Genomic DNA, 57,671 nt, shown 5'->3' with positions numbered 1-57,671 from the left:
CCTGTTCAATCGTTTTCAGTTCATCTGCCGTGACTGCACCAAAGTGAGAGAAGTCAAAGCGGAGACGATCTGCTGACACGAGTGATCCTGCTTGATTGACGTGCGTGCCGAGTGTATCTTTTAGTGCTTTATGCAACAAGTGTGTTGCTGTATGGTTTTTCGTAATGGCTTTACGTGCTGCGCCTTCGACTTCTGCGATGACTGAAGCGTCCGCGAGTGCAATCCCCGTCCGAACGATGACCGTATGCAAGTTTTGACCGTTCGGTGCTTTTTGTACGTCTTTGACGTCTAAGACGAAATCTTTTCCTTCAATCGTTCCTGTATCCGCGACTTCACCACCGCTCTCAGCATAAAACGGCGTGATGTCTAAAATGACTTGTGCCTGTTCGCCTGCTGCGACTTCCGTGACATGTTCTCCATCATGAAGCAATGCGACGATCGTTGCATCCGTCTTCACATCCGTATAACCGACGAACCGGCTTGGTACCGTCAATGTCGCAAGAACTTCAGATTGCTGTTGCATCGATCCGCCATCTTCACGTGCCGCACGGGCCCGCTTACGTTGCTCATCCATCGCCCGTTTAAAGCCTTCTTCGTCAACTGCCATTTGATGATCTTCTGCATATTCGACTGTCAATTCGAGGGGGAAACCGTACGTGTCGTAAAGACGGAATGCATCTTCCCCACTAATCGTATGCTCTCCATTGTTTTTAGCCGTCTGAGCGACCGTATTTAAAATCGCGAGACCATCTTGTAATGTTTCATGGAAACGTTCTTCTTCATTCTTGATGACACGTTTGATGAAGTCCGCCTTCTCTGGAACTTGTGGGTAAAAGTCAACCATGACGCCACCGACCGTATCCACGAGCTCGTACATGAACGGACGTTCGATTCCAAGCATCTTCGCATAGCGGACTGCCCGGCGAAGTAAACGACGGAGGACATACCCGCGTCCTTCGTTCGATGGCAATGCGCCGTCGCCAATCGCAAACGAAACTGTTCGGATATGATCAGCGATGACTTTGAATGCTACATCCAGCTTCGCGTCATCACGGTATTTTTTACCACTCATTTCTTCCGTCTTATGGATGATCGGCATGAACAAGTCCGTATCGAAGTTCGTCGGCACGTTTTGTAAGACACTAGCCATCCGTTCGAGACCCATTCCTGTATCAATGTTTTTGCGTGGAAGTTCTGTGTAGTTCCCGTTTCCATCATGGTTATACTGACTGAAAACGATGTTCCAGATTTCAAGATAACGTTCATTTTCGCCACCCGGGTAGAGTTCTGAATCGTTCGGGTCGTCACCGAAGTCTGGACCACGATCAAAGAAAATTTCCGTGTTCGGACCAGATGGACCTTCACCGATTTCCCAGAAGTTATCTTCGAGCGGAATGATCCGTTCAGCCGGAACACCGAGCTCAAGCCAGATTTGGCGTGCCGCATCGTCTTCCGGATGGATCGTAACAGACAAGTACTCTGGATCTAGACCGTACCACTCGTCACTCGTTAAGAGTTCCCAGCCCCATTTGATCGCATCTTCACGGAAGTAATCACCGACTGAAAAGTTACCGAGCATTTCAAAAAACGTATGGTGACGTGCCGTTTTACCGACGTTTTCGATATCGTTCGTCCGGATCGATTTTTGTGCATTGACGATTCGTGGATTGTCTGGGATGACACGTCCATCAAAATATTTTTTTAATGTCGCGACACCTGAGTTAATCCAAAGCAATGTTGGATCTTCCACTGGTACGAGAGAAGCACTCGGTTCCACAGCGTGACCTTTCGATTGGAAAAAGTCGAGATACATCTGACGGATTTGTGCGCCAGTCAACGGTTTTAATGGTTTCATCGAAAATACCCCCAATTAATTAATAAGTTCATCCTGAACGCAAAAAAAACGATGCATCATCCCCTAGGAAAGGGACGAAAGCATCGCTCTCGTGGTACCACCCTCGTTCGCAACATCCTCTGTTACGGATGTTACCTCGAAAAATCCAATAACGGGGATTAACCGCAAGTGTTTTCACTCGACTCAAGAAGGAGCTTCAAATGATTCATCATGGAGATGGTTGCAGCAAATCCATCTCTCTCTTCGTCATGATTGCATCACTCTACTTATCTTCTATCAACGTTTTGCGTCCATTCATCTAACGTGATTATTACCTATCCAACGTATTCCGTCAAGTCTTTGTCGCACCACCCAGACGTTCAATCAACCGCGTCCGTCGACGAGGTTCTTCTTCTTGTGATGCCTTGTGAAAGGCGCGTGGATCTCCGAACAACAACAAACTTGTTTTCGCACGGGTCACGGCCGTATAAATTAAGTTTCTCGAATGCTTAAAGGCGCCCGTAAAGAAGACCGGCATCAGAACGATCGGAAACTCCGACCCTTGGGCTTTATGGATCGTGATCGCATAGGCATGTGTGAATTGGTCCCAGTCACTGCGATTGTATTCGACTTCCGTCTGGTCGAACCGCGCGATAATTTTATCGACTTTATCGACGTTTTCTTTCGCAAAAAAGATGTTGACGATTTCGCCGATATCACCATTGTAGACATTTTCTTCCGCATTGTTGACGAGCTGAAGAATCTTATCTCCACTCCGGTACAGCCGATTCCCTTGCTTCACTTCCCGTTTTTTCGGTGCTTCCGGATTGTAGACATTTTGCAGCGCGAGATTGAGTTCATCAATCCCGACTTGTCCGCGATATGTCGGGGCGAGGACTTGGACGTCGAACTTCGAGTAACCTTTTGCTAACGCTTTTTCAGCGAAGGCGGCAATCCCGCGTAATGATTCCTGCGGAGCAAGTGAATAAAAACGACGGTCCGATAACGGTGCCAATAAATCAGCTGATGTGACCCGATTTTTCAAATCATGAGCCAATCGTAAAATCGACGAATCCTCCGCTTGACGGTGTACGACATTGAGTCGTACGACCGGAATCCCGTCCGTATCCATTAAATCAGCCAAAACTTGTCCCGGACCGACCGACGGCAGTTGATCCCGGTCACCAACGAACAAGATTTTCATCCCGTTCGGTACGGCGCGAAGGAGACTCGACAAGAGGTAGATATCAATCATCGATGATTCATCGATGATCAACACTTTTCCGGTGATTGGTTGATCTTCATTCAATTGAAAATTTGAGCCGTCGTATTTCAACAGCCGATGAATTGTCATCGCCGGAACATCGGTCGCTTCCGACAATCGTTTTGCAGCACGCCCGGTCGGTGCGACGAGAACGTACGGATACACATCACCTGATTTGACTTGACTTTTTTCGAGCGGCCAATCATGGATTTCTTGTAAGGCATGTAAGATTCCTTTGATGACCGTCGTTTTACCGGTTCCCGGTCCACCGGTCAAGACCATCAATGGTGCTTTGACGGCCAGTTCAATCGCTTCTCGTTGTTGCGTCGCATATTCCATTCCGAAACGTTCTTCGAGCTGACCGATTGCCGTTAAGATCGTCGCGACATCGACTTCTTGCTCTGCTCCATTCGCCATGACGCGTGCCAGCTCTTTTGCCGCCCTGACTTCCGCATAATAAATCGTCGGCAGATACAGACAGCCTTCTTCGAGTTTTACTTTATCTTCTGTCAACAACAACTCGATTGCCTGTTCGAGTCGTTCTCCTGGGTCTTCGCCTAGCAGGCGGGGTGCCCGCTGCAACAATGAATCAATTGTCGCAAAAGCATGTCCTTCCCCTGCCTCTTGCTCAAGTATGTGCATGACGGACGCTGCAACGCGTTCCGGGTGAAGACCAATCAAGCCGAGATGGGAGGCAATTTGATCGGCCGTCTTAAAACCGATCCCGCTCACTTCGTACATCAAGGAATACGGGTTTTCACGAATCCGCGCCATCGCATCCCCTTCGTACGCCGCATAAATTTTAGCTGCAAGTTTCGGCGTGACGTCGAACGGTGCCAAAAACAACATCAATTGATCAACGCCATAGAGCGTTGCCAGTCGACTGAAGATGACGTCAGCTTGTTTTTGTTTAAGTCCAGGCACACGATCGAGGGCACGGCTATCTTTTAAGATGACATCAATCGCATCCTCGCCAAGTGCCTCGACGATATTTTTCGCTGTTTTCGGACCAATGCCGGTAAACGATCCATTCGTCAAAAAGCGGACAGCGGCATGCTTCGTCATCGGGACAGAACGGCGAATTAATTCTGCCTTTAATTGTTTACCAAACCGTGGATGGTCCACTAAACGGCCAAACGCCTGATACGTACCGCCAAGTTCAATCCCGACTCCCGTTCCCGTCACGACGAGTTCAGTTTCTTTCAATTCAAAGTTTTTTTCCTTAACAGCCACCAATACGATGGAATGCGCTTCTTCTTCGGAGGAGAAGAGCACACGTTTAACACGACCGACGACTTGATGAGGGTGCTCCATCACTCCACCTACTTTCTAAAAGACTACGATTTACTACGCTCTCATCATCATAGCACTCGTTTAATCGATTTAAAATCAGGGAAAGTGAACTTGAACTAAAAATTGAATTGGAGGAGAAGCATGTGGGACGATTACCAATTGCTGGTTTATGTGAATTAGTACTTGAAGTAGAGGATATGGAACGCGCTGTCAACTTTTGGCATGGGACGCTCGGAATACCGATTGTCGAGCAATGGGCTCCAGATGACGCGGAACCAAGTAAAGAACAAGCGACGCAAGACGGCGTTTGGGCGACATGGCTCTATATTGGCGGAAACACGCGACTTGGACTCTGGCTCAAACGAGATTTCACACTCGAGGAACGGACTGTGAAAAATCTACCGGTCACGAAGTGGGATTCGCTTTATGATGAAGGAGGGACTCACGTCCACTGCGCCTTTTACATTGAAAAAAACCGATTCGAGGACGCTCTGAACGTCTTACGGGAAGCAGATATTGCCGTTAAGATTCGAGAATGGGATGAACAAGAAACTTCGAATGATAAAGAATACTCCGCTTATTTTAAAGATACTGAACAAAATGTGATTGAGCTCTATACAAAAAATATGGACGAGGCGTACGAAGACTTTTCTGGTCCGCCGCAACGCGTCGTACGTGAAGTCGGAAACTAACGCAATCTTCAAAACGATCAGAGACGGAATGCGCTTTAAAGCGGTCGCATGACACAGGCAAGTATTAAACCCTCTTGAACGATAAGAAATTGCACAAAAATGGCCGATGGTCCCTTGAAAAGTGGGATCATCGGCCATTTGATTGTTGAAGGACGGAAACATCCGTCACACGGCTTGATGCTGGTCTGACTTATGAGTCAGACCCATTCATTGACCTTATTTCAACAAAGAATCCATTTTCGCTTTCGCATCTTGCGCAAGCGTATGATTCGGTTGATATTCAAGAACCGTCTCGAGCTCCGTATAACACGCTTCTTGCTGACCAAGAAATGCAAGGGCAATCGCGTAGTTATAGCGTGCGTCCGTGTGCGTTTCTTCTAACAACAGGACTTGCTCGAAAATTTCTGCCGCTTCTTCGATCTGTTCGTTTTGTGCGAGCGCAAGGCCGTATTGGAAAGCAATTTCGACGTCCACCCCGTTCAATTCCGTCGCTTGTTTCAAGCGAGGAATTCCCCGGACAGGATCGCCGAGCTTTTGATACGTCAGACCAAGCATGAAGTGTAGATCGGCGTCATCAAGTCCATGGAGTAAGGCGAGCCGCAAGGCATCTTCTGCCTCGACCAGTTGCTCTGCCGCAAAGAACAATGCCCCTTTTGCATAGTGGGCACTGGCGAACGTCGGGTCAATTGTCAGCGCCTTTTCATAAAAGCGTAATGCCCGGTCTGCATCATCCATCGATTGAAGCAACGTTCCCAAGTTGACATATGCCGTCGGATCATTCGGGTTTTCTTCAATCGCATCGTTGAAGGCTTGCGCAGCCAGTTCGTAATTTCCCGCTTCTAAATGTCTGAATCCTACTTCGTTATAATTCATCGTGTTCTCTCCCTTATGCAAGATACGTAAGACGTTCGCCCGCTTTGTACGCTTCGTCAATCGTTGCGCCACCTAAGCAGACATCACCATCATAAAATACGACGGCTTGTCCTGGTGTAATTGCCCGTTGGCGTTCGTCAAAGGCAACATCAAGACGTCCATTTTCAAGCAAGCGGACAGTCACGCCTGAGTCTTCTTGACGGTAGCGGAACTTCGCCGTACACCGGAATGTATCGCCGACTTTAAGTGGTGCCGTCCAGCTGATGTCCGACGCATACAATCCTTCCGAGTAGAGCAGTTCATTATGGAAGCCTTGATCAACGAACAAGACGTTATCCGCAAGATTTTTTCCAACAACGAACCAAGGCTCTCCGTCTCCGCCAATCCCTAACCCATGACGCTGTCCCATCGTGTAATACATCAAACCATCGTGACGTCCCATGACTTTTCCGTCGAGTGTCCGCATTTCGCCTGGTTGTGCCGGGAGGTATTGGCTGAGGAATTGTTTAAAGTTCCGTTCCCCGATAAAACAGATACCGGTCGAATCTTTTTTCTTCGCCGTCGCCAAGTTCGCTTCTTCCGCGATTTTCCGGACTTCTGACTTTTCCATGTGACCGATCGGGAACATCGCTTTCGCAATTTGGTCTTGTGACAGTTGGTTCAAGAAGTACGTTTGGTCTTTATTCGTATCGATCCCACGGAGTAACTTGTGTTCCCCGTCTTCATAGACCGCACGCGCGTAATGACCTGTCGCGACAAAATCCGCCCCGAGACGCATGGCGTGATCAAGAAACGCTTTGAACTTGATCTCCTTGTTACACATGACATCCGGATTCGGTGTCCGACCCAGTTTATATTCATTCAAGAAATACGTGAAGACTTTGTCCCAGTATTCTTTTTCGAAGTTGACTGCATAGTACGGAATGCCGATTTGATTGGCGACCGCGATTACATCTTCATAGTCTTCCGTCGCTGTACAAAAACCGTCTTCATCCGTATCATCCCAGTTTTTCATGAAGATTCCGATGACGTTGTACCCTTGTTCTTTCAGCAAGTGTGCTGTGACGGACGAGTCGACGCCGCCAGACATTCCGACGACGACTGTCGTCTCACTTGGCGCTTTTGCTCTTGTATTCATTGCTTTCACCTCTTATTTGTTCTGAAACGATTTTACGACATCTATCAATCCTTGTGCGAGTAGTTCGACTTGCCCGGCATCATTTCCACGGCCGAAACTAATTCGGACCGATTGCCGCGTCCGGTCATTTTCACCGTACATCGCGGACAACACGTGAGATGGTTCAATGGAACCTGCCGTACAGGCACTCCCGCTCGAGACGGCAATTCCGCGCATATCGAGCATGATTAAAAACGGTTCAATCTCGACACGCGGGAAATAGAGATTGACGATATGCGGCAGTCCTGGATGCCCATTTTGTTCATAGGAAATCGAACTAGCCTCGAGACGATTGAGTAACAGGCGACGCAAGTCTTCCGACTGGGCTTTCAGTATGTCACGTTCTGCTACGATCAATTGAACGGCTTTTGCGAAACCGACGATTCCAGCGACGTTTTCTGTTCCCGCGCGACGCTTCCGTTCTTGTTCGCCACCGTACGACTGCACTTCTAACTGGACGCCTGTTCGGACGTAGAGCATCCCGACACCTTTTGGTCCATTGATTTTATGACCTGATGCCGATAATAGGTCAATATGACATGCTTCGACGTCGAGACTCAGCTTGCCAAAGACTTGGACCGCATCCGTATGAAAGAGAATGTTTTGTTTGTTTAATAACTGGCCCATTTCCTTGATTGGTTGCAGTGTCCCGACTTCATTGTTTCCGAACATGACCGAAACAAGAATCGTATCCGGGCGAAGCGCTGCCGCGAGTGCGTCGACCGTGACGACGCCCGACTCCGGCACTTCTAAATACGTCACGTCAAACCCACGTTTTTCGAGTTCTTCGAACGCACGCAGGACGGCATGGTGTTCGAAGCGTGTCGTGATGACATGCTGTCCCTTGTCTTGATGTTTCATCGCGGCACCCAAAATCGCATAGTTATCCGACTCCGTCCCCCCCGCCGTGAAGATGATTTCATTCGGTTTGGCATTCAGTTCACTCGCGATTGTCCGACGTGCCGCGTCAATCGCCGCCCGGCCGGAACGACCGAACGCATGAACGCTCGACGGATTCCCGAATTGCTCGAGCATATATGGAGTCATTGTTTGGAGTACATCAGGGTGCATCGGCGTTGTCGCCGCATGATCAAAATACATCATTTCGTCTCACCTTTCATATATAGAACATATATCCAGTATCATCGTCTTCCGCTAAATCCTTTAATGTCGTCGAATCCAGTACTTGATCGACTGCACTTTGGATTTTATCCCATAACTTTCGTTTCGTCACTTCATCAGAATTGTCCCCTTCGACAACGACGAGTGGTCCTTCAAGCAAACGAATGATATCGCCGGCCGTGATTTCTTCCGCTTTACGCCCTAACTTATAACCGCCGTAAGCGCCACGGACACTTTTGACCAGCCCGCCATTTCGGAGCGGGGCAATCAATTGTTCCAAATAATGCTCCGACAGATTATACATTTGCGCAATTTTCTTTAAGGATAACGGCTTTTGTTCGCCTCCTTTAGCGAGTGCGATCATGATTGTCAGACCATACCGGCCTTTCGTCGAGATTTTCATCATGCGAAATAACATCCTTTCTAGTATAGTAGGAGCTGAATCCACGTCGAAAGAAGGAACGCTACCTATGGCTAATTTATTTGAATCAAAATATCCTGCTGGACCGCTCGCCAACCGGATGCGTCCTCAGTCACTGGACGAAATCGTTGGCCAACGGCATTTAATTGGAGAGACGACCCTCTTACGTCGCGCTATCCTTGCCGATCGGCTCGGGACGGTCATTTTTTATGGTCCACCGGGAACAGGGAAAACGACACTCGCACGCGTCATCTCGAGTTACACGAAGTCGGCTTTTGAACAGTTGAATGCCGTCACCGCAAAACTCGATCAATTACGCGACGTCTTAAAGGCGGCGGAGTCTCGTTTACAGTTTGATGATCAAAAAACAATTCTCTTTTTGGATGAAATCCATCGTTTTAATAAAATGCAGCAAGACGCGTTGCTCCCTGCTCTTGAAGCAGGTACGATCACTTTAATCGGGGCGACGACGGAAAATCCAAGCTTCGAGGTCAACGCCGCTTTACTCTCTCGGGCGACCGTCTTTCGGTTCGAACCACCGACGGCAGACGATTTACGTGTCGTGCTTAACCGAACGTTAGCTGATAAAGACCGCGGTCTCGGAAAATATCCGATTTCGATTACAAAAGAAGCGATTGATCATTACGTTAAACTATCCGACGGCGACTATCGCGCCTTGCTAAATGCACTCGAGCTCGCCGTCTTGACGACTCCGGAAGTCGACGGTGAAATCACGATTGACCTCGCCGTCGCGGAAGAATCGATTCAGCAAAAAGCATTGAAATACGATAAAGACGGCGACCGCCATTATGATGTCATCTCGGCTTTCATTAAATCAATCCGTGGATCCGATCCCGACGCAGCATTATATTGGCTCGCCGTCATGATTGAAGCGGGCGAAAGTCCTCGCTTCATCGTCAGACGATTGTACGTCCATGCCGCAGAAGACATCGGGCTATCGGATCCACAAGCCCTGTTGATTGTCGACGCTTGTGCTCGCGCGTGTGAATACGTCGGTTTTCCGGAAGCACGGATTCCGCTCGCTGAAACTGTATTGTATTTGGCGACGGCACCTAAATCAAATACCGTCATCACAGCAATCGACAAGGCGCTCACTCTCGTACGACGTTCGGACGGTGGACCGGTCCCACCGCATCTTCGTGACGCCCATCATCCCGGTGCAGAAGCACTCGGAAATGGTGTCGCTTATCAATACCCGCACCAGTTCCCTCACGCTTACGTGAAACAAAGCTATTGGCCTGAAAACTTAGCGCGGACAAAACCGGTCTTTTACGAGCCGAGTCCACGCGGTTTTGAGAAACAACTCCAAGCCCGACTCGAGTTTTGGAAAAAACAGCCGTAACCATTCAAGATGCGAAAAAGCGACCGAAGTGGTCGCTTTTTTTAACGGACGCGTTCAATCGTAACGCCTGCTTCGCGAACGATCTCATTGATGACGTGACTTGCTGCAATCAAACCACCGACTGATGGAACGAATGCGTTCGAACTTGGGGGCATCTTCGCTTTTCGAATAACCGCTTCGTCATTTCCGACGACTTGACGCACTTCTTCGATGATTTTGACAGGTGGTTCATCCGAGAAGACGACAGGAACCCCTTTATGGATCCCTTCCTTGCGTAAACGTGTCCGAATGACTTTCGCTAACGGATCATATGTCGTGTCTTTGATGTCAACGATCTTAATCCGTGTCGGATCCATTTTATTTGCCATCCCCATACTCGAGATGATTGGAATGTTTCGTCGTTTACACTCTTTAATTAAATGAATCTTGAACGAGACAGTATCTGATGCATCGATGACATAGTCCGGTTGTTGTTCAAAAAAGGATTCGTACGTTTCTTCATTGTAAAACATCTTCAGACGGACGATTTCAATGTCGGGATTAATCAACATCAAACGATCTGCCATCGCATCGACTTTCGGCTGTCCGACGGTCGGGAGCAAGGCATGGATTTGCCGGTTGACGTTCGTGATATCGATGTCATCTTTATCGACGAGAATCAATCGTCCGACACCACTCCGTGCCAGTGCTTCTGCTGAAAACGATCCGACGCCGCCAATTCCTAAGATAGCGACAGACTTTGATGCCAATGCTTCAAGTCCCGTCTTACCGATTGCTAATTCATTACGTGAAAATTGATGCAACATTTCTCTAACCTCACAATTCTCATACTGTTTTACTCGGAATTATATCATAAAAAAAAACGTCATGCGACGTGTCTTTTTTAAAACGTTTTTTAATTTTAATAAAAAGACGATGGGACCCGAAGTGCCGTGTCGATACCTTATTTTTGAACCTGCTGTGCAGGTGGGTGTCTTATCCGATTCCTATTCGTACGTCCTCCTGCTGTGTTACGAGGCATGTACTACTAGTTGGAACGTCAAACTCCCTATCAAAAAAGAGTGGCTCAAAGATAAAAGGCGGCTCTCGTACATCTCAGGAACCCCATCTGTTGCATTTAATATAGCATTCCCCTAACCGAATTGCAACTCAATCTGCTTCTAAAAAAATGATATTTTTTTAACGGCTCAGCGTGATGTCCAACGCTTCGTGAAGGCGCCTGTCGGATCATACATTTGCTGCTGAAAAGTAGGATTGAAGCGTGGAATTCGAGTCGCGTTTCCGACACCTGCGATATAAGCCCAGTTACCGTAATTTGAAGCGACGTCATAATCGATCAGTTGGCTTTCAAAGTATGACGCCCCGACGCGCCAGTCCTGTCCAAGCTCATGAATCAAATAACTCGCAGTAATTTGCCGCCCACGATTCGACATCCATCCTGTTTCTCGAAATTCATGCATGAAGGCATCTACGAACGGTTGCCCGGTTCGTCCTTCGATCCACATCGAAATGACTGACTCGTCCGTCGGCCAGACTTTACTCCCTTCTCCTAATCCGTGTGCAAGAAATAATCGGTTCTTTGTCTCACGCATCGTGAAATGAAAAAAGTCGCGCCAAAGTAACTCGAAATACAACCAGTATGTCGATTCATTAGCACCATGGCGTCTTTCCGCGTTTTGAAGTTCTGCCATGACCCGACGTGGGGATAAGGAACCGTTCGCTAACCAGGCCGATAATTTGGAGGAATCATCCCGACCGAAACCATTCCGTGTTTCCTTATACGTAAAAACGGGTCCTTCCAGATACGCTTTTAATCTTGCTTTCCCGGTCATCTCGCCTCCTTCAAAGGGAAACGCAGCATCTGAGTCATAAGCGGGTAACGTAATAGCAGCCCTAGGGTATTCAAGCGCGATTGGTTGTTCAAAATGACCCGACCGCTCGACTTTCTTTCGAAAGGCCGAAAAGACATGCGCCAATTTATCGCTACCGATTTGTTCACGGCGGTACAACGTCTGTGTTTCGTAGATGCGTGCCGTGAATTGTGCAAGCACTGCCTGCTCATCAATTAACTCGTAATACCCTGTCATTCGATGAAAATAAACGACGTCTCCCGGCTTCATAAACCGTCCCAACTGTTCGCTGACGTCCCCGGTTAAAATCGTTAACTCGATTCCGAGTCGTTCTAACTCTTCCTGAAGCGTCTGTAACGTTTCACGCTCAAATTTCAGTTGCGCATGTCCCCGTTCAAATCGTCTCGTATTTAACGGTTGTTGAACAAAAACAGCTTTGACCGTCGAATGTGCCTGCCGTGCCTGTGCTAAGGCTTCGTGATCATCGACACGTAAATCAGCACGTTACCATACGATTCCACTCATCATCTCGTCTCCTCTCCACTCGTCTAGTTTCACCATCTCAAGGATTTCGTGATTCGCCTACTCTGCAATATGCCGAAAAGGTTTCAGCTTTTTGTTTTCGTGGAATATAATTAATACAAAACGGTGTAAGGAGTGACAGGCAGATGGCTAAAAAAGGAAAATTAAGAACGTTAATCACGCTCGCGACGACAGTTGGACCAATCGTCTATAAGTTTTATAAACAACAACAATCTAAAAAAACGACGAACACCCCTAAATAAAACGTCAAGACGCGACGAACTTCATCGTCCCTCGCGTCTTTTTTGTTGTCATTTTTTACTGACACCAAGACTTCCCTCTTCATAAAACCGCCACGGATAGTGTGTCGCTTCACCGGCATTCGGAATCCCGACTCGTGTCGTCTCGATGATTTGTCCGGCTTGACCCGCAACGAGCCGGAACCGTTCTTGATACAAATCTTCTCCCGACTCTGCAGTCGTTAACCCGAAGGCCTGACAAAGCTTCGCCGGTCCGTTGACTAAGTTTTTGAGTTGAGCTTTTGTCAGTTCGTGATACGATCTATTAAATCGACGGTAGGCGATGATCTCATGACCTGAGATGATTTCCGCCCCACGCAGTAAAACGGCATACCCTTGTCCAACGTCTCCACAGACGAAATTTAAGCAATGATGCATACCATAAGTGAAGTAGACATAGAGATGCCCTGCTTCACCGAACATCGGTGCCGTCCGTTTCGTCGGGCGGCCACTGTAAGAATGTGCAGCTTGATCGTACGGTCCGAGATACGCTTCGACCTCGACGATTCGCATCGTGACGTCATCAACCGTCAGCACACTTCCAATCAAGTCTTTGCCGACCTCAAGCGGCGATCGTTCAAAAAAACTCCGTTCCATTGCTGTCCCCTCCTATTCTTCCAATCACTCTTACGGAAATCAGAATCTTGAATTAGTCAAAACCAATTCAACTAAAAGAAACAGACTCCCTTCCAAAAGAGGAAGAAAGTCTGTTGTGATGATTATTGTTTGACAGCCGTCCGGATTGACAACTCATTTAATTGTGCGTCCGAGACCGGGCTCGGTGCTGCAGTCAATAAGTCGCTCGCCGACGCCGTTTTCGGGAAAGCGATCGTATCGCGTAAGTTTGTCCGTCCCGCGAGTAACATGATTAAGCGGTCAAGTCCGAGTGCAATTCCAGCATGCGGTGGTGTGCCGTATTCAAATGCTTCCATCAAGAAACCGAACTGTTCGTTCGCCTCTTCTTCCGTGAAACCAAGTAATTTGAACATCCGCTCTTGGATATCGCGCTCATAAATCCGTTGCGATCCGCCACCTAACTCATATCCGTTCAAGACAAGGTCATAGGCGACGGCAAGGACGCTGCCCGGGTCCGTTTCGAGTTTATCAAGATCTTCGCGGCGCGGCATCGTGAATGGATGGTGGTTCGCATAGAAACGACCGTCTTCTTCTTCGAATGTCACGAGCGGGAAGTCCGTCACCCACAGGAAGTTAAAGACCGTTTCGTCAATCAAACCAAGTTCTTTCGCCAGTTTTTGACGCAGTGCGCCGAGGCTGTCGGCAACGATTGACGCTTTTGCTGCGACGAAGACGAGTAAGTCGCCTGTTTCTGCTTCCGTCGCAGCGATAAGACGGGCAGCCGCTACTTCATCAAAGAATTTGGCAATTGGTCCGTTTAAGCCGTCCGGAGTCACTTTGACCCAGGCGAGACCTTTCGCGCCGTAAATGGCCGTGAACTCTTGTAATTTATCGATGTCTTTCCGCGAGAAGTTGTCTGCCGCCCCTTTGACGTTCAATGCTTTGACTTCGCCACCGGCTTCAAGTGCCATGTCGAAGACTTTAAAGCCCGCCCCTTTGACGGCTTCCGCAACATCGATCAGTTCGAGACCGAAGCGTGTATCCGGCTTGTCCGAACCGAACCGGCTCATCGCTTCTGCGTATGGCATCCGTGGGAATGGTGTCACGATGTCTTTTCCGAGTGTCTCTTTCATGACACGTGTCATCATCGACTCCATCATCGCATACAAGTCTTCCACGTCCATGAAGCTCGTTTCGATATCGACTTGTGTGAACTCCGGCTGACGGTCTGCCCGTAAGTCTTCGTCACGGAAACAACGTGCGATTTGGAAGTAGCGCTCAAAACCAGATACCATCAGTAACTGTTTAAACAACTGTGGTGATTGTGGCAAAGCATAGAATTCACCTGGGTGGACACGGCTTGGTACGAGATAGTCACGCGCGCCTTCCGGTGTCGACTTCGTCAAAATCGGTGTTTCGACTTCGAGGAAGTCCTGTTCGTCGAGGAAGTTCCGCATGATGTTCGACGCTTTCGAACGGAGGCGGAATGTCTCTTGGAGCGACGGACGACGTAAATCAAGGTAGCGATACTTCAAACGAAGATCTTCTGACGTTTGCTCTGCTTCTTCACTGATTGGGAATGGCGTCATTTTTGAAGCGTTCAAAATGACGACTTCATCCGCAACGACTTCAACGAGCCCCGTCGGCATGTTCGGGTTCGGATTTTCGCGTTGGACGACTTTCCCTTTAATATCAAGCACGTACTCGGAACGAATCGATTCTGCTAAGCGGTGTGCCTGTTCGTTTTCCGGTTGGAAGACGACTTGGACGATTCCTGTCCGGTCGCGAAGATCGAGGAAAATCAAGCCCCCGAGGTCACGTCGTTTTTGAACCCATCCTTTTAGCTGGACGGATTGTCCGATGACATCTTCCGTCACGTGTCCATTCATATGTGTGCGTCCGATCATTGTGTTGCCTCCTTTAATTTTGCGACGATCGTATCTGCGACCGCCGACAAGGGAACATCTGTCTGTTCGCCTGTCTCCATATTTTTTAACGCTGCGGCACCACGTTCAACTTCTTCATCACCGAGTATGACCGTATACCGCGCCTTCATCCGGTCTGCTGCCTTGAATTGCCCCTTAAATTTACGACCAAGATAATCACGATCTGCCGTGAGTCCTTCGAGACGCATCAATTGGAGAAGACGTGTCGCCGTTTTTTCGACTTCTTCGTTGCCTTGGGCGACGATGAAGACATCGATTGCCTCGTCGATTTCCGGCAGGACTTGTTCATTCTCAAGTGCCATCAAGAGACGCTCGATTCCGATTCCGAACCCAATCCCCGGTGTCGCAGGTCCACCGATTTGTTCGACGAGACCGTTATACCGTCCACCGCCGCAAAGCGTCGTAATCGCACCGAAACCTTCTGCCTCGGACATGATTTCAAACGACGTGTGATTGTAATAGTCAAGACCACGGACGAGTGTTGGATCGATGACATATTCAATCCCTAACGCATCGAGGTGTGACAAGACTTGATCGAAGTAATCTTTCGATGACGTGTTCAAGAAATCGAGAATCGATGGTGCCGTCGCCATACTCGGGTGGTTCCGGTCGACTTTACAGTCAAGGACACGCAACGGGTTCGCTTCTAAACGGTTTTGACAATCTTGACACAGCTCGTGTGCGACCGGCTTGAAGTGATTGACGAGTGCTTCGCGGTGCGCGGCACGACTTTCGCTATCACCAAGCGAGTTGATGACGAGTTTTAATTGTTTCAGACCGAATGACCGGTAGATGCTCATTGCGAGACTGATGACTTCTGCATCGATTGCCGGTTCTTCACTGCCGAGTGCTTCGACGCCGTACTGGTGGAGCTGACGGAAACGTCCTGCTTGCGGACGTTCATAACGGAACATCGGTCCGATGTAGAACAATTTCGTCGGCTGGTTCGGTGCTCCGTACAGTTTGTTCGTCACGAATGAACGCACGACCGCTGCCGTCCCTTCCGGACGAAGCGTAAATTGATCTTTTCCGCGTTTTTCGAGCATGAACATTTCTTTTTGAACGATGTCGGTCGTTTCTCCGACACCCCGTTTGAAGAGTTCTGTTTCTTCAAAGATTGGTGTCCGAATTTCTTTATAGTTGTATCGTTTACTGATCTCACGTAATTGATTTTCGATATACTGCCAGCGTTCAACCGTCCCTGGAAGGATATCAAACGTACCGCGTGGTAATTTCATCCTAATTCCTCCTTAAAAATGAATACAAAAAAGTCCTCGTCCGCAAAGGGACGAGAACTTGAAGATCCCGTGGTACCACCCTGGTTGCTGAAAAAATTCAGCCACTCGGTGCAGTTAACGCCTGCTTACGATTTTCCCTACTGCAGTGTTCAGGAAAATACCTCGGAAGGGTCTTTCACCCAATTCATCTGATCACCCTTTCAGCCAAGGGGCGACTCTCTAAGCAGACGAGGTCTTGGACTACTCCTCTTCGTCATCGGTTCTATAATCGTTCTATTACCATTTATATTGCATCGTTCCAGAAGTCCTGTCAAGACTTTGGTCACTTTTCTAAAATTAACGTGACCGGTCCGTCATTGATGAGGGCAATATCCATCATCGCACCGAACTGTCCCGTTTCGACCGTTACACCGTTCGAGCGAAGTCGTGTATTGAAAGCTTCATAAAGTTCATTTGCAAGATCCGGCTTCGCGGCTTCGGTAAATGCCGGACGCCGCCCTTTTTTGACGTCTCCGTATAAGGTGAACTGGGAGACGGATAAAATCTTCCCGTCGACATCATCGAGTGAACGATTCATCCGTTCTTCCTCATCCTCGAACACGCGTAGCCCGGCAATTTTATCTGCTAACCAATTGACTTGATCGAGCGTGTCCTCATGCGTGACACCGACGAGCAATAAAAATCCCCGATCGATTTGACCGATGATTGATCCGTCGACCGTCACGCTCGCTTCTTTGACGCGTTGTAAAACGACTCTCATCCTATCCGCTCCTTACGTCATCATGACGCGATGGACTGCATACACGTCTGAGATTTGTTTAATCCGGTCAACGACCTTTTGTAAGTGATTGACGTTATTGATCGCGATCGTCATCGAAATCTTCGCTTGTTTGCTGTCATCGCCTTTACCGCTGACGGCAACGATGTTCGTGTTTGTTGCTGAAACAGACTGCAATACTTCATTGAGTAGACCCGCACGGTCGTACCCCGAGATTTCGATTTCGACGTTATAACTCTTGACCGTCTTTCCTTCATGCTCCCACTCGACTTCGAGCAAGCGTTCCGGATTTTGTTCATTCAAAACATTGAGGCAATCCGAACGGTGAATCGACACACCGCGTCCGCGCGTAATATAACCGACGATGTCGTCCCCGGGAACCGGGCTACAACAGCGACTCATCCGAACAAGCATATTGTCGATGCCTTTGACACGCACACCTTCTGGATTTTGTTTTTTCGGACGGTCAAATGTTTTCATCTCACTGATGGCGTCATTCAACTCAAGATTTTTAGATTCTTTATCTTTGCGTAACTTTTCCGTCAATTTGTGAGCGACTTGGGCAGCCGTCAAGCCATGGTAACCGACTGCGGCGTACATGTCTTCTTCTTGACCGAAGTTGAACTTCCGCGTGACGTCTTCGAGTGTTTTATCCGTGATGACTTCCTTCGGTTCAAAACCAAGTTTTTTAACTTCTGCTTCAATCAATTCGCGCCCTTTAAGGACATTTTCTTCGCGCTGTTGCCGTTTGAACCATTGACGGATTTTATTTTTCGCTTGACTCGAGACACAGATTTTTAACCAGTCCTTACTTGGACCGTAACTATGCTTAGACGTAACGATTTCAATGATATCGCCCGTTTTCAATTTATAATCGATTGGAACCATCCGTCCGTTGACCTTCGCACCAATCGTCCGGTGTCCGATCTCCGTATGAATACGGTAAGCATAATCGATCGGGACAGAGCCCTTCGGTAGCTCGATGACGTCGCCCTTTGGTGTAAAGACGTACAACATATCACTAAAGAAATCGACTTTGACGGATTCCATGAACTCTTCCGCGTCCGCTGTATCTTTTTGTAATTCCAGAATCTCACGGAAATGAGCAATCTTATCTTCGAAGCCCGATTTCGCCTCTTGCTCTTTTCCTTCCTTGTACGCCCAGTGTGCGGCGATTCCGTACTCGGCGATGAAGTGCATGTCCCGTGTCCGAATTTGAACTTCGAGCGGCTCCCCTTTCGGTCCGATGACGGTCGTATGCAGCGACTGGTACATGTTCGGTTTCGGCATCGCGATGTAATCTTTGAATCGACCCGGCATCGGTTTGTATTGCGTATGAATGATACCAAGGACCGCGTAACAATCTTTGATCGAATCCACGATGATCCGGACTGCCATTAAATCATAAATTTCACTGAACTCTTTTTTCGAGTTTTGCATTTTATTATAGATCGAGTAAATGTGTTTCGGACGACCGTCGACCTCAGCAGCAATCTGTACTTCATCCAACACTTCATTGACCTCTCCGATGACGGAATTAACGAGCGCTTCACGTTCCGTTCGTTTTTGTTTCATCATCGAGACGATCCGGTAATATTGCTGTGGATTGATGTATCGGAGGCTGATGTCTTCAAGCTCCCATTTAATCGTCGAAATCCCGAGACGGTGTGCAAGCGGCGCGAAAATTTCGAGTGTTTCTTCCGCTTTTTGAACTTGCTTTTCTTTGACCATGTGTTGCAAGGTCCGCATGTTATGCAGACGGTCAGCAAGCTTAATCAAGATGACACGAATGTCTTCTGCCATCGCAATGAACATCTTCCGGTGATTCTCTGCTAACTCTTCACGTTTGGATTTATATTTAATTTTCCCGAGTTTCGTCACACCATCAACGAGCATCGCGACGTCCGGTCCAAACCGTTCCGTCAACTCTTCAAGCGTGATGTCTGTATCTTCTACGACGTCATGAAGAAGCGCTGCGACAATCGTCGTGGCATCAAGTCCGATGTCGACAAGAATCCCGGCAACTTGTACCGGGTGAATGATATAAGGTTCACCCGATCGACGAAATTGTCCATCATGCTCGTCTTTTGCGAATTGGTAGGCACGTTCAATATCGTTCACTTCTGCCTCTGTCATGTATTCCGCACATCGAGCGAGAAGGTCTTCTACGTTTACGATTTGTTTATTTGTCATCCCTTTTCCTCACCCAGTCCCCGGGATTGCTTCCGCCTAAATCCCTAATATATATCTTCTATTATCGTGAAATCTTTATAAGATGTCAAAATAAAAAGAAATACCCCCCCGACAAGTTCGTCGGGAGAGTATTCCTGTCATTAGTCTTCGTAGCGAATCAATGACAAAATATCGTAACCTGCTAATTTTTCACGTCCACCAAGTCCATCCAATTCAATCAAGAAACCGATTCCGGCAACCGTACCACCAAGTTGTTCAATCATTTTGATCGTTGCTTCAATCGTCCCGCCTGTCGCAAGCAAATCATCCAGGATGACAACACGTTGCCCTGGTTTGATTGCATCATGGTGCATCGTCAAGACATCTTTGCCGTACTCAAGACCATACTCGACACGGACTGTCTCACGAGGGAGCTTGCCTTCTTTACGAACGGGCACAAAACCGATTTCCATCGCGTATGCCGCAGGGCAACCGACGACGAATCCACGTGCTTCCGGTCCTGCGATAACGTCTGCCCCTTGCTTGCGTGCGTAATCGACGAGTGCATCGACCGATTGTTTGTAAGCCGGACCGTTTTCCATCAATGATGTGATGTCTTTAAAGCTGATTCCTTCTTTCGGCCAGTTCTCGACCTCTTTTATATGCTGTTTGAACTCCATGTCATTTCCTCCTGCTTCGCCGCTTCCACTAAAGTATCAAAACGCTCTTTCAACTGAGCGAGTGACGAATAAATGTATTGTTGCTCGAGACGTTGACGTTCTTCATGACGCTTGTACGTCGCGGCCTCCGTCAAATCTCGTTTTTCAGCGTCAGGGTTCACACCCGGTAGCCCGTCCTCCATTGTAACAAGAAAATCGAGTTCCGAAAACACTGAATGCATAAAGTTAATCGAACGTTTCGACCATTTTCTTGTTTTCGACAAACGTACGAGTCCGATTCGCAACTCTTCGCGTGGACATTTTGCGAAGTAATTAAAGTAATGCTTGAAGTCTTCACGCGACGGAATCGCCTCGAAGTAGTAGCCTTCATCCTTAAACGCACAATAAATCCGCTCCGCCTGTTTCAAGTACGGTAAGAATGCTTCTTCCGTCTCCGGTAAGTCGAGGAACACAATATTTTCATGAATCGCTCCATTCAGCGGACGGTCGGCATATTTTTGTTTTGTCTCGTCCGAAAACGCAACGAGCGTCGTCTGTTCTTGGGGCAACTCAAAAATGTCCGTTAATGGTTTTTTTCCACCGCGGTAATCAAATAACTGATAATCGGCGACAGCCAAATCTTGAATCATCAATTGCGGCTTCCGAAAACCATTCCACTCATTGATGTTCAGACTCCCCATCAAGGAGACTTCAGCGAGTAGTGAAATTTCGTCTACCGCGTCACCGAAACCGAAGCCAATCCCGTCTAACTCTGACGTTCCATCCGATAAGAGCGCCTTCAAATGGGTCAAATCACGGCCGATCCGTTTCATGTCCCGAATTTTAGCGTCTTCGATGACGATCCGTGGTGCCGGATTCCCCATACCGAACGGAGCTAAGCGACCAATTTCCTCAATCAATCCGATTGAAACGTCAGAGACGCGTAGACGCAAGTCGATCTCAATCGTCGCGATGAAGGCTTCATCCGGTAGTTTGGCAGCCTGTGCATTCAAGCGTTCACGTAACGTGACGACGTCATCCGACGAGAGTGTCATGCCGGCAGCTGCCGGGTGTCCACCGAAATGCGGTAAGATGTCTTCACATAGCGTCAACTCGGCAAATAAATCGAAGGCTGCAATCGAGCGACCAGACCCTTTCGCCGTCCCCTTCTCTGCATCATGACAAAGCATGATGACCGGACGGTGATATTTCTCGACAAGTCGTGAGGCGACGATGCCGACGACACCCGGGTTCCAGTTGTCCGCGTCAACAACAAGCACACGGTCTTCTAGATATTTTTCTTCGACAAGTGCTGTCGCTTCTTCCGCGATTTGTTTGACGATATCTTGCCGTTGTTTATTTTGTTGGTCGAGCTGGTTCGCAAGTACGACGGCTTCCTCGAGTGTCTCAGTAAGTAGCATCTCAAGTGCCGGCATCGCGGAATCGAGTCGACCGGCCGCATTGATCCGGGGACCGAATGCGAACCCGACCGATTCTTCCGTCAGTTCGTCTTCCGTCAAACTACAGACTTGGCGTAGTGCCAAGATGCCGGGACGCTCACTTGCATTCAACGCTTCAATTCCTTTTGTCGCAAGCAACCGGTTCTCATCGACGAGCGGTACTAAGTCGGCAATCGTTCCGAGCACTGCGAGGTCAAGCAACTCCGTCGGGACACGTTCGAGCAGTGCGTGTGCGACTTTAAAGGCAACACCTGCCCCAGCGAGTTTTGAGAACGGATAGTTGCGATCGACACCCGGGTGAATCATCGCATAGGCGTCCGGGAGAACTTCTTTCGCCTCATGGTGATCGGTGATGATGAGGTCGACACCTAACTCTTTTAAGACGGCTGCTTCCTTGATACCTGAAATCCCGCAGTCGACCGTGATGATTAATCCGAATCCTTCTTCGACCGCCCAGCGGAAGGCCGCTTCATTCGGTCCGTAGCCTTCCGTGAACCGGTTCGGGATATAACATTCTGCCATTGCCCCGATTTCAGTTAACGCATGCCACAAAATCGCAGCCGAACTGACACCATCGACATCATAATCCCCATAAATTAAAATCATTTCACCTTGATCGGCAGCTTCTTTAATCCGTGCGACGACTTTTTCCATATCCTGAAACAGGAATGGATCGTGGAACGGCATTTGTCCTGCTTCTAAAAAGGCCGTTGCTTGCGCCGGCGTCTCGAGACCACGCTGGACTAGCAGACGGGCTACGTTCGGTGAGACGGACGCTTGCGCGACCAGCTCGTCTATTTTTAGCGGATCGACTGCTTTGTCGAGCCATGTTTTTTTTGAATGATACATCCAATCCCTCCAATCAACTTCCCCATTATAAGACAAAACCCGCGTCAGGGATACCCAACGCGGATTGTCTTCATGAAGCTTGTTTTGGTTGTTTTAATGTGCGTTTTTTCATGACGAGCCAAAGTTGCGCAGCGATGAAGATCGATGAATACATCCCCATGAACAAACCGACAAGCAAGGCAAGACTGAAACCACGAATCGCTTCACTTCCGAAAATATAGAGGGCGGCAGCCGTCATGATGACGGTCACGACCGTATTGATTGAACGGATGATCGTTTGCTGAATCGATTCGTTGACGACGTCGCATAATTCATCAAACGAAACGGTTCTGCCGCCTTTTTCAGCACGCCCTAAATTTTCACGCACCCTGTCGAACGTCACGATCGTATCATTGACCGAGTACCCGATAATCGTCAGGACGGCGGCGATGAAGTACAGGTTGACTTCGATTTGGAAGAGTGAGAAGAACGCGATGATCATCAAGGCATCATGGAGCAAAGCAAGCACTGTCGCGATTCCATACGTCGGTTGGAAACGGAACGAGACATAGATGACAATTCCGATTGAAGCGAGCAAGACAGCGTACATCGCATTTCGGGCGATCTCACGACCCACTTGTGGGGAGACCGTTGAAATACTTGGTGCTTTATCATATTTCGCTTCAATCGTTTTGTTCATTTCCGCGACTTGTTCTTGACTGAACTCACCGACGAACGTGACGTTCGCGAGCGTACCGCCTTGCGCGAACTGAATCCCGTCGATTTCTTTTGCGTCGATTCCCGCTTCTTCAATGACGGACCGGACTTCACTTTCCTCGATTTGATTTTCCGAAGAAATTTCGACCCGTGTCCCTTCCGTGAAGTCAATCCCGAGATTCAAGCCTCGGAATGAAAGCAACAGAACCGACAGGAGAACTAAAGCGATTGTGATCGTGAAGTAGACTTTGCGATGTTTTACATAATCGAATTTCGTAGGATTAAAGTTCACGAATTTCACTCTCCTTTACGCCAAACCATGATTTTTTCTTATCAAACCAACGGCTACTGACAAGAAGTTGCATCAAGTAACGAGAGATGAAGACGTTCGTGATGAACGTGACGGCAATCGAAACCATCAACATGATCGCAAACCCTTTGACGGTACTCGTTCCGAAGTAATAGAGGACACCTGCTGAAATCAGCGTCGTTAAGTTCGCATCTAAAATCGTTCCGAATGAACGGCGATTCCCGGCTTTGAATGCCGACAAAACAGATTTCCCACTACGTAGCTCATCTTTAATCCGCTCTGCAGTGATGATGTTCGCATCGACCGCCATCCCGACTCCAAGGACGAGTGCCGCGATACCCGGTAAGGTCAAGACGGCATTGATTCCGTTGAAGAAGATCATGACGAGGTAAATATAGAACAACAACGTGATGATTGAGACGAAACCAGATACACGGTAGAACAGCAACATGAATAAGAAGACTGCCGCAACACCGATCATTGATGCAAATAATGTTTGATCAAGCGCATCTTTCCCGAATGCCGCCGACACTGATGTCGAGTAGATTTCATCAAGCTTAACCGGTAATGCCCCAGCATTTAAAATGGATGACAATTGTTTTCCGTACTCGGCGTCGATATCGCCACCCGAGATGATTGCTTTATCCGAGTTGATTGGCTGATTGACTGACGCATCAGATACAATTTTCGAATTTTCTTTTTGAATCTCTTTTTCGTACGTGTCACCTTTCGCATAATCAAGCCAAATAACGAGACGATTATCCGGCGCTTGTTTTTGCGAAATCTGTTGTGTCACTTCATAGAACTTCTCTTTTGATTTCAATGTTAATTCGACGAGTGGTTCGTTCGTATTCGGATCATATCCGACTTTCGCACCCTTCGCCTTTAAATCCGATCCGTCAAGCAACAGCTTATCGTCGATATCACGGAATGATAACTCGGCTGTCGAAGATAGAATCTGACGTGCTTCGCTTTGGTTTTTGACACCCGCGAGTTGTACACGAATCCGGTCTTTCCCTTCGATTCGGATGTCCGGCTCCGATACACCGAGAACGTTGACACGGTTTTCGATTGCCGTCAACGTCGCGCTCATCGCTGTATCATCGATGACATCCCCCTCTTTTAAGGGTTGAACTTCATACAACACTTCGAACCCGCCCTTTAAATCAAGACCGAGTTTCGTGTCTTTCAAGAGCCATGTCGACGTCGTGCCGATCAAGATGAGTAATGCGGCGACGATAATGAAGAACGTGGCTAGTTTTCCTTTCTTAACCATGCTACATTGTCCTTTCTCTAAACCCCAGTATATTTTCAGACAACTTTCGTATCCTATCCTAGCTTACATAAGAATTGGTAATCATAGCAATCGTTTTTCTCATATAAAGACAGAAAAGACGCTCCGAAATTCGGAAAGCGTCTTTTTCTTGCCTTATTCGACGGTTTCGTCGTCCATGACAGTCGTTGATTTTTTTGTAACTTCCGCGACTGCACTACGATTGAACGTCAATTGGGAATTCCCTGATTTTAATGTAACTGTCGTTTCATCAACCTTTTGTACGACTCCGTGGAGTCCACCGATTGTAACGACCGTGTCGCCGCGTGATAATTGCGTTTGCATTTCACGGACTTGCTTCTGGCGTTTGTTCTGTGGACGAATCAACAAGAAATAGAACACCACGAAGATCAAAATCATCGGGAGGAATGTGATTAGTTGTTGCATCTGACTCAGCTCCTTTTCATTCAAATCACGTTCATTATACCTTGAAACGATTGATTTGTCAGATGATAACTCAGAAATTCTTTGCGTTTGGTAAATTATAACCGTATTCTTCGAAGAACTCATCCTTGAAATCAAGTAAACGGTCCTCTCGAATCGCTTGGCGAACGCCCTCCATCAATTTGACGAGGAAGTGAAGGTTATGTGTCGAACAGAGATGTAAACCGAACGTTTCCTGGGCACGAATCAAGTGGTGGATGTAGGCACGTGAGTAATTTTTACATGCATAGCAATCACACTTTTCGTCGAGCGGACGGAAATCGCGTGCATATTTCGCATTACGGACGACAAGCCGGCCGCTTGATGTCATCAACGTTCCGTTACGCGCAATCCGCGTCGGTAAGACACAGTCGAACATATCGATACCGCGAATCGCCCCTTCAATCAAGGCATCCGGTGATCCGACACCCATCAAGTAACGTGGTTTATCTTCCGGCATGAGTGGCGTCGTGAATTCGAGCGCCCGGTACATGACGTCTTTCGGTTCTCCGACAGACAAACCACCGACGGCATAGCCTGGGAAGTCGAGTGATGCAAGGTCACGTGCGCTTTGACGACGTAAGTCTTCGTACTCGCCCCCTTGGATGATCCCGAACAAGGCTTGATCTTGCGGCCGTTCATGCGCCGTCAAGCAACGTTCTGCCCAGCGACTTGTCCGTTCGACCGATGCTTTCATGTATTCGTGTGACGCCGGGAACGGCGGACATTCGTCAAACGCCATCATGATGTCTGAACCGAGTGCGTTTTGAATCTCCATCGCTTTTTCCGGTGAGAGGAACAGCTTGTCCCCGTTCAAGTGATTCCGGAAGTGGACGCCTTCTTCCGTGATGTTCCGGAGGTCAGCGAGTGAGAAGACCTGGAAACCACCAGAATCCGTTAAAATCGCGCCATCCCAGTTCATGAACTTGTGTAGACCGCCTGCTTCTTTGATGACGTCGTGCCCCGGACGAACCCAGAGATGATAGGTGTTCGAGAGAATGATGTTTGCGTTCATGTCCTTGATTTGTTCCGGTGCCATCGTCTTGACCGTCGCTTGCGTTCCGACTGGCATGAAGACAGGTGTTTCAAAGCTACCGTGCGGCGTGTGGACGATTCCTAACCGCGCACCTGATTGTTTACATGTTTTAATGTGTTCGTATGTTACTGCGTGTTTTGTCATCGGTTTAATTCCTCTCTTGTTAAGAACATCGCGTCACCGAAACTAAAGAATCGGTATCCGTTTGCGACGGCTTCTTCGTATGCGTGTAAAATGTGTTCGCGGGTCGACAGTGCGGAGACAAGCATGATTAACGTCGACTTCGGCAAATGGAAATTCGTAATCAAACCATCGATCGCCTTCACTTCCTGCCCCGGGTAAATAAAGATGTCCGTCCAGCCCGTCGCTTCGACGAAGTCACCATGATCACGGATAACTGTCTCAAGTGTCCGCGTCGACGTCGTTCCGACCGCGATGATCCGTCCGCCGCGCGCTCGTGTCTCACGTAAAATTGCTGCTGAACTTTCCGGCAGTTCATAATATTCACTATGCATCTTATGACTGTCGACGTCATCGACCGAAACCGGACGGAACGTACCGAGACCGACATGTAACGTGAGCGGTGCTAGTGTAACGCCTTTATCCGTCAATGCTTTCAGCAATTCCGGTGTGAAGTGGAGTCCAGCAGTCGGTGCCGCAGCACTCCCGCGTTCGCGCGCATACACCGTCTGGTAACGATCTTGATCGTCGAGTTGCTCGTGAATATACGGTGGAAGCGGCATCGTCCCGAGCTCGTCGAGGACTTCATAAAAGATACCGTCATACGAGAACTTCAAAATTCGTCCGCCATCGTCGAGCGCTTCGACGCATTCAGCTTTAAGTAAGCCGTCACCAAACGTAATCACCGTTCCCGGCTTCACACGTTTCGCTGGTTTTGCGAGCGTCTCCCAGACATCATCACTCGTCTGCTTCAATAACAACAGCTCGATTTTTCCACCGGTTTCTTCTTTGACACCAAACAAACGGGCTGGTAAGACTTTTGTATCATTGATGACGAGCGTGTCGCCCGCATTGAAGTGCGAGACGATATCATGGAACCGTTCGTGACGTAACGCTCCCGTCTCGCGGTCAATCACCATCAGCTTCGAGCTCGTCCGATCGAGTAAGGGAACTTGGGCAATCTGTTCTTCCGGCAAATGAAAATCAAATAAGTTTACATCCATGAGTCAATTTCCTTCTTTCAATCCTAAATGTTGCCGCGCGAACGGTGTCAAAACCCGGCCGCGTGGGGTTCGTTGTAAAAATCCTTGTTGTAACAGGTACGGTTCGTAGACGTCTTCAATCGTCTGTGCGTCCTCCCCGATCGTTGCGGCAATCGTTTCGAGTCCGACGGGTCCGCCAGCAAACCGTTCAGCGAGTGAACGGAGTAACCGGTGATCGACATCATCCAGTCCGAGCGCATCGACATGGAGCCGGTCGAGTGCACTCGTCGCGAGTGTCGCATCGATTTCTGTTTGATGGGCGACCTGGGCAAAATCACGCACCCGGCGTAATAAGCGATTGGCGACCCGTGGCGTTCCACGCGAGCGGAGCGCGATGGCTTCCGCCGCCATCCGGTCTGCTTCAAATCCGAATAGACGTGACGTCCGGGTAACAATCGCTGAGAGCTCCGGCATCGTGTAATACTCAAGTTTCAGTGTCACACCGAAGCGGTCACGGAGCGGGGCAGACAACATCCCGGCCCGCGTAGTCGCACCGACGAGCGTAAACGGTGGCAAGTCAATCCGGACACTGCGGGCCAGTTCGCCTTGTCCGATCACGATATCAAGGCAATAATCTTCCATCGCCGGATACAGAATTTCTTCGATTGAACGACTGAGCCGATGAATTTCATCGATGAATAAGACATCTCCCGGTTCGAGTGACGAGAGGATTGCTGCTAAGTCACCCGGTCGCTCGATTGCCGGTCCTGCTGTCGTCTTGACACCGACGCCCATCTCATTGGCGATGATCGTCGCAAGTGTCGTCTTTCCGAGACCAGGAGGGCCATAAAGCAGAACGTGATCGAGCGTCTCTTGACGAATCTTCGCCGCTTCGATGAAGACACTTAAGTTTCCTTTTGCCTTCTCTTGACCGATGTACTGATCAAGTGTTTGCGGACGTAGACTCCACTCTTCTTGATCTTCTGCATGGGCTGATTCTGATAAAATCCGCTCTTCCATTTTGTCCTCACCTCACATTCAATAACAACTGAAGGGCCCGCTTGACATATTGATCCGTCGAGAGCACTTCGGCTTGAAGCGCCTTTTTGACTTTTTCGACTTCACGGTCACTGTACCCGAGAGCCGTCAAGGCTTCACATGCTTCGTTCAACTCGGCATTACTTTGAGCGAACAGCCCTTCGCTCGGTACATAATCCGGAGCGAGCTCGGCTAATTTCCCTTTTAAATCAAGTGTCATCTGTTTCGCCGTCTTTTTACCAACGCCCGGGAACTTGATGAGGTAACTTTCTTTCTCCTGTTCAATCGCTTCGACAAGCGCGTCAACATTTCCTGACGCGACGATTGCGAGTGCCCCTTTTGGACCAATTCCTGTCACACCAAGCAATTTCGTGAACAATGCACGTTCGCGTCGTGAACGGAATCCGAACAATACTTCTTGATCTTCTCTCACATAATGATACGTATATACGATAACCTGTTCGTCTCCGGTCCGATAAAAAAACGGGTTCGGTGCTACGATTTTGTAGCCAATCCCCCCGACTTCGATCGTCACGAATTCCGCACAGACATAAGCGACCTCGCCGCGTACGAATTCTATCAATTTAGAACGCTCCCATCCAATTACAAACTCTCGTGCTATTGTAGCATATAACTCTGATTTGCTTCAAAATGTTCTTCCGACAAAAAACGCCTCACCGATGAGTTTAATCGGCAAGGCGCTGTCTGATTTATGATCGGTCGAGCATCCGCTCCAGTGCCAAGACGGCATATTCCGTCGTCTCGGCATCGACGCTGATGATGTTGACAGGTGTGCCACGCTCGACTTGTTCGAGTGACCAGGCGAGGTGTGGTAAATCAATCCGGTTCATCGTCAAGCAGGGACACATGAATGGATTGAGGGATACGATATCTTGCTCCGGGAAATCCTTCGCCAACCGGTTGACGAGATTCATCTCTGTTCCGATCGCCCATTTCGTGCCGGCTGCCGCCTGCTTCACTTGATTGATGATATACGCTGTCGAACCGTTTAAATCTGCTGCTTCGACGACCTCAAACGAGCATTCCGGATGGACGAGAATCCGGCGTGCCGGATCCGTCAGCCGGAACTGTTCAATTTGACCGACCGTGAACTTTTCGTGGACCGAACAATGCCCTTTCCATAAAATGACACGGATGTCCGAGTCTTCTCCATCAAATACTAATTGATCGTTGATCGGATCCCAGACCGCCATCTGTTCGAGCGGAATTCCGAGCGCATGCGCCGTGTTTCGTCCTAAATGTTGATCCGGCAGGAAAAACAGAATATCCCGTTCCGCAAGCGCCCATTCGACCATCTTGGCAGCATTCGATGAAGTCACCGTCGCTCCCCCATGGCGTCCGACGAACGCTTTGATTTCTGCTGTCGAGTTGACGTAGGTCAAAGGTAAAATCGAGTCACCGAGCCGATTGACGAGATAGGCATAGGCACGTTCCGTTTGATAGCCGTTCGCCATGTCCGCCATCGAACAGCCGGCACGCATATCGGGTAAGACGACCGTATGTTCAGCATCTGTTAACATATCGGCTGTTTCCGCCATGAAATGGACACCACAAAAAACGGTATACTCGGCCTCCGTCATCTGTTTCGCGATTTGCGCCAGTTGAAGCGAGTCCCCTGTTGCGTCAGCAAACTGGACGACTTCATCTTTTTGATAATGGTGCGCCGGCAAAAACAACCGACTGCCCATCCGGTGTTTGACCCCTTCAATGATTGCTATTAATTCTGCCTCTGTTTTTTCTAAGTACTGTCCGGGAATCCCTTGATTCGCCAATAAATCAAAGCTCATCTTTTTTTCCTCCTTGAATTTTCATACTGATATCGAGTGCCGGTGCTGAATGTGTCAACGCCCCGATTGAAATGAAATCGGCGCCGACGTCGCAATACCTCGGCAATGTCTCAAGCGTCACGCCACCGGACAGTTCGACTGTTATCGCCAACGGAATCGCTTGACGGAACCGTTTGATTTCTGCAGGTGTTCGGTTGTCGAGCATGATGATGTCGACACCGGCTTTGATCGCTTCGTTGACTTCCGCTTCTGTCTCGACTTCGACTTCGATCGGCGTCGTATGCCCGACGGCGCGTTTTGCCCGTTTGACTGCCTCCGTGATCGACCCTGCTGCCGTGATGTGGTTATCTTTAATCATCACGGCGTCATCTAGACGCCCCCGGTGATTGAAGCCACCACCGACGCGAACAGCATGTTTTTCAAGCATCCGTAGACCTGGTGTCGTCTTGCGTGTATCCGCGATGCGAATTCGTCCGTCTGCCCGGTCAACAGCACTGCGTGTCAATGTCGCAATACCTGACGTCCGTTGAATCAAATTAAGCGCTACCCGTTCTCCGCTCAGAATTGAACGCAAGTCGCCCGTCCATTCCGCAAGAACTTGTCCCCGCTTGATTGCTTGTCCATCTTCAACCTGTTGAATGAATGTCACCTCTAGCAATCGTGCAAGCTCACGCAACACGGCGACGCCGCAAAAGATGCCATCCTCTTTCGCAAGGAATCGTCCCGTCCCTTGCTCGTGTCCAGTCAGACAAAGTTCACTCGTGATGTCTTGATGTCCGATATCCTCGATTAAAAATCCTTCAAGTTGTTGCTGCAGGTGCCATCTGTTCATTCGTTTGTCGCTCCTCTTTTAATCGACGTAATGCTCCTTCGAGGAGGAGACGTCCCGTCATGATGTGTAATCGATTTTGTTCCGCCTGCCGCCCCGTTTGCTGAACCGACTCGCTCATTAATTGCTCAAGGGTGGCTTGAAGACGGTCTTCTTTAAGTTCAACCGTTAAGACTTCACTCAACTTCTCCTGTAAAACATCATCCTCACATCCAAAGACCGGTCGGAATGCAGGTAGTGCCCTCCGAGGTGCGAGCTGCAACTGCCGTGCCACGGCTTTTCCCATCACAAAACATTCGAGCAAAGAGTTCGAAGCAAGACGATTCGTGCCGTGTAATCCGATTGATGCTGTCTCTCCGACTGCGTACAAACCAGCGACTGATGTTCGTCCGGCAAGATCCGTTTCGATTCCGCCCATTAAAAAGTGGACGCCGGTCGTCACCTCGACAAGCTCCGGATTTATGTTCAATTCTTCACATTTTCGAGCGAATGTCGGGAATCGTTCCGCCAACTGTCTGACCGGTGTCGTGTTGAGGTAAACCGATTCCTGTTTTCGGACTGCCGTGATCATAGCCGCCACTTCGTCCCGTGCCGCTAAGTCCCCTTCCGGATGATTGTCCATCACACGGTGACCATCGCGCGTCATTAAGTATGCTCCCGCACCTCTCAACGCTTCTGTGATTAAGCCAACGGATTTTCCATGGTGGACTAAAATCGTTGGATGGTGTTGGACGTACCCTAAATCAGACAAGTTTGCCCCGACGGCAGCAGCAAGTGCTAATCCGTCTCCGGTGATCGTAGTATCATTCGTCGAAGTCGACAAAAGGCCGCCGATTCCTCCTGTCGCCAAGACGACGGCACGTGCTGAAATTTCAATCCGCTCTTCGCCGCGATATCCTGCTGCTCCGACGACACGTCCGCCAGACGTTAACAATTGTGTGATGACGGTCTGCTCAAGGACTGGATGCGTGATTTTTTCAGATAGTGTTTCCATCATCCGGCACCCAGTCTGGTCACCCCCGCTATGGAATATCCGCGGAAGACCGTGCGCTCCCTCACGCCCAACCGCGTACTCACCATTCTCTTGACGGTCGAAGATGACACCCAGTGCTTCGAGTTCAGAAATCACTGTCCTTCCTTCGCGTGTTACGAACTCCACGGCTTCAGGGTTCACCCATCCTTTTGCAGCGCGGACTGTATCTGCGCGATGTGCCTCGTGATCATCCTCGAGCGCCGAAGAAGCAATTCCCCCTTGTGCCCGCATCGAGTTCGTCTCACTTCTAGTTCCTTTCGTGACGAGTAATGCGCGCAGATTGTCCGGTAAGTGGAGTGCGACCGTGATTGCTGCAAGCCCTGTCCCGACAATCAATACATCGGTCACGAAATTTTTATGTAAAGACATTTGTTTTACACCTCTGTTTTTTTAGTTTACTATTGTCTTGACAATAAGTTTGGCATATTTTTAGTCGAGTGACAAGACGAAAGGATCCGATTCATTTATGATTTATTTAGATTACGCGGCAACGACTCCGATGTACCCTGGTGCAATTGAACAGTATCGATTGGCGGCTGAACAAGCTTACGGCAACAGTTCTTCACTTCATGACATAGGAAATCGAGCAGCACAAATTCTCGAACGTGCACGTACACAGCTCTTAGCTCTACTCGGTCAAACTGATGGAAATATCGTTTTCACCGGTAGTGGCTCGGAAGCGAATTACATTGCGATACAGCACCTCCTTCGTCAAAGTCAAAAGACAACTGTCTTGACACTTGCTTGCGAACACGATTCCGTTCTCCTGCCACTGGAGCGGCTCGCCTCAAACACGATTCTCTTACCACTGCTTCCAAATGGTTCATTTGACTGGACGTACTTCAAGACCGTCTGCACGGATGAAGTCGGTGTTGTCTCGATTCAACACGTCAACTCGGACACAGGCTTCATTTTTCCAGTTGAAGAAATCGCTCAATTTTGCCAGGCGAGAGGGATCTTATTTCACTGTGACGGTGTGCAAGGATTTCTCAAACACCCCCTCTCAATCGACTCGTTTGATGCCTATACATGCAGCAGTCATAAAGTCTACGGACCAAAAGGACTTGGTGCCGTCTATTTACGCCGTCCGCTCTTTAGCCCTTACTACGCTGCCCACCACGAGCTTGGAATTCGCCCCGGAACGGTCGACATCCCGGGAATCGTCGCTTTCCTGACTGCTTGTGAGCACTATCAATCTGAAAATCCTCGCTTCCAAGCCGCAAGTCAGAAATTTCGTGGTATGCTACAAAAAAGACTTCCTCATGCGGGTTATCATGTCGTCGAGTCACCCAATCAACTGGCTTCGATTTGTGCCATCCATACGAAACGGATGGATGGACAATTCGTTTTACTTGCCCTGAACCGGGCTGGAATTGCTGTTTCAGCCGGAAGCGCTTGCCGGGCAGGCGAAAATGGACCGAATTCTACGCTTCGTGCCATCCAGTATGATGAAACGGCAGCACACGGCCTGATTCGTCTTAGTTTTGGACTTCATACGACAAAAGAGGAAGTCGAGCGGTGTATCGATTTCTTATGTACACTTGATACATGATTTTTTTGAAGAAGGGCAGGAGTGGCAATGGGAAGAAGACAATCTGGAGAAGAACGTCGAAACTTACTCCTACAGATTATCGAGGATAGTGATCATCCGATCACCGGTACGGCACTTGCGAAACAGGCGGGTGTAAGCCGACAAGTCATCGTTCAGGATTTATCGTTATTAAAAGCCAAAGGTCATCCAGTCGTAGCTACGGCTCGCGGGTATTTACTCAATGAACTAGAAAACGATTCTTCACGAAAACGGCGAAAAATCGTCTGCCGTCATGGATACGATCAACTTAAAGAAGAATGTGACGCCATCGTCGACGAAGGCGTCACCGTTCTTGACGTCATCGTCGAACATCCGGTCTACGGTTTCATCACGGGCGAGTTGATGCTGAAAAGTCGGCGTGATGTCCGCGTTTTAATAGAACGCCTTGAAGAAACACAGGCGACCCCATTATCGAGTCTGACGGATGGTGTCCACATCCATACGTTAGAAGCTGACAGTGATGAGGCGCTTGAAGCAGCAATTGAAAAGTTAGATCATCTCGGCATCCTAGTTTCCGAGTTGGACGTCTAACCAAAATGCATGCATCTGACCGTCATGAACGAAAAAAGTATGTACAGAAAACGCCGATGACTCCGCATAAAAGCGGGAACATCGGCGTTTCTTACGCACAGGGCGAAACTGTTTTTCATTACGTTTGATTTTTAAGCGATGATTGCATATGCCTCTTCGACTTTTAGACTGTAGACAAACTCTTATAAAGCGTAAAAATGTGATATCGAGAAGCAACAGTTCGCGCCTCGCCCGAGGAAAGCAACGAAAAAAGACACTTTTATTTTCAGATATCACTTTGTCTACACGCTGAAAGAAGGGATTGCACATCCATGATAGATGGCAATCCCTTCTTTTTTATCATCGGCTTTTAATCAACGTGTTGTATTCAGACCTCTTCCAAATCGATCAAGATCGTTCTTCGACCGTTTCAGCAACTTCAGACGCGAATGTTGCTAATATTTTTCGGACACGGCGGTTTTCAACATGAAGTACCGTGAACGTGACACGCTCATATGTCATCGTTGTGCCAACTTCAGGAATTTGACCGACACGTTCCATAATCCAGCCGCCCAGCGACTGGGCTTCTGTTTCCGGCATCGTCAACTCGAATTGGTCACAAAAATCTTCAATATCATACTCTGCGAGACATTCGAAACGGTTTACACCAATCTGTTTCGTATATTCAAGTGATTCATCATGCTCATCCCAAATTTCACCGACTAATTCTTCTAAAATATCTTCAAGCGTAATTAATCCGGCCGTTCCACCAAACTCGTCAAGTACGACAGCCATATGTGACTGTTTCACTTTCAGTTCAGGTAACAAATCCATCAAATGGGTTTGCGGGACGACGAAGGATACCGGTCGAATCCACTCACGGATGTCGACGGTTCCATTTTTGACGAACTCGCGTAAGAAATCACGTTCGGATAGAACACCGATGATATGGTCAATCGAGTCCTTATAAACCGGCAGACGGGAAAAACCGCCTTTTTGTACCTCACGTAAAATTTCTTCGAAGCTGTCATCGATATCAATCGCTTGAATATCTGTTCGTGGTGTCAACGCTTCTTCGACAGTAATGTTCTTAAAATCGACGGCACGGTGGACAAGCTCAGCCCCTGCTTCATCCATGACGCCTTCTTCTTCGCTAATGTCTACGAGTGCACGAAGTTCTTGTTCCGTTACGAGCGGTCCTTTCGGATCAGCACCAATCAGGACGAGTGCAACGTGGCGCAACTTTAAGAATAAGAAGACTCCCGGTTTGAAGAGACTCAGGCACATGCGCAGTGGACGACTAATCCAGAGGACGTACTTTTCAGCATGTTCCCGTGCGTAAGATTTCGGAATCAATTCACCGAATAACAAAATCAGTAAGAACGTTCCGAAAATGATGCCGACGCGTGGTAACGACTCCGGTGACATCGTCATCGCAAGCCATCCCCCAATCATCGCAACACCGAGGTTCGAAATCGTATTGCCAATCAAAATTGCGGTCAGCGTTTCTTCATAGCGTTGGAACAGGCGCAGTGCTTGTGAGGCACGACGGTCGCCTTCTTCTGATTGATGCAAAATCCGTAAGCGGTTTGCGCTAGATAAAGCAGTTTCAGAAGAAGAGAAGAACGCTGAGATGACCAATAACACGAGCAGCCAGATAAACGGAATCGCGGGAAGTGGGTCCACGATGATTTCACACTCCATTTCCTAAATGAATGATTTACGTGATCTTTAGAACGAAGACTCGATGAATTCGAATTCGAAGTCACGGATCCGAACGACGTCCCCATCAATCGCACCTAACTTACGGAGCTCATCATCGACGCCCATTTGACGTAATGTCCGAGCGAATCGTTTAATCGACTCTTCCCGCATGAAGTTCGTCATCGTGAAGAGTTTCTCGATCCGTGGTCCTTGGATGACGAAGCAATCATCTTCATCTTTCGAAATCGTAAAGCCAGCTTCTGGTGCTTCGTAACCATAGACAACACGTGGTGTCGCTGCTTTTTCTTCAAGCTCTTCAAGACCAAATTCTGGTGTCGCATCGACGAGATCGGCGATCCGGAACAAGAGGTCACGCAATCCTTGACGCGTCGCTGCAGAAATTGCAAAGACTTCGAGGTCCGGGAAAGCTTCTTTGAATGCTTCGAGGTTCGCTTCTGCATCCGGCATATCCATCTTGTTTGCGACGACGACTTGCGGACGATCCGTCAGACGTAAGTTATAGTCTGCCAGTTCTTTGTTGATGATGTTGTAGTCTTCGATCGGGTCGCGCCCTTCCATTCCACTCATGTCGATGACGTGGACGATGACTTTCGTCCGCTCGACGTGACGGAGGAATTGGTGACCGAGTCCGACACCTTCACTTGCTCCTTCGATGAGTCCCGGTAAGTCGGCCATGATGAAGCTACGGCTGTCTTCCGTTTCAACGACACCGATGTTCGGTGTGATTGTCGTGAAGTGATATGCTCCAATTTTCGGACGTGCTGCTGAGACGATTGATAACATCGTTGATTTCCCGACACTCGGGAATCCGACAAGTCCAACATCAGCGAGCATCTTGAGTTCAAGTTTCAAGTACTTCTCTTCGCCCGGCTCCCCGTTTTCCGCATGTTCCGGAGCTGGGTTCGCAGGTGTCGCGAAACGCGAGTTTCCGCGTCCACCACGTCCACCTTTAGCGACGACGGCTTGTTGCCCGTGATGAACGAGATCGGCAATGACTGCATCCGTATCATCATCGTAGACGACCGTGCCTGGTGGTACTTTAACGACGAGGTGCTCCGACTTACGTCCGTGCATCCCCTTCGACATTCCATTTTCACCTTGAACGGCTTTAAAATGGCGTTTGTAACGGAAGTCCATTAACGTACGAAGTCCTTCATCCACTTCAAGAACGACGTGAGCACCGTGCCCACCATCTCCTCCGGCTGGACCACCGTCTGGAACATATTTTTCGCGACGGAACGCAACTTGCCCGCGTCCACCATCTCCTGCTTTTACATAAATATTTACCTGATCGACGAACATGTCAGATCCCTCCTATTACTTCTCTTCCCCTACAGGAAGACTTTCAATTTCGATCACACACTCATTGGCTGTCTGTGACTCGATTTCCATCGGCGTCACTAGATTCTTAAGGCGCGACATATCTAGTAGATCCCGATAGACCTCGATGGTCACGCCCTCATGGAAGGTCACGGATACTTCTCCATCTCCCACTTCAATCATATCAATCGCAGCCTCGATGATTTTCGCTAGCCGTACGTCATCAATCTGCTTCGGTTTCTCGATCACATCATATTCGACAGTCAAGCCTGTCCAATCCGCTCGTTGAAGTGTGAGCGCTGTTTTCGGTAGTTCAATCAACGTCAGGCGTCCTTCTCGTGACGCTTGCTCGCGATAGACTGAACAAATCGATTCAACCGCCGCCTCGTCACCCATCGCGCTATACGAACGAACGAGTTGTAATCGATTCAACCATTCGTGACGAAGTGTCTTTAAAAGATCAAGTACCTGCTCATCCTTCATCGGTCGTTCCCTCCTAAAAAAACAGACCCTAACCCCCGAAAGTGGCTAGAGTCTGCTTCATCGATCACTTATGCTGGGTAAACGCTGACTTGTTTTTTGTCGCGTCCAAGACGTTCGAAACGAACGACACCAGTTGCAGTTGCGAAAAGTGTATCATCGCCACCACGTCCGACGTTCATACCTGGGTGAATCTTCGTACCGCGTTGGCGGTAGAGGATTGAACCAGCAGAAACAGTTTGACCGTCTGCACGTTTCGCCCCAAGGCGTTTCGATTGCGAGTCACGACCGTTCTTTGTCGAACCTACCCCTTTTTTCGATGCGAAGAACTGAAGATTAAGTTTCAACATGTGGAATCCACCTCCTATATTTGTTCAAGTTGGATATACTCACCGTAACTTTCAGCGATGGTTCCGAGTTGGACCAAAGTCGCCTCCAGTAACAATTGGGTGCGTTCACTGACATCCGGTGCTAAGTCAGCGTACGGCTCTACATAAAAGTAGCCACCCTCTTGTTGTTCTGCCATTTCAAGGAGCAGGACCTGCCCGAGTAGTGACTCGATTGCATTGTATGCTCCGAAAATCACGCTTGAAGTGCCGGCACAGACTAAATCTAGACCAGGCTCAGCAAACTCGGCATGTCCTGTCACTTCGATGGAACGGATCAAATCCGCTTCATCTCGTCGAATCTTAACACGTATCATGGCTTACGCTTCGATTTTCTCGATGCGGACCTTCGTGTAAGGTTGACGGTGACCTTGCTTACGACGGTAGTTCTTTTTAGCTTTCATTTTGAAGACTGTGATCTTTTTCGCGCGAGCGTGTTTGATGACCGTTGCTACGACCTTCGCACCTTCTACGAGTGGAGCGCCGACTTTAACATCGTCACCACCAAGGATCAAGACTTCGCCGAATTCTACTGTGCTGTCGACGTCTGCGTTTAATTTCTCAACGTAGATCTCTTGGCCAGCTTCGACTTTAACTTGTTTACCACCAGTTTTAATAATTGCGTACATTACGTGCACCTCCTCTTAGGAACTCAGACTCGCCATCACGGGCAGCGGATGCTTTAAAACCCGGTCTGTGCGGTTGTAGTCATTTGGTGCTTCCAAACGAACTAACGTTATTCAGAATACCAAATGAAGTTGACTATTGTCAATAACGTTCTTATTGTTTTTGCTGACGACCGATAAATTCTTCACATTCCTGCTTCGTTCCCGTAAATAAGATACCGGTTTCGCCTTCGACAATCAACAGCTCGACCGGTGCATCTTGTAGCAACAACGGACTTAATCCGCCAGTCGGCACGCGGACGACTGCTGCTTCCGCATAGGTCGCAATTTCAATCAACTTCGGTTCGAGTTGCCGGTGAATCGCAATCCGTGACGGCTTCCCTTGTACGATGGAACGCTCGAGTAACGATTTCCCATGCCGTTGCCGCGTCAATTCGCAAAGGCCCATCTTCGTAAAGCCGTAGACTTCGATTTGCTTCGTTTCTTGGGCGGCGCGTTCCTTTAGCAATTGCGTCACACGCGTCTGCCCTTTACTTGAGCCCCGCAGGAAATCGACGGCAATCATGCCACTAATGTTGCGCAGGCGTAATTGGCGCATGATTTCACCGGCTGCCGCTTCATTGATTTGGTCAAACGTCCGTTTTTGCTCTTTGACGGAAATCATCTTTCCACTATTGACGTCAATCACTGTCATCGTCTCGACTTCTTCAATCAATAAATAGGCGCCTCCATCGAGCCAAACGACTTTTTCGAGCGCTTTCTCGATGACGCGGTCGACATGTTCCATCTCCGGGAGCCGTCCTTTCAATACAGGACGATCGACGCGTAATCCGAGTTGCTCCAATCGTTCTTTTTCCATTCGATTCGATACACAGGCTTCTTCGATGAACGGGAGCCGTTTCGCTTCCTGGACAATCAATGATTCATCCTGTTCTAAGTTATCCTGCTTTAGCATTTGTTCATGACGGGCACGTAACTGGAACATTTCTTTCTCAAGTACACCGGCTTCTGCTTGCGATGCTTCCGTCCGGTATAAGATGCCTTCCATTTCACTTGTCTGAATCAGCTCCGCTAATTGTTGCTGCGTGACGAGATCGAGTTTCCGGCTGAAGCGGACACGCCGACCATACGGGAAATAGACGAGATAGCGTCCGCCATAGGTGATGTTTTGCGTCACTTTATGCTGTTTCGGTGCCGTGCCTTCCTTGACGACCTGAACGAGAACGGTCTGACCGACTTGGACAGCCTGACCGATTGTCGGGACATCCGGGTAACGGCGTAACGTTTCCAGTGTTTCGTTGATCGGTAAGTAAAGCGGTGTTCCATCGGTCGCAATCAAAAAGGCAGCCTCAAGCGTCGGATGCAGCCGATCGACTTTCGCGTAGAGCAGCGTACCGACACGAATCTCATCTCGCATCTGCTCATGGTACTCGACGACCCGTCCGCCTTCAACTAACGCAACACGCTCAAGCGACGGGGTTTGTTCACTAATCCATTTCATACGAATTCCTCCAAAAAAAATAGACCAGAAGCAACATAGCTCTTCTCGTCTATTTTCCCTAACTTATTTCATACCAAGCATTTTTTTCAATTTCACGAAGAACCCTTTTTGCGGTTGTTCGTTTAAGTCGAGTAATGGAACTGACTCTCCTAGAATCCGCCGCGTGATGTTCCGGTAACCGAGTCCGGCCCGATTATCCGGATTCATCGTCACAGGGACGCCACGGTGCGAGGCCGCGATGACTTCTTCGTCGTCGACGATCAAGCCGAGCAGGTCGATCGACAAGATACGCATGATTTCATCGATGTCGAGCATGTCGCCTGATGCCATCATGTGTGAACGGACACGGTTGATGACGAGACGCGGGACGATTTCACGCTCCGACCGTTCGAGCATGCCGATGATTCGGTCTGCATCCTGAACAGCGGCTTTTTCCGGTGTCGTGACGATGACGGCTTCATCCGCTCCCGCAATCGCGTTCATGAATCCTTGCTCGATTCCAGCAGGGCAATCGATTAAAACGAACTCATATTCAAGTTTCAACGTGTCAATGATCGCTTTCACCTGTTCCGGCGTGACGGACGATTTGTCCTTAGACTGGGCAGCAGGCAACAGATACATCTCTTCAAAACGTTTATCACGCACGAGTGCTTGGTGCAACTTACATTGCCCCGTCACGACGTCGACGATGTTATAGATACTCCGATTATCGAGACCAAGTACGATATCGAGATTACGTAATCCAATATCCGTATCGACGAGACAAACAGAATGGCCCATCAATGCGAGCGCAGTTCCGATGTTCGCAGTCGTCGTCGTTTTCCCGACGCCACCTTTACCAGACGTGACGACAATCGCCCGCCCGACGTTCGTTTTGGCATCTCTATGTACCTGTTCTTTCACTTGTTCCATGTCTGTCACCCTCTTTCACTATCGATCGCAAACTGATCCATCCGCGCAAGCGGAACGGTTTGGAGTCGAGAAAATTCAATTCCCGCTTCCCCTATAAACGCACAACCCATTTCTAAGGCCGGTACCGGTGCATCATCCGGTTCATCATGGACGATGTCGGAAATCGAAATCCACTTCGGTTGTAGCATACTTGCAGCGACGACTGCTTCATCATTGCCACCTTTACCGGCGTGAACCGTTCCTCTTAATGCTCCGAGACAATAGATACTTCCAGTCGCATGTACGACAGCACCAGGGTTGATGTCACCGATGACGACGATGGACCCTTCAATATCAAGGACATGACCGCTCCTAGCAGTTCCACCAAAATAGTGGAAGGTCCGTTCCCCGTATAATGCTTTTGCTTCATCTTTCGTCAGGCACTCACTGTCATACCCGTTAAATGAAAAGGAATCATGTCGTCCGACAATCGATTCGACCGCTGTCACGACACCTTCGTCGACGTAACGTCGCCCAAAGAAGAACGTAATCGGTACGGCGCGTCCGTTCTCGACGGATTTATCGGCAAGCGTCAATTCTAAGTCGTCAAGAAATTCATCCACACTGCACCGTTCGTTTACATAAACGGCAAGGCCACCACGATGACCTTTCATCGTTACATAACGCTTACGTTCAATCATGACTCATCCTCTTTTCTCGTCAAGTGTGGATTGCACGAGTCGGGTCATCGGATAATACAGAATGATAATCCCGATCAGCTGTGCAATGAGACTCTTCGGAATGATTTGTGTCGCCAGTTCTTTAAACGGAACATCGACACCTAAGACCGAAGCCGTAAAGAAATAAATATCAAATTCGAATAATAAGGCACTGAACGTAAAGGTGACGATAATCGTCAATACGTTCTCCTTTACATATTTTAGCACGAAGCTACTAAAAAGCGGAATGGCAGATAACGCAAATAAGTAAATACCGATGATATCGGAATAGACGAAGTCATATAACAGACCGAATACTAAGCCGAAACCAAGTGCCTGTTCGATTTTGCCGTAGCGTCCGAGAAACATCAAGGCAATCAAAGTCAGGTGGACCGCATACGGTGACCCGTCACCGAGCGGACCTGCAAAAATCGTTCCTTCCAAGATAAAAAGAAGGAACACGGCGAAAAACAACTTGACGTTATTCACTAGTGTCCCCTCCCTTATCGGTCTCAGCGAAAGGTTCCTCCGCCTCTCGTTCAATCACGAAGACGTGACCAAACTGTTCGAAGTCTGCTGCCGGTTTGACGTATGCGATTTTCGAAGCACCGTATTTATCCGACTTCACTTCCTCGATTTTGCCGATGACAACACCGCTTGGATACTTTCCTCCGAGACCGGATGTCGCGACAATCTGCCCTTTTTTTAACTTCGCGTCATTCGGAATTTTCGTGAATTTCAACAAGTTTGTTTCCTCATCGAACCCTTCAATCGTTCCGAAGACCCCTTTTCCTTTTGTATCGTCCGCAACAGCTGAGACATTGTTCGTACGACTCGTGTCAGATAACAACTGAACGAGCGAAGTGTAGGCACTCGTCTGAATGACGCGTCCAATCAATCCATCTGCCGTCACGACGGCCATATTGGACTTGACCCCTTTTTGTTCGCCGATGTTCACGGTCACGAAACGTTGCCACTCGGACGGTGTGCGACCAATCATTTCAGCTGGAAGTAACGTATAGTCGCGAATCGAGCCACCCAGGTCGAGCATATCTTTTAACTCTTTATTCTCACGTTCTAAATCACGAACTTTGACGGAATTTTCCGCATAGTCATTTAAACGTGATTTTAAATACTCATTTTCCTTATACACGTCACGCACTTCTGTAATCGAAGTGACCGTATCATCAATCCAGCCAATCGGTGTCGCGAAAAGACGTTGACCGACCCCGACGGTATCACGGACAAAACTTTGATACCAGTGGGATTGGTTACGCCCTTGCAACGAAATACCGATCAATATCACCAAAAGGAGAAAACTAAGGAGTGTGATGAGCAGTTTTCGATTATTTAAAAATCGCTTCATCGCTCATCCCGTCCTTATCTTTTTTGTGAGATGCCTGATTTCGAACGAAGGACATTCATCATCTCAAGTGATTTTCCTGTACCGATTGCGACACAATCGAGTGCGTTTTCAGCAACAAGCGTCAAGATGCGTGTTTCGTCTTCGATGACAGAATCAAGGTTTTTAAGGAGCGCACCGCCGCCTGTCAAGACGATTCCGCGGTCCATGACATCAGCCGAAAGTTCCGGCGGTGTCTGTTCAAGCGTGTGCTTGACACCTGCTAAAATCGCATCGACCGTATCGGATAACGCGTCGCAAATTTCTGCACTCGTTACTTCGATTTGTTTCGGAAGACCTGTGACGAGGTCGCGACCACGAATTTCCATCGTTTCGTTTTCTGACTCTTCGTCGATTCGTGCATAACCGATCGTCATCTTGAGTGTCTCGGCTGTCCGTTCACCAATCATCAAGTTATATTTCGATTTGATGTAACGAATGATTGACTCATCCATTTCATCTCCACCGACACGAATTGATTGACTCGTTACGATGCCGCCAAGCGAGATGACTGCGACTTCCGTCGTTCCGCCACCGATATCGACGACCATCGATCCTGTTGGTTCAGATACCGGGAGTCCAGCTCCGATTGCCGCTGCGAATGGTTCTTCAATCGTATAGGCTTCACGCGCCCCGGCAAGTTTTGCTGCATCTTCAACGGCACGTTTTTCGACTGATGTGATGCCGCTTGGCACACAAATCATGACGTTCGTCTTCGAAGAGAACAATCCTTTTTTCTTCGACGCTTGATCCATGAAGTACTTGATCATCGTCGCAGTTGTTTCATAATCAGCGATTACGCCATCTTTCATCGGCCGTCGTGCCGTCACGTTGCCCGGTGTCCGTCCAATCATGTTTTTCGCTGCGTTCCCGACTGCTTCAATCTTACCTGTATCGGTACGGAAAGCGACAACAGAAGGTTCGCGTACAACGATTCCTTGCCCCTTTACATAAACGAGCGTGTTTGCCGTACCTAAGTCAATGCCGATTTCACGGCTAAATGATCCAAACATTATTCAAAAAACCCCTCTCTGAAAATACAACTCCACTAATTATAACGGAAAAGCACTCTTAGAAAAGCGCTAAAACGTTACAGCTTGTTTACAGTTCACCTATTTTTCAAAACATAAAAACGCCTGAGGTCAGGAAGTCCACTTCCCCCTCAGACGTTATTCTTACATAAATCCGCGTTGTTTCATACTAATAAATTGTCCGTGACCGATGACGAGGTGATCGATACAACTGATTCCAATCAATCTGCCCGCCTCGACCATCCGTTCCGACACCTCGATATCTTCCCGGCTTGGCGTCGGATCGCCAGACGGATGATTATGGACAGCGATGAAGCTGGCCGCCGAACAGCGGATGGCTTCCCGAAATATGTCGCGCGGGTGAACAATCGACGTATTGAGACCGCCGATAAACAGCGTCTTTTTGGAAATGACTTCGTTTTTCGTGTTCAAATACAGACAGATGAAATGTTCCTGTTGATACAGGCGCATCTCTTCTAACAACAGCTCCGCTGCATCCTCCGGTGAACGAACGACCGGTCGGACCCACTTCGGTTCTGTGACGAGCCGGCGGCCGAGCTCGAGTCCCGCCATGATTTGGAGCGCCTTCGCCTTGCCGACGCCGGGTGACTTCTCCAGTCCTCCGACTCCCGCTGCCTCAAGCTCAATCAACGAGGGATGACGATCAAGTAATTCTTCCGCGATTTCAAGCGGCGATTGATTTCTCGTTCCACTTCGGACGAGACATGCTAGCAATTCGACTGTCGTCGCACGGGTCAGCCCTTTTAGTTGAATCATATCCTTCGGCAATTCAATCACTGCATCCGACCTCTCTTTAATAGGCGTTACGCAAATTCCGGCTTGATTCCGAATGCTTCGAGTCGTTTCGCAATCGGATGAATCGGTAATCCGACGACATTATAATAATCGCCTGAAATCGCTTCGACGAATAATCCTCCGACCGCCTGGATGCCGTATCCACCGGCTTTATCATACGGCTCATCCGTCTCCGTGTAGCGCATAATCCAGTCCTGCGACAATTTGGCAAAACGGACTTCTGTCGTCACGGTAAATGTTTCGACATGATCATTCATCACAATCGTCACGCCCGTCAAGACATGGTGGGTCCGACCAGATAATTGAAGCAACATCTGCTTTGCGGCTAAGCGATTGAGCGGTTTTTCCAAAATCAAACCGTCAATCGACACGACGGTATCTGCCGCCAGAATGATTTCATCCGCCTTAGCTACAGCACGTGCTTTTTTGTCGGATAAGTAGGCGACGTATTCGGCAGGCGCCATCGGATAGGGCGCTTCTTCGACGACGTCAGCAGGACGAACCTCATGCTGTATCCCGATTTGGTCCAAAAGCTGTGTCCGGCGCGGAGACGCCGAAGCAAGAATCAAGGGTGGTTGCGTTACCATTAGTATCACGCTCTTTCTGATAGATTTCGAACTAGCTTAATTCACTCAACGGGTAGTATAACGAAAAACAAGTGCCTCTCCCGTGAAGGGAAGCACTTGTTTCCAAACTAATTTCCTGTGACATCAACAAAGGGATCTGATTTCGGGGTCGTCTCCTTGAGTGGTGTCTTCTTATCTGGAACGAGTTGTGTTAGATCAGGTCGGTAATACGTCTCGATTTCAATCGTAAACGCCATCATCTCATCGTCAAGAAGAATCGTCTCACTTCCGGCACCCGGTTCATCCGGCCCCGTCAATTGAATCTGACGCAAGATCGTAATCCGATCCGTCCGTTCGATTTGTTTAAGGAATGCCATCAGTTCGAGATAGGATGGTGCTTCGACGGATAACGATGCCGGAAGCGGTGTCGCGGCCGTTGTCGCGACGGGTGCTTCTGCTCCATCCGCATCGATGTCAGACTCTGTCGCCATCGCTCCGTCGACGACCGGTGTCGACTCGACAACCGGAGCAGGTGCAACATCCGTTTGGCTGAACGTAATCGACTGGACTTTGACTCCTGCGATTTGACTCGAGGCATTGATGGCGTCGATGACATCATCATTCGCCGGGAGGACGGGCACTTTTTTCTGTAAGAAGCTTGATTCGGCGACATCGACTTTTTGCTCATTCGCTTTTGCGATTTCGAGGGCCATCTGTTCCCGGTCAAGCGTGGCTTCCGTTTCATTCAATTCTTGGTACGTCGTATAGGTCGTATAACCGAAATAGGCGACTCCTCCAATTACGAGCAGGAGCGTCAATCCGAGGAGAAGGTAACTACTATAGCGCTTCAATTATCCTCCACCTCCTCAATCTCGGTCGAGACGACTTCGCCTGTTCCGTCTTCCGGTGTCACTTCACCGTCTGGCGTTGCCGACTCCGTCTCGCCATCTTCTTTTGGTACATCCGGATTCGCTTCATTCGTTTCACCTTTGACGACCTCCGCCGGTAAGACTGACAACGTGAATTGACCGATGTAACGCGGTTCTTCCGTTTTTTCATCAGCCGATGGTGTAATCGTCGTCGTCGGAATTTCTTCCCCTGTTGCCGGGTCGATCGTCGTCGACGTGACGACATCTGCCTCTTCGTTCATCGTCTTCGTTGTGATACCTGTCAATGAAACTCCTGTAAAGACGTCATCCGTCAAGAGTTGACGATAAAAACCATTCAACTCTTCCAGTGTTTCGAATTGCGCATTCATCGTCACGAGATGATCGGCACCATAGGCGAACTGTAAGATGTAGCCGCGTTCCGGTAAGTAGCGGGTAATCCGTTCAAGCGTCGGGACTGCCGGGCGCGGCGTCTCCTCTAATCCGTCGACGGTCTGCTTCAATTGGGCAATTTCTTGTTTCGCTGATTGTGCCGATTCCGCTTGAAGGGCACGAACGATTTGCACTTGATTGTTTGCCGTCTCGATCCGGTCCGCGAACTGGTCCGTTTGCCAGAACAAGTAGCCGCCAATCATTCCGCCAAATAACAACAGGACGAGCGACGCGACGAGCGGAAACTTCGGCATGACGTCGTTCTCTGGTAACAGATTGATTCGAGTTTTTTGTGGAATCGCGAGTCCGAGTAGCGGTAAATACGCACGCGGAATCGGTTGTGGCGCGACTTCGAGCTGCTCCGGAAGCTGTTCGAGTCGGAGATCAAAATTCGCTTCGAACCGTTTGACGAGCTCCTCCTGGAACGGGAAGTCTCCCGCTAGAATGACACGGCTGATTTCCCGTTGGTCGCGTGCGAGCGAAAACCGGTAGAAATCGAGCACACGTGAAAATTCGAGCAGCATTTCGTCAAGTGTCATCTCGACTTGTGCGTCATCCAGGCGATACCGGTAATGGAGACGATCCTCCATCACCTCAACTTCCCAGGCGTTCGAACTGAACGTATCGACGGAACGGATTAAGCGCGGAACTTTGTCTTCGATGATGATCAGTTGATGATTCGTCGCATTGACGTTCCAAATCAAGACGCTGCTACTGTCTTCGACTTCATAGAGCGACTCGATTCCGAAAAACGTAGCGAGCGGTTGCGGTTCAGCTGCGACAAGCCGCAGGTGCTTTTGCTTAAACAATTGCATGTATTGTTGAATCGCTTCGTTCGGTGCCGCATACAGCATGATTTCTCGTTTGCCGTCTTCTTCGAGCAGTGTGTAATCGAAGTACGGTTCTTCAAACGGCAGGACGATACTGTGACCAAGCTCCATGAACAAGTACCCGCGGATTTGATTCGTCTCGACCGACTCCGGAATTTCAAGTTTTCGGGCAAGGACGAGTGAACCATCGAGGGCAAGGACAGCTTGCGAACCTCGCGGAACCTTCAATTTCGTCAACAGGCTGTCAAAAATCAAATCAAGTGACGCTTCCGGTTGCAACCATCCACCTTGGAGTGTCCCGGCAGGCAGGGACGCAACAGCGCGTCGTTTGATGACACCGTTCTTGACGACGGCGCCGAAGACGGCGACATCCGTGAAGTTGAAATAAATATATGTACCTCTACGCCTAGCTTGCGCCATATGTAGGTTCGTCCTTTCTCATAGGAACAGATCGAGGTATAACGTCACCCAATCGTCCGCGAAATAATAAGTGAGTAATGTCCCGATCGCAATCGACGGGACGAAGGGAATCGGTTGCTTGCGTTCGACGCGCTTCAATCCGAGTAATGTCAGCCCAATGACGGAACCGACAAGTGCCGAGACGAATAAGGCAATCACGACGTCGAGTGGTCCGAGAAAAATACCGAGTAAACCAAACAGTTTGACGTCCCCTGCGCCCATCCCTTGACGTGATGCGAGAAAAATTGCAAACAATAAACTAAAACCGACGATTCCGCCAATAATTGGATTATACCAGTTCTCGTATGGAGAAAGGTAGCGAACTATCAGACTAATCGGTAAAAAGAAGAGTAATATTTTATTCGGGACGAGCATGTAAGCAAGATCCGACATGACGAGGATGAATAACAGGCTCGTCAGGACAAGTGTCAACACGAATTGCATCGACCATCCGAATTGATAGAACGCATAGGCGTAAAGTACGCCACCAAGCAGTTCCAGCGCCGGATACTTCGCGGAGATCGGCAGTTGGCAGACACGGCATTTTCCGCGTAAAGCGAGATAGCCGATGACCGGTGTCAGTTCGAGCGCACCGAGGACGTGACCACAATTCGGGCAATGCGAGCGCGGTCGCACAATCGATTCCCCCACCGGAATCCGGAGTCCGACGACATTTGTAAACGACGTGATCAACATGCCAATAATGAAAAAATAGACTGTAAAAACGATTGTCATGTTAGGCTCCTTTCTTAAAAAACTTCAGAAAAAAACCCCCGAGTTGGGGGTAGCATCAATATTAACTAAACTTAGTTGACCACGATTGCTGAGCGTTTCAATTCACCCGGTGTTTTATTAGTAAAGTAAGCGTTCGCTGATTTTTCACTTAGTAGCGTAACAGAGTAAGTGTATTTACCTTTTGTCTCAGTAACTACTACATAAGAAGATTTATAATCATTGTCAGAGTTTAATGGATCTTTCATATCATCAATATATTTACCAAGTGAATCTTCTCTAGGAGCTCCAGTACCAGTCGTAACTGCATCCTTAGTTGTGATAGGGTTCCCACCATCATTTATCCCTAATTTAACCTTTTCACCAGGTTGAATTGGATTTGAAGATGTATACAACTTCGCTGCCGCTACTAATTGTTTCGCATCGGATACAACTGCATCCTTACGTGAGTTTTCAATCAATCCGCCAATCGCTACTACCGCGATTGCGGCAATAATTCCGAGGATAACGACAACGACGAGTAACTCGATCAACGTCAAGCCCCGCTCATCGCGCATTTGTTTTGCATCTAACCAAATTTCTTTGAACCGTTCTAACATTTTAGTATTCCTCCCTAGTGCTTTTTTCTGAGTTCGATGTATAGGTAATACTATCCATATGAATACTATTATAGTAGCACCATAATTTTAGTTAATTATGTCTTTTTTAGACAACAGGTAAATGATTTCGCAGTTGTTATTCGCCCTGGATATCCGAATAGATTTTGAACATCGGGACGACGACGGCGATGACGATGACACCAACGATTGCGGCGAGGACGACAATCAACAGCGGCTCGATGATTGACTTCAAGCGATCCGTCGTTGTTTCAACTTCCGTCTCATAAAAGTCTGCGACCTCTGTCAGCATGGAGTCCAGGCGCCCGGACTCCTCCCCGATGGCAATCATCTGTGTCACGAGAGGTGGGAAATATTTGTTTTTTTCTAATGGTTCGTGCATCGGAATCCCGCGCGACATCGCTTCATTCGCACCGGCGATTCCTTTACGGATGATTCGGTTCGTGACGATTCGTTCCGTAATGTCGAGCGAAGCAAGAATCGGGACCGATGCATTCAGTAACACAGCGAGTCCCCGCGTCATCAAAGCAATCTGTGACTTTTGAATCAATGGTCCGAAGACCGGCAACATTAAAAGTAAGCTGTCGAAGATGACCCGTTGCCGCTCATTTTTTAAATTAAAATACAGCAGACCGAGCAATCCGAAGGCGACAAGCAACAAGACCCACCAGTAAGCGACAAAAAAGTCCGATACGGCAACAACAAGTTTCGTAATTAATGGAAGTTCGCTTCCGAGTTGATCGAAAATCGACGCGAACGTCGGGACGACGTTCAACATCAGGAAGACGACGACACCAATCGCGACAATTGAAACGACGGCCGGATAAATCAATGCCGAAATGACTTTCCGTTTAATCTCGTACTGTTTTTGAAGCTGGGTGACGATGTTATCAAGGGCTTCTTCTAAATTCCCGCTCGCCTCACCCGCCATCGCCATACTGACGAAGAATGTATCAAAGACGCGCGGATGTTTCTCAATCGCTTGCGAAAATTGAATCCCACTCCGTAAATCATCTTCGACTTCGACGAGTGCCCGCTCGAGCGGCTTCGATTCTGTTTGTTTCCGTAATATTTCGGTCGCTTTAACGATTGAGACACCGGACCGGACGAGCGTCGCAAATTGACGTGCGTACATGACTAAGTGTTCGATTTTCGGTTTTGCCGTTAAGAATGTGATCTCGGTATTTAAGCCTTTTGATTCTTGTTTCTCAAGTGACGTGACGGCGATTTGTTCTGTCCGGAGACGTTCTGCCGCCTCCCGTTTCGTTAATGCTGTAATCTTACCTTTTTTCCGTTTACCGGCCATCGTCCGACCTTCATACATGAATACTGCCATCTGCTCACCCCGATATGTAAGGTGTCGCGGCTGATGCTGGGATCAGTCCCCGACTAACTAAGTCTTGTAAGGCCATTTGCATCGTCTGCATCCCATACTGTTTTCCGGTCTGCAAAACGGATTGAATCTGATATTCCTTACCTGTGCGAATCAAGTTTGAGACGGCTGGTGTCTCGACCATGATTTCAAGAGCCGCGACCCTGCCTGTACCATCGGACCGGGGCATCAAGCGTTGCGAGACGACACCCGCCAGGACATTTGCCAGTTGGGCGCGAATTTGATCCTGTTGCTCCGATGGAAAAACATCGATGATCCGACTGACTGTCGAGGCAGCGGTCGACGTATGGACGGTCGCGAAGACGAGATGTCCCGTCTCTGCAGCTGTGACTGCCGTCGAAATCGTCTCTAAGTCGCGCATCTCACCAAGCAAAATCACATCCGGATCCTGACGGAGTGCAGAACGTAAGCCACTCGCGAATCGTGGGGCATCAATGCCGATTTCACGTTGGTCAATCAAACTTTTATGATGACTATGTAAGTATTCAATCGGATCCTCGAGCGTAATGATGCGTTTATACATCGTCTGATTGATTTCGTTGATCATCGCAGCGAGTGTCGTCGACTTCCCTGACCCGGTCGGTCCTGTGACGAGAATCAAGCCATGCGGTTTCGTTAAAAACCGTTTGAGGACAGGAGGCAACGATAATTGTTCGAGTGTCGGCACTTCAGTCGGAATCGTTCGAAAAGCCATTGAGAGTGCGCCACGTTGATAAAAACAATTGACGCGGTAACGGGCGACACCCGTCACACCAAAGGAAAAGTCGATGTCACGATCCTGTTTAAGCTGCAGGTACATTTCCTCGGTAATCAGCGACTGAACGAACCCGTCGATGATGACCGGCTTGAGTTTATCCGTCCCGTAAGCAATCAATGTTCCATTGACGCGAAAGACGGGGGGAGACCCTGCCGTCAAATGGACGTCAGAAGCCCCTTTTTCTTTTGACGATCTGAGAATGTCTTCGATTTGTGCGCGTTCCATCGTACTCATTCTGATATCACCGTCCGTAAGATTTCTTCCGTCGTCGTAATTCCTTGGGCGACTTTTGTCAGTCCATCCGCTAACAGGAACCGTTGACCTTGCGACTTGACGTACATCGTGATTTCGCTTTCCGTCGATTGGTTCATAATCATCCGTCGCAATACTTCATCGATCATGACGACTTCCTGGATCGCGAGTCGCCCCCGGTACCCCGTCATGTTACAAGACGAACAGCCGCGTCCACGCATGACGGTCGTCGCTTCGATCCCTTCTTGCGCAAACAACTCTTGTTCGCGTTTTGAAAGGGGTTGGACTTCCCCGCAATCACGACAGACGCGACGGACGAGACGCTGCGCAATCAATCCGGTAACCGACGCCGCGACAAGGAATGGTTCAACTCCCATGTCAATCAGACGGGTGATCGAACTGATGGCCGAGTTCGTGTGCAACGTCGACAGGACAAGGTGTCCCGTCAATGAGGCCCGAATCGAAATTTCCGCCGTTTCAATATCGCGGATCTCTCCGACCATGACGACGTTCGGATCTTGTCGCAAAATCGAGCGTAGCCCACTCGCGAACGTCAAGCCGATCTTACTGTTCACTTGAACTTGATTGATGCCGTCGACTTGGTACTCGACCGGATCTTCGACCGTAATGATGTTACGGCTCTCATCATTCAATTCGTTTAGAGCCGCATACAATGTTGATGACTTACCAGACCCTGTCGGTCCAGTAATCAAGATGATGCCGTTCGGTCGTTTCAGCATCTCCCGGAACTGGGATTCATTGCGTTCACTAAATCCGATTTTCGAAATCGAGATATTCGAGTTCGAGCTGTCGAGAATCCGGATGACGACTTTCTCACCATAGACGGTCGGAAGTGTCGAGACACGGAAATCGTAGGCGAGACCATTATAGATGTACTTGATCCGTCCGTCTTGCGGCAAGCGTGATTCCGTAATGTCAAGCTCACTCATGACCTTAATCCGGGTCGTCAAGATGTTCTGAATTTGTTTCGGGTAGTTGTTCTCCGTCCGCAGCTCCCCGTCAATCCGAATCCGAATCGATAAGGAGGCTTCCTGCGGATCCATGTGGACATCGGACGCCCGTTGGGAAATCCCGTTTTCAAGAATTTGATTGACGAGACGAATGATTGGCGCATCTTCGCGTGTCACGACATCCCGCGTCGCATCAGACTCCATCATTTCATCGGATTCGAGTAACTCCCGGAGTGACGAATCGATATCGTAATACTTTAAAATCGTCCGGCGAATTTCATCGCGTGTCGCGATGCCGACTTCAATCATCAACCCCGTCTGAAGCCGCAGGTCATCAATCGCAATCAAATCGAGCGGATCAGCCATCGCAATGAATAAACGGTTGCCTTCCCGGTAGACCGGGACGAGCGTATGGCGCTGAGCAAGATCTTTTGAAATCAGCTTCGTGACTGCCACGTCGACCGGATAGTTATACAGTTGAATGATTGGTATCTTCAATTGATGATGGAGCGCTTCGAGTAGTTGTTGCTCCGTCAAATGCCCTAATCGTAAGAGCGCATCCCCTAATTTTTCAGTCGCCCGTTTGACCGTCAAGGCTTCTTCAATCTGAGTTTCCGTGACGAGACTTTCTTCAAGCAGCATCTCGCCGAGACGTTTCCGTTTCATTGCCATTTAGTTCGTCACCCTTCCGCGTGCCATGTTTCTTCTTCATCAAGTACTGTCGGTCGCTGTTGTTGTTTTTCGTCAATCGTACTCGTAATCGCTGTAACGATTAGGAGTGTGACGATATATCCCGCAATGACGAACGGATTCGCCATCCAATCGAATTTGACGAGCATGTAAAGTGCTAAGACTAGTACAAGTGCCATCACCGAGAGAATGACTTTCGCACGTGCCGTCGCGATGAATGGGATTTGAACCGCAAACATCAAGCCACAAATAATCGTCGCCAGACCAATAATGATTCCGAGCTCAATTGCTAAATCTGTCCAGTTCATAGGATCCCTCATTTTCTATTGATTTTTAGCCGACTGCTGGTTCCGCTGTGTCACTTTCGGCGGGAGAAGCTGGATCGCCTTCTGTCGGAGCATCTGGTGTATCCGGTGACGTCGGTGTATCGGGAGTTGCCGGTGCGTCTGGACTTGTCACATCTGACTCAGGGTCCGTTTGATCCGTCGTCTCGGATTCAGGATCTGTTTGATCCGTCATCTCGTCCTGGTTCTCTTCAGCAGGTGGTGTGACGACCGGCGCTTGCTCCGCTTGACTGCTCTTCGTGACGATTGCCGGTGTCGCGGCATAAAAATCAAGTGCGACCAGCATTTTCTCTTCGCCTTTGTTCGACTTGATGATGCGGTACAGTTCAATCGATGTCCCTTCCGATCCGGACTGTGTATCACTTGTCGTTCCAGCAGATAGTGTCGCTGAATAGCGGGTGATCGTCCGGTACGGAATTGATTTTTCACCTTCAAGCACTGCTGTGACCGTTTCTTTGAACGGCATTCCCCGTAGTTCAAGCGTCACGTCACTACCATTTTTCATTGCGACAAGCTGGTAGTTCACTGCTTGTGTGTTCCGTACGGCAAAATCTGTTTTTTCATCAATTCGGACATCGTAGCCGAGTGTGATTCCCTCAGGCAATTGATCATGCGGCATCCGCTCGACGATTTCAAACGGTGTTTTTGCGAAAAGTTCATATAGTTTACTGCCGATATATGAAGCCGCCACACCGTCCATTCCGTATGTCTTCGTATTCATCAACTGTCCGGCTTTTAAGTCAACTTGTGTCATCGCGTCAACCATCTGTTCTTCGGCGACTGAGCGTGTTGTAAAGGACACCGAGGAAACGACCTCTTCCGTTGATGGAGATGTTGTCGAGGCAGCTGGATCATAGTTGCCCTCTTCGAGTTGTTGTCCCATGTTCGTCAGCCATGCCTTAAATGCCGTCGTTTGTTCCGGCGTGTATACGACCGGTTGCGTCGACAAGAATGCTTCGACGCCCGGTTCGTCAAGCGTGACGTCCAAGTCGCCTCCCTTTTTTAAAGAAGCTGCTTCGACGGCCTCATCCACTTTAAACGTCACGAGCGTCGTCGGAACGGGAACAAGTTCTTCTCCCGTCCCAATCGTCAATGGCGTTTTGTTCGACCAGGTCGTGATGGCTTTTTGAACTTTCGGTTTTGCTTCTTCCCGTGTCATACCACTAACCGGAACAGAGGCAATCCGGGCACTTTCAGAAAACTTCTCACTGACGCTTGCTTGTCCCGTAAACGAAATCAGCGCAAACGAAGGAACATAGATTAAGGCAATCAAGAGGACTAAAAGAAGCGTATGTACTGCAAAACGTTTAGGATTTATCATCATCTGTTTCCTTTCCTTATGAAATAACCATTTCAGGTGTCTAGTATTTCCATTATAATGAATATTATGATGAAACATAAGTCCTATCCTGACAATAACTTTCATCATGTGTGAATACATACCGTTTTTCATTTTTGAATAGATAATTCATATTGAGTCAGATACGAGGTGAATCCATGCAAAACAAGCAACAAGGCTTTTCATTAATCGAAGTATTAGTCAGCATCACGATTCTTTCAATCATTTCAGTTTCACTCATCAGCATTTTTTCCCAGTCCTTATCCGCTTCTCGTGATAGCACGGAATTGACGTTTGCGAATTACCTGGCGAAAAACGCCGCTTCTTATATCGAACGGGAAGCTGTCGAAGCGGAGAACGGACCCTTCGTATTCGATACGCTTCTTGAACAGACGAAAGGCACCCCATATCAGAATGGTAGCTATACAATACCGACGCCGAACACGCCGTCATGTGGTGTATCGGCTATTTGTGACTCAATCTTCAATGATGCGGAAATAAATAATATGCCATTCGATGTTAAAATCAGTGTTACCCCGCATAAAATCGAAGGAATCGAAAATCCGAACCTCCTCGATTTATACGTCTATGTCTATCTCGACGGTCAACCTGACCCGATTACATCATTGAAAGGATCGATTACGAATGCGACGCTCAACCAAAGTTTTCCCGCAACAAAATGACGGATTTTCCCTCGTCGAATTGCTCGTTGCCATCGTCATCGCTGCTATTTTTAGCGGAGTCATCCTGACCGTCTTCATCTCCGGTACAAAGAGTTTTCAGGCGACGGGAATCATCAGTGAGCTCAGAAGCGAAGCCGATAGTTCGGTCGGACTCATTTTAAATGAAATCACCGGCTTCGATGCCATTCGCATCACAACAGCGAATGAGCTGTCTTTCTATAAAAAGACATTGCCTAGCCTTAACCTGGATTCCGGTCTACTCGAGCGAACGGACGGCTTCATTCCGTTCAACGCCAATGTCGAACAACAAAATGAAGTCACATCAACTCCAATCACCTATACATTCGCAACACAACGACTTGACGAAAACATACTCATCTACGAAGGTGCACTCGAAAACATCAATGATCAAACAGAAATCAAAAAGACCTTTACAATTTCAAGTCCCGAGTACGTCGACATCACGACCGGTGACTACCCGGGCAGATACGTCGTCCATGGCATTTTGACGATGACGCTCCGAATTCAGTCGACGGATAATGAAGAAACACAGACCTTGAATAGTACGATTGGATTTTAGTTCAGAAAGGACGACCCATGAAAAAATCTGAAGAAGGTTATACGCTATTGTTCGTACTCGTGACATTGACCGTCCTATCGGTCTTAGCAATCGCGACGATTGGTGTCAGCCTGCAATCGACAAGATTGACGGAAATACGCGGGACAAACATTGAAGTCGATACAGCGACGCAAAATCAACTCGATCAAGCGATCGCAGCACTCCAACAACTCGTCGCAAAAACCAGTCAAGAGAATCCAACCAGTTCCTCAAAAGAGCTATTTGCAGATATCCCGAATGAAATCATACTCCCCTTGAAGACGTCGGCTCCTCTTGTTGAAGTTCAGTTAAATGAAGCCGCCTCGAACGTCCGCGTTAAAGCGTTCGATTTGACCGCTCACGTCGAAGAGACGAAAGGTGATCAACCGACGGTCAAAAAGACCTATACTCAACGGGTCTATTTATCAGCGATTCCTAGTTTTCTATACTATACGCTCGGGTCCGACAATCAAGTCATCTTAAATGGAGCACCACGAATCGAAGGGAACGTCTTCTCGCGGGAAGCACTCAAAGTTTCTGCGACGCCAAACTTCATCTATAACGGTCAGATAGGCCACTATACAGATAAGCTGGCCCATCCATACATCGATGGACAAGTTCGTGTTTTCCAGCCGCAAACTCAACCGCTTCTAACATGTACAGACTTTTTACCATGTGATGCGACCGTCTTTGATCCGACCACCAAAACGGATCTTGTTTCAACGAAAGACACGCTCGTTCCGTTCGATTTTGAATTTGCCCTGAATGATTTCTTAACGATTCCAAGTAACACACCACTCGCCTCCGTTCCGACCTACTTAAAGAGTCAATCAATTGAAAAATCGGTGCTGACAGGACCATTCTTGAATGAATTGAGTACGAAGAAACAAATCATCATCCCAGCTCCGACTGAGCAAAATACAGTGACGATTACCGATGATATCGTTAAAGAATCGCTCGAACCGTTAATCATCGATGGGAACTTGACGATTTCTTCACTCAATCCGATTACGCAACCGCTTGAGATTAAACGCCCGATCGTCGTCCTCGGTGATTTATTGATTCG

General features: G+C 48.6%; 52 protein-coding genes, 1 other RNA gene, 2 pseudogenes and 2 other annotated features (2 of these 57 cut by a window edge). Of the genes and pseudogenes, 7 read left to right on the top strand and 48 right to left on the bottom strand.

Translation table 11 applies throughout. The features are described from left to right. Both alaS and recD2 read right to left on the bottom strand, forming a co-directional pair. Nucleotides 1–1,855 carry the 5' portion of an alanine--tRNA ligase gene (gene alaS, locus KNP99_RS06920; RefSeq protein ID WP_214766464.1) on the bottom strand. It extends 788 nt beyond the left edge of the window, so only the first 1,855 of its 2,643 coding nucleotides appear in the window; the start codon lies at nt 1,853–1,855; its stop codon lies beyond the left edge, outside the window. Between the two features lie 331 nt (nt 1,856–2,186). Further along, nucleotides 2,187–4,412, bottom strand: a complete 2,226-nt coding sequence (gene recD2 / locus KNP99_RS06915) for an SF1B family DNA helicase RecD2 (protein ID WP_088837510.1) — start codon at nt 4,410–4,412, stop codon at nt 2,187–2,189. Nucleotides 4,413–4,534: 122 nt separating this feature from the next. Between recD2 and KNP99_RS06910 the strand changes: the two genes are divergently transcribed. Beyond that, nucleotides 4,535–5,083: a VOC family protein gene (locus KNP99_RS06910; RefSeq protein ID WP_088837511.1), complete on the top strand. Its 549-nt coding sequence runs from the start codon at nt 4,535–4,537 to the stop codon at nt 5,081–5,083. Nucleotides 5,084–5,299: 216 nt separating this feature from the next. On the opposite strand, the gene KNP99_RS06905 is transcribed toward KNP99_RS06910, so the two are convergent. The 4 genes from KNP99_RS06905 to cymR are packed head-to-tail and all read right to left on the bottom strand — an operon-like array spanning nt 5,300 to nt 8,658. Next, nucleotides 5,300–6,016: a tetratricopeptide repeat protein gene (locus KNP99_RS06905; protein WP_235195163.1), complete on the bottom strand. Its 717-nt coding sequence runs from the start codon at nt 6,014–6,016 to the stop codon at nt 5,300–5,302. Then, complete coding sequence (mnmA, locus tag KNP99_RS06900; RefSeq protein ID WP_214768675.1) at nt 5,970–7,094, bottom strand: tRNA 2-thiouridine(34) synthase MnmA; 1,125 nt, start codon at nt 7,092–7,094, stop codon at nt 5,970–5,972. Before mnmA ends, KNP99_RS06905 begins: the two co-directional genes overlap by 47 nt. Nucleotides 7,095–7,106: 12 nt before the next feature. After that, on the bottom strand, nt 7,107–8,237 hold the full coding sequence (locus KNP99_RS06895) for a cysteine desulfurase family protein (protein ID WP_214802172.1): 1,131 nt from the start codon (nt 8,235–8,237) through the stop codon (nt 7,107–7,109). Between the two features lie 13 nt (nt 8,238–8,250). Continuing rightward, complete coding sequence (gene cymR / locus KNP99_RS06890; RefSeq protein WP_088838504.1) at nt 8,251–8,658, bottom strand: cysteine metabolism transcriptional regulator CymR; 408 nt, start codon at nt 8,656–8,658, stop codon at nt 8,251–8,253. Nucleotides 8,659–8,725: 67 nt separating this feature from the next. On the opposite strand from cymR, the gene KNP99_RS06885 reads away from it, so the two are divergent. Further along, nucleotides 8,726–10,039 (top strand): replication-associated recombination protein A, encoded by a 1,314-nt coding sequence (locus KNP99_RS06885; protein ID WP_215193134.1) that lies wholly within the window; start codon nt 8,726–8,728, stop codon nt 10,037–10,039. Nucleotides 10,040–10,080: 41 nt separating this feature from the next. Here KNP99_RS06885 and KNP99_RS06880 read toward each other — a convergent pair whose 3' ends face one another. From KNP99_RS06880 to KNP99_RS06785, 19 genes and pseudogenes are all read right to left on the bottom strand, one after another. Then, nucleotides 10,081–10,845: a tRNA threonylcarbamoyladenosine dehydratase gene (locus KNP99_RS06880; RefSeq protein ID WP_088837514.1), complete on the bottom strand. Its 765-nt coding sequence runs from the start codon at nt 10,843–10,845 to the stop codon at nt 10,081–10,083. Between the two features lie 109 nt (nt 10,846–10,954). Next, nucleotides 10,955–11,144: non-coding RNA, 6S RNA (gene ssrS, locus KNP99_RS06875), on the bottom strand. An 82-nt stretch (nt 11,145–11,226) separates the two neighbouring features. Continuing rightward, nucleotides 11,227–12,381: pseudogene (locus KNP99_RS06870) on the bottom strand (DASH family cryptochrome); the annotation flags it as partial. A gap of 341 nt (nt 12,382–12,722) precedes the next feature. Then, nucleotides 12,723–13,307 carry a DNA-3-methyladenine glycosylase gene (locus tag KNP99_RS06865; RefSeq protein ID WP_088837516.1) on the bottom strand — a complete coding sequence of 195 codons (585 nt, stop codon included), beginning with the start codon at nt 13,305–13,307 and terminating at the stop codon, nt 12,723–12,725. Nucleotides 13,308–13,429: 122 nt separating this feature from the next. After that, nucleotides 13,430–15,193: an aspartate--tRNA ligase gene (aspS, locus tag KNP99_RS06860; protein WP_088837517.1), complete on the bottom strand. Its 1,764-nt coding sequence runs from the start codon at nt 15,191–15,193 to the stop codon at nt 13,430–13,432. Then, nucleotides 15,190–16,470, bottom strand: coding sequence for a histidine--tRNA ligase (gene hisS, locus KNP99_RS06855; RefSeq protein ID WP_088837518.1), 1,281 nt, complete (start codon nt 16,468–16,470; stop codon nt 15,190–15,192). Before hisS ends, aspS begins: the two co-directional genes overlap by 4 nt. Before the next feature lie 43 nt (nt 16,471–16,513). Beyond that, nucleotides 16,514–16,736: a binding site (T-box leader), on the bottom strand. Nucleotides 16,737–16,792: 56 nt separating this feature from the next. Beyond that, the gene (gene dtd / locus KNP99_RS06850) at nt 16,793–17,230 is read right to left on the bottom strand and encodes a D-aminoacyl-tRNA deacylase (RefSeq protein WP_215193133.1); all 438 of its coding nucleotides are present in this window, start codon (nt 17,228–17,230) and stop codon (nt 16,793–16,795) included. A gap of 12 nt (nt 17,231–17,242) precedes the next feature. Further along, nucleotides 17,243–19,441, bottom strand: a complete 2,199-nt coding sequence (locus KNP99_RS06845; protein WP_214807267.1) for a RelA/SpoT family protein — start codon at nt 19,439–19,441, stop codon at nt 17,243–17,245. A gap of 140 nt (nt 19,442–19,581) precedes the next feature. After that, nucleotides 19,582–20,100: an adenine phosphoribosyltransferase gene (locus tag KNP99_RS06840; protein ID WP_029331033.1), complete on the bottom strand. Its 519-nt coding sequence runs from the start codon at nt 20,098–20,100 to the stop codon at nt 19,582–19,584. Next, nucleotides 20,079–22,388: a single-stranded-DNA-specific exonuclease RecJ gene (gene recJ, locus KNP99_RS06835; RefSeq protein WP_215193132.1), complete on the bottom strand. Its 2,310-nt coding sequence runs from the start codon at nt 22,386–22,388 to the stop codon at nt 20,079–20,081. The genes KNP99_RS06840 and recJ overlap by 22 nt, the downstream gene beginning before the upstream one ends. Before the next feature lie 70 nt (nt 22,389–22,458). Continuing rightward, a pseudogene (secD, locus tag KNP99_RS15310) lies at nt 22,459–24,670 on the bottom strand (protein translocase subunit SecD). 153 nt (nt 24,671–24,823) lie between these two features. After that, nucleotides 24,824–25,114, bottom strand: a complete 291-nt coding sequence (gene yajC, locus KNP99_RS06820; RefSeq protein WP_029331035.1) for a preprotein translocase subunit YajC — start codon at nt 25,112–25,114, stop codon at nt 24,824–24,826. 70 nt (nt 25,115–25,184) lie between these two features. Then, nucleotides 25,185–26,330 carry a tRNA guanosine(34) transglycosylase Tgt gene (gene tgt, locus KNP99_RS06815; RefSeq protein ID WP_088837522.1) on the bottom strand — a complete coding sequence of 382 codons (1,146 nt, stop codon included), beginning with the start codon at nt 26,328–26,330 and terminating at the stop codon, nt 25,185–25,187. Next, nucleotides 26,327–27,370 (bottom strand): tRNA preQ1(34) S-adenosylmethionine ribosyltransferase-isomerase QueA, encoded by a 1,044-nt coding sequence (gene queA / locus KNP99_RS06810; protein ID WP_088837523.1) that lies wholly within the window; start codon nt 27,368–27,370, stop codon nt 26,327–26,329. The genes tgt and queA overlap by 4 nt, the downstream gene beginning before the upstream one ends. Nucleotides 27,371–27,373: 3 nt before the next feature. Further along, nucleotides 27,374–28,369 (bottom strand): Holliday junction branch migration DNA helicase RuvB, encoded by a 996-nt coding sequence (ruvB, locus tag KNP99_RS06805; protein ID WP_088837524.1) that lies wholly within the window; start codon nt 28,367–28,369, stop codon nt 27,374–27,376. A 7-nt stretch (nt 28,370–28,376) separates the two neighbouring features. Then, entirely contained in the window at nt 28,377–28,970 is a 594-nt protein-coding gene (gene ruvA / locus KNP99_RS06800; RefSeq protein ID WP_029331039.1) for a Holliday junction branch migration protein RuvA, read from the bottom strand. Between the two features lie 127 nt (nt 28,971–29,097). Next, nucleotides 29,098–30,195, bottom strand: a complete 1,098-nt coding sequence (gene nadA / locus KNP99_RS06795) for a quinolinate synthase NadA (RefSeq protein ID WP_215193131.1) — start codon at nt 30,193–30,195, stop codon at nt 29,098–29,100. Next, on the bottom strand, nt 30,185–31,027 hold the full coding sequence (gene nadC, locus KNP99_RS06790; RefSeq protein ID WP_215193130.1) for a carboxylating nicotinate-nucleotide diphosphorylase: 843 nt from the start codon (nt 31,025–31,027) through the stop codon (nt 30,185–30,187). Before nadC ends, nadA begins: the two co-directional genes overlap by 11 nt. Beyond that, entirely contained in the window at nt 30,996–32,426 is a 1,431-nt protein-coding gene (locus KNP99_RS06785) for an L-aspartate oxidase (protein WP_215193129.1), read from the bottom strand. Before KNP99_RS06785 ends, nadC begins: the two co-directional genes overlap by 32 nt. Before the next feature lie 97 nt (nt 32,427–32,523). On the opposite strand from KNP99_RS06785, the gene KNP99_RS06780 reads away from it, so the two are divergent. Beyond that, nucleotides 32,524–33,609, top strand: a complete 1,086-nt coding sequence (locus tag KNP99_RS06780; RefSeq protein ID WP_215193128.1) for a cysteine desulfurase family protein — start codon at nt 32,524–32,526, stop codon at nt 33,607–33,609. Nucleotides 33,610–33,636: 27 nt separating this feature from the next. Next, the gene (locus KNP99_RS06775; RefSeq protein ID WP_088837529.1) at nt 33,637–34,179 is read left to right on the top strand and encodes a transcription repressor NadR; all 543 of its coding nucleotides are present in this window, start codon (nt 33,637–33,639) and stop codon (nt 34,177–34,179) included. A 387-nt stretch (nt 34,180–34,566) separates the two neighbouring features. On the opposite strand, the gene KNP99_RS06770 is transcribed toward KNP99_RS06775, so the two are convergent. The 23 genes from KNP99_RS06770 to KNP99_RS06660 form a co-directional block, all read right to left on the bottom strand. Continuing rightward, a complete protein-coding gene (locus KNP99_RS06770) occupies nt 34,567–35,844 on the bottom strand; it encodes a hemolysin family protein (protein ID WP_214810645.1) in 1,278 nt (425 codons plus the stop codon). Nucleotides 35,845–35,889: 45 nt separating this feature from the next. Further along, nucleotides 35,890–37,185, bottom strand: a complete 1,296-nt coding sequence (obgE, locus tag KNP99_RS06765; RefSeq protein WP_214810644.1) for a GTPase ObgE — start codon at nt 37,183–37,185, stop codon at nt 35,890–35,892. Between the two features lie 15 nt (nt 37,186–37,200). Further along, on the bottom strand, nt 37,201–37,686 hold the full coding sequence (locus KNP99_RS06760; RefSeq protein ID WP_029331047.1) for a Spo0B domain-containing protein: 486 nt from the start codon (nt 37,684–37,686) through the stop codon (nt 37,201–37,203). A gap of 68 nt (nt 37,687–37,754) precedes the next feature. Continuing rightward, nucleotides 37,755–38,033, bottom strand: coding sequence for a 50S ribosomal protein L27 (gene rpmA / locus KNP99_RS06755; protein ID WP_012370976.1), 279 nt, complete (start codon nt 38,031–38,033; stop codon nt 37,755–37,757). A gap of 14 nt (nt 38,034–38,047) precedes the next feature. Then, nucleotides 38,048–38,386: a ribosomal-processing cysteine protease Prp gene (locus KNP99_RS06750; RefSeq protein WP_029331048.1), complete on the bottom strand. Its 339-nt coding sequence runs from the start codon at nt 38,384–38,386 to the stop codon at nt 38,048–38,050. A gap of 3 nt (nt 38,387–38,389) precedes the next feature. Continuing rightward, nucleotides 38,390–38,698 carry a 50S ribosomal protein L21 gene (gene rplU, locus KNP99_RS06745; protein ID WP_012370978.1) on the bottom strand — a complete coding sequence of 103 codons (309 nt, stop codon included), beginning with the start codon at nt 38,696–38,698 and terminating at the stop codon, nt 38,390–38,392. A 15-nt stretch (nt 38,699–38,713) separates the two neighbouring features. Then, nucleotides 38,714–38,783: a sequence feature (ribosomal protein L21 leader region), on the bottom strand. Nucleotides 38,784–38,849: 66 nt separating this feature from the next. Beyond that, nucleotides 38,850–40,196, bottom strand: a complete 1,347-nt coding sequence (locus KNP99_RS06740) for a ribonuclease E/G (RefSeq protein WP_215193127.1) — start codon at nt 40,194–40,196, stop codon at nt 38,850–38,852. Between the two features lie 63 nt (nt 40,197–40,259). Continuing rightward, entirely contained in the window at nt 40,260–41,108 is an 849-nt protein-coding gene (minD, locus tag KNP99_RS06735) for a septum site-determining protein MinD (RefSeq protein ID WP_051667297.1), read from the bottom strand. A gap of 5 nt (nt 41,109–41,113) precedes the next feature. Beyond that, nucleotides 41,114–41,788, bottom strand: coding sequence for a septum site-determining protein MinC (locus KNP99_RS06730; RefSeq protein ID WP_159173494.1), 675 nt, complete (start codon nt 41,786–41,788; stop codon nt 41,114–41,116). A gap of 3 nt (nt 41,789–41,791) precedes the next feature. Beyond that, the gene (gene mreD / locus KNP99_RS06725; RefSeq protein ID WP_088837533.1) at nt 41,792–42,295 is read right to left on the bottom strand and encodes a rod shape-determining protein MreD; all 504 of its coding nucleotides are present in this window, start codon (nt 42,293–42,295) and stop codon (nt 41,792–41,794) included. Next, complete coding sequence (gene mreC, locus KNP99_RS06720; protein ID WP_088837534.1) at nt 42,288–43,172, bottom strand: rod shape-determining protein MreC; 885 nt, start codon at nt 43,170–43,172, stop codon at nt 42,288–42,290. Before mreC ends, mreD begins: the two co-directional genes overlap by 8 nt. Before the next feature lie 14 nt (nt 43,173–43,186). After that, nucleotides 43,187–44,221: a rod shape-determining protein gene (locus KNP99_RS06715; protein ID WP_029331054.1), complete on the bottom strand. Its 1,035-nt coding sequence runs from the start codon at nt 44,219–44,221 to the stop codon at nt 43,187–43,189. 162 nt (nt 44,222–44,383) lie between these two features. Next, on the bottom strand, nt 44,384–45,016 hold the full coding sequence (gene radC / locus KNP99_RS06710; protein ID WP_204251439.1) for a RadC family protein: 633 nt from the start codon (nt 45,014–45,016) through the stop codon (nt 44,384–44,386). Between the two features lie 47 nt (nt 45,017–45,063). Continuing rightward, complete coding sequence (locus tag KNP99_RS06705; RefSeq protein WP_088837536.1) at nt 45,064–45,642, bottom strand: Maf family protein; 579 nt, start codon at nt 45,640–45,642, stop codon at nt 45,064–45,066. A 107-nt stretch (nt 45,643–45,749) separates the two neighbouring features. After that, entirely contained in the window at nt 45,750–46,472 is a 723-nt protein-coding gene (locus KNP99_RS06700) for a hypothetical protein (protein WP_029331057.1), read from the bottom strand. Beyond that, nucleotides 46,469–48,190 (bottom strand): type IV pilus biogenesis protein PilM, encoded by a 1,722-nt coding sequence (locus tag KNP99_RS06695; protein WP_214810641.1) that lies wholly within the window; start codon nt 48,188–48,190, stop codon nt 46,469–46,471. The genes KNP99_RS06700 and KNP99_RS06695 overlap by 4 nt, the downstream gene beginning before the upstream one ends. Before the next feature lie 18 nt (nt 48,191–48,208). Continuing rightward, a complete protein-coding gene (locus tag KNP99_RS06690; protein ID WP_088837539.1) occupies nt 48,209–48,964 on the bottom strand; it encodes a prepilin peptidase in 756 nt (251 codons plus the stop codon). A 71-nt stretch (nt 48,965–49,035) separates the two neighbouring features. After that, nucleotides 49,036–49,560, bottom strand: coding sequence for a type II secretion system protein (locus KNP99_RS06685; protein WP_214807260.1), 525 nt, complete (start codon nt 49,558–49,560; stop codon nt 49,036–49,038). Between the two features lie 136 nt (nt 49,561–49,696). Beyond that, on the bottom strand, nt 49,697–50,914 hold the full coding sequence (locus KNP99_RS06680; protein ID WP_088837541.1) for a type II secretion system F family protein: 1,218 nt from the start codon (nt 50,912–50,914) through the stop codon (nt 49,697–49,699). 4 nt (nt 50,915–50,918) lie between these two features. Then, complete coding sequence (locus tag KNP99_RS06675; protein ID WP_159173032.1) at nt 50,919–51,962, bottom strand: type IV pilus twitching motility protein PilT; 1,044 nt, start codon at nt 51,960–51,962, stop codon at nt 50,919–50,921. Next, nucleotides 51,959–53,623 carry a GspE/PulE family protein gene (locus KNP99_RS06670; RefSeq protein ID WP_088837543.1) on the bottom strand — a complete coding sequence of 555 codons (1,665 nt, stop codon included), beginning with the start codon at nt 53,621–53,623 and terminating at the stop codon, nt 51,959–51,961. The genes KNP99_RS06675 and KNP99_RS06670 overlap by 4 nt, the downstream gene beginning before the upstream one ends. Before the next feature lie 8 nt (nt 53,624–53,631). Beyond that, nucleotides 53,632–53,949, bottom strand: a complete 318-nt coding sequence (locus tag KNP99_RS06665; RefSeq protein WP_214766493.1) for a hypothetical protein — start codon at nt 53,947–53,949, stop codon at nt 53,632–53,634. Between the two features lie 25 nt (nt 53,950–53,974). Continuing rightward, nucleotides 53,975–55,309 carry a VanW family protein gene (locus tag KNP99_RS06660; RefSeq protein WP_251133060.1) on the bottom strand — a complete coding sequence of 445 codons (1,335 nt, stop codon included), beginning with the start codon at nt 55,307–55,309 and terminating at the stop codon, nt 53,975–53,977. A 173-nt stretch (nt 55,310–55,482) separates the two neighbouring features. Here KNP99_RS06660 and KNP99_RS06655 point away from each other — a divergent pair, with 173 nt between their 5' ends. The 3 genes in view from KNP99_RS06655 to KNP99_RS06645 are tightly spaced (at most 17 nt apart) and all read left to right on the top strand, a layout consistent with a single transcriptional unit that may run on beyond the window. After that, nucleotides 55,483–56,007 carry a type IV pilus modification PilV family protein gene (locus KNP99_RS06655; protein ID WP_214807258.1) on the top strand — a complete coding sequence of 175 codons (525 nt, stop codon included), beginning with the start codon at nt 55,483–55,485 and terminating at the stop codon, nt 56,005–56,007. Further along, a complete protein-coding gene (locus KNP99_RS06650) occupies nt 55,970–56,587 on the top strand; it encodes a PilW family protein (RefSeq protein WP_088837546.1) in 618 nt (205 codons plus the stop codon). The genes KNP99_RS06655 and KNP99_RS06650 overlap by 38 nt, the downstream gene beginning before the upstream one ends. A gap of 17 nt (nt 56,588–56,604) precedes the next feature. Further along, on the top strand, nt 56,605–57,671 hold the 5' portion of the coding sequence (locus KNP99_RS06645) for a type II secretion system protein (protein ID WP_215193126.1). 505 nt of this gene lie beyond the right edge of the window; 1,067 of the gene's 1,572 nt are visible here — the first part of the coding sequence; its start codon is at nt 56,605–56,607; the stop codon falls past the right edge of the window.

Origin of the sequence: Exiguobacterium sp. s95 (genome assembly GCF_018618655.1) — a bacterium.
Classification (GTDB): Bacteria; Bacillota; Bacilli; order Exiguobacteriales; family Exiguobacteriaceae; genus Exiguobacterium_A; species Exiguobacterium_A oxidotolerans.
Note: the sequence above shows the minus strand (reverse complement) of the source record. Positions and strands in the feature narration are given on the sequence as shown.

Bases quoted from the DNA above. Each gene is read 5' to 3' on its own strand.
- recD2 (WP_088837510.1), bottom strand. From the start codon at position 4,412: ATGGAGCACCCTCATCAAGTCGTCGGTCGTGTTAAACGTGTGCTCTTC.
- mnmA (WP_214768675.1), bottom strand. From the start codon at position 7,094: ATGAATACAAGAGCAAAAGCGCCAAGTGAGACGACAGTCGTCGTCGGA.
- KNP99_RS06895 (WP_214802172.1), bottom strand. From the start codon at position 8,237: ATGATGTATTTTGATCATGCGGCGACAACGCCGATGCACCCTGATGTA.
- cymR (WP_088838504.1), bottom strand. From the start codon at position 8,658: ATGAAAATCTCGACGAAAGGCCGGTATGGTCTGACAATCATGATCGCA.
- KNP99_RS06885 (WP_215193134.1), top strand. From the start codon at position 8,726: ATGGCTAATTTATTTGAATCAAAATATCCTGCTGGACCGCTCGCCAAC.
- KNP99_RS06880 (WP_088837514.1), bottom strand. From the start codon at position 10,845: ATGTTGCATCAATTTTCACGTAATGAATTAGCAATCGGTAAGACGGGA.
- KNP99_RS06865 (WP_088837516.1), bottom strand. From the start codon at position 13,307: ATGGAACGGAGTTTTTTTGAACGATCGCCGCTTGAGGTCGGCAAAGAC.
- aspS (WP_088837517.1), bottom strand. From the start codon at position 15,193: ATGATCGGACGCACACATATGAATGGACACGTGACGGAAGATGTCATC.
- hisS (WP_088837518.1), bottom strand. From the start codon at position 16,470: ATGAAATTACCACGCGGTACGTTTGATATCCTTCCAGGGACGGTTGAA.
- dtd (WP_215193133.1), bottom strand. From the start codon at position 17,230: ATGAGAGTCGTTTTACAACGCGTCAAAGAAGCGAGCGTGACGGTCGAC.
- KNP99_RS06845 (WP_214807267.1), bottom strand. From the start codon at position 19,441: ATGACAAATAAACAAATCGTAAACGTAGAAGACCTTCTCGCTCGATGT.
- KNP99_RS06840 (WP_029331033.1), bottom strand. From the start codon at position 20,100: ATGGAGTTCAAACAGCATATAAAAGAGGTCGAGAACTGGCCGAAAGAA.
- recJ (WP_215193132.1), bottom strand. From the start codon at position 22,388: ATGTATCATTCAAAAAAAACATGGCTCGACAAAGCAGTCGATCCGCTA.
- yajC (WP_029331035.1), bottom strand. From the start codon at position 25,114: ATGCAACAACTAATCACATTCCTCCCGATGATTTTGATCTTCGTGGTG.
- tgt (WP_088837522.1), bottom strand. From the start codon at position 26,330: ATGACAAAACACGCAGTAACATACGAACACATTAAAACATGTAAACAA.
- queA (WP_088837523.1), bottom strand. From the start codon at position 27,370: ATGGATGTAAACTTATTTGATTTTCATTTGCCGGAAGAACAGATTGCC.
- ruvB (WP_088837524.1), bottom strand. From the start codon at position 28,369: ATGGAAGAGCGGATTTTATCAGAATCAGCCCATGCAGAAGATCAAGAA.
- nadA (WP_215193131.1), bottom strand. From the start codon at position 30,195: ATGAGCTTTGATTTATTGGCGAATCAAGGGATTCCCGGACAGTACTTA.
- nadC (WP_215193130.1), bottom strand. From the start codon at position 31,027: ATGAACAGATGGCACCTGCAGCAACAACTTGAAGGATTTTTAATCGAG.
- KNP99_RS06785 (WP_215193129.1), bottom strand. From the start codon at position 32,426: ATGTCTTTACATAAAAATTTCGTGACCGATGTATTGATTGTCGGGACA.
- KNP99_RS06780 (WP_215193128.1), top strand. From the start codon at position 32,524: ATGATTTATTTAGATTACGCGGCAACGACTCCGATGTACCCTGGTGCA.
- KNP99_RS06775 (WP_088837529.1), top strand. From the start codon at position 33,637: ATGGGAAGAAGACAATCTGGAGAAGAACGTCGAAACTTACTCCTACAG.
- obgE (WP_214810644.1), bottom strand. From the start codon at position 37,185: ATGTTCGTCGATCAGGTAAATATTTATGTAAAAGCAGGAGATGGTGGA.
- KNP99_RS06760 (WP_029331047.1), bottom strand. From the start codon at position 37,686: ATGAAGGATGAGCAGGTACTTGATCTTTTAAAGACACTTCGTCACGAA.
- rpmA (WP_012370976.1), bottom strand. From the start codon at position 38,033: ATGTTGAAACTTAATCTTCAGTTCTTCGCATCGAAAAAAGGGGTAGGT.
- KNP99_RS06750 (WP_029331048.1), bottom strand. From the start codon at position 38,386: ATGATACGTGTTAAGATTCGACGAGATGAAGCGGATTTGATCCGTTCC.
- rplU (WP_012370978.1), bottom strand. From the start codon at position 38,698: ATGTACGCAATTATTAAAACTGGTGGTAAACAAGTTAAAGTCGAAGCT.
- KNP99_RS06740 (WP_215193127.1), bottom strand. From the start codon at position 40,196: ATGAAATGGATTAGTGAACAAACCCCGTCGCTTGAGCGTGTTGCGTTA.
- minD (WP_051667297.1), bottom strand. From the start codon at position 41,108: ATGGAACAAGTGAAAGAACAGGTACATAGAGATGCCAAAACGAACGTC.
- KNP99_RS06730 (WP_159173494.1), bottom strand. From the start codon at position 41,788: ATGATTGAACGTAAGCGTTATGTAACGATGAAAGGTCATCGTGGTGGC.
- mreC (WP_088837534.1), bottom strand. From the start codon at position 43,172: ATGAAGCGATTTTTAAATAATCGAAAACTGCTCATCACACTCCTTAGT.
- KNP99_RS06715 (WP_029331054.1), bottom strand. From the start codon at position 44,221: ATGTTTGGATCATTTAGCCGTGAAATCGGCATTGACTTAGGTACGGCA.
- radC (WP_204251439.1), bottom strand. From the start codon at position 45,016: ATGATTCAACTAAAAGGGCTGACCCGTGCGACGACAGTCGAATTGCTA.
- KNP99_RS06705 (WP_088837536.1), bottom strand. From the start codon at position 45,642: ATGGTAACGCAACCACCCTTGATTCTTGCTTCGGCGTCTCCGCGCCGG.
- KNP99_RS06695 (WP_214810641.1), bottom strand. From the start codon at position 48,190: ATGGCGCAAGCTAGGCGTAGAGGTACATATATTTATTTCAACTTCACG.
- KNP99_RS06690 (WP_088837539.1), bottom strand. From the start codon at position 48,964: ATGACAATCGTTTTTACAGTCTATTTTTTCATTATTGGCATGTTGATC.
- KNP99_RS06685 (WP_214807260.1), bottom strand. From the start codon at position 49,560: ATGTTAGAACGGTTCAAAGAAATTTGGTTAGATGCAAAACAAATGCGC.
- KNP99_RS06680 (WP_088837541.1), bottom strand. From the start codon at position 50,914: ATGGCAGTATTCATGTATGAAGGTCGGACGATGGCCGGTAAACGGAAA.
- KNP99_RS06675 (WP_159173032.1), bottom strand. From the start codon at position 51,962: ATGAGTACGATGGAACGCGCACAAATCGAAGACATTCTCAGATCGTCA.
- KNP99_RS06670 (WP_088837543.1), bottom strand. From the start codon at position 53,623: ATGGCAATGAAACGGAAACGTCTCGGCGAGATGCTGCTTGAAGAAAGT.
- KNP99_RS06665 (WP_214766493.1), bottom strand. From the start codon at position 53,949: ATGAACTGGACAGATTTAGCAATTGAGCTCGGAATCATTATTGGTCTG.
- KNP99_RS06660 (WP_251133060.1), bottom strand. From the start codon at position 55,309: ATGATGATAAATCCTAAACGTTTTGCAGTACATACGCTTCTTTTAGTC.
- KNP99_RS06655 (WP_214807258.1), top strand. From the start codon at position 55,483: ATGCAAAACAAGCAACAAGGCTTTTCATTAATCGAAGTATTAGTCAGC.
- KNP99_RS06650 (WP_088837546.1), top strand. From the start codon at position 55,970: ATGCGACGCTCAACCAAAGTTTTCCCGCAACAAAATGACGGATTTTCC.